This is a genomic window from Fictibacillus halophilus (assembly GCF_016401385.1).
GTDB classification, from domain to species: Bacteria; Bacillota; Bacilli; order Bacillales; family Fictibacillaceae; genus Fictibacillus; species Fictibacillus halophilus.
This window is the reverse complement of record NZ_JAEACF010000001.1, coordinates 3,337,578-3,382,482: the sequence shown is the minus strand read 5'-3', so window position 1 is coordinate 3,382,482 and position 44,905 is coordinate 3,337,578. Positions and strand designations below refer to the sequence as shown.

Sequence of the window (44,905 nt, the reverse complement as noted above, 5' to 3'; positions counted from 1 at the left end):
AGAAGAAATGCTTCTTCTCTTATTATCCGGTATTAGCCCCGGTTTCCCGGAGTTATCCCCGTCTTACAGGCAGATTACCCACGTGTTACTCACCCGTCCGCCGCTAAATCAGAGGAGCAAGCTCCTCTTCATTCGCTCGACTTGCATGTATTAGGCACGCCGCCAGCGTTCATCCTGAGCCAGGATCAAACTCTCCATAAAAGTGTTTGTCTTGCTCGATTTTAAAACTGACGGAATTAATTCTTAATTCCTTACCTATTTCTTTTGTTCAGTTTTCAAAGAACTGTTTGTTTCGTGCGCCGTTTTGTTTTGGCGACTTTAATAATATACCACGCTGAAGCACTAGAGTCAATAGCTTTTTAAAACTTTTTCAAAAACATTTCATTATGAAACATTTCATCGTGCTAACAGTTTATATTGTGCTGTTTCTGATACAGCTTGATTAGTTTACCACGGCTACCAACCCGTGGCAATACCTAAATTAAAAAAGCTTCTATCCTAGGATAAAAGCTCCTCTATAAAGAGATCATTGCGGTTTTTAAGCGCGATGATATCACCGTTTGTTTCTAACTTAATCATCGGTCGAGTCGGTTGGCTGTCTTCTATAAATACGATCTCACCAATATCATAGTTTGTAAGTCTAACACGGCTGCCGACTGATAAAGTAGATAGTCCTGCTAACATCGCTTGCATCACTTGGTGATCAAATTTACCAAACTGATCTTTCATCATCATCTCTAGGACTTTGAATGGAGATTGCTTGCTTCGGTAAGGTCGTTCCGCAGTCATCGCTAAGTAAACATCTGCAACCGCTAGAACTTTACTAAAGGGATGAAGCTTGTTTCCTTGTACTTTTAGAGGATAGCCTGATCCATCTATTCGTTCGTGATGTTGGAGAACACCGAGAAGAACACCTTCTTTAATAGAGGGAATCTTTTTCAGCATGTTGTAGCCTTGAATCGTGTGTTTCTTCACTTCATCAAATTCAGCTGTCGTTAATGACCCGCTCTTTTTTAATAAAGTGGGCTGGACTTTTGCCATGCCGCAATCGGACAGCACGCCCGCTAGGCCGATCTGTATGCAGTCTCCGCTAGAGAAGTTTAATTTTTTAGCTAAGAACGTGCTTAAGATGCCTACAGCTATTGAATGGTGATACATATAATCTGCACTCGTAGCGTAGTGGTGCAGCAATAGGATCTCTTTTGGTACACTCGATCCTTTCTCTAATACAGGTAGAACACTTTGACGCACTTCGAGCATATCGATCGGACTGCCAGATTGCCAGTTTGTGAACAGTCTTTTATAACGTTTTACTGTTTGCATGTATAGTGCTGGAAAAGAGAGCTCTTCTTTTTGGGTATGTATTTGTTTTTCAGATTTCGTCTCATCACTTCTATTATTCAGTGAGTCCTGTGGATCTTTTACTCGATGTGTTGTGTTCACACCAGACGTTGATTCATTCAACACATCTATCTCTTCGATTTGAAAACGAGTGAGTACGCGCAGATGCTCGGCATTCAATCTCGTGTTTTTATTTACGATCGGCTGATTAGTCATCGAGAAGACATCCTGAACCAGCATCTGCCCGGCCTTAGCTTGACTCGTTTTTATCTTCATACAAAAAAGCTCCTTTTATTTGGAAGGTCATGATTTTATTTTACATATAAAAAAGAGGAAAATGTAGATTCATTTTCCTCTTTTTAGAAATTATTCGTTATTCTCTTCGTTTGTATCTGTTTCTGGAGCAGTAGTTTCTTCAGCTGGTGTAGTATCTTCTACACCTTCTGTGATGATTGGATCCCCATTCTCATCTAATAACTCATCTGTTTCTTCTTCACGTTCTACAACAGCTACTGTTGCTACATGATTCGTATCATTCATGGTCATCAATCTAACACCTTGTGTGTTTCGTCCCATTTGAGAGATGCCTGAGATGTTCATTCGAATGATGATTCCTTTTGCTGTAATGATCATGAGGTCTTCTTCATCCGTTACAGTCTTAAGGGTAACAACCGGACCATTCTTTTCAGTGATGTTTACCGTTTTGATCCCTTTACCACCACGTGATTGAAGACGGTATTCACTCATAGGTGTACGTTTTCCATAACCTCTATCTGTAACGATCAAGATGTCTTGCGTCTCATCTAAGACTTCCATACCTACAACAGCATCGTCATCACCAAGGGTAATCGCTTTAACACCCGTAGCTGTTCTACCCATTGATCGAACGTCTGTCTCTTGATAACGGATCGACATCCCTTGCTTCGTTCCGACGATGATATCTTTTGATCCATCTGTTAAACGAACGCCCATCAGCTCATCTTCTTCACGAAGGTTGATCGCGAAAAGACCACCTTTACGGATGTTGCTATAAGCTGATAACGGAGAACGCTTTGTGATTCCTTGCTTCGTCATGAAGTTAAGGTAGATCTCATCACTTTCCATATCTTCTACAGGAATGACAGCAGAGATGGTTTCACCTTGCTCGATCTGCAACAAGTTGATGATCGGAATACCTTTCGCTGTTCTTCCGTATTCAGGAATCTCGTAGCCTTTTAGCCTATAAGCCTTCCCTTTATTCGTAAAGAAGAGAATATAGTTGTGCGTATTTGTCGTAAACAACTGTTCAACAAAGTCATCCTCACTCGTGCCCATTCCTTGTATACCTTTACCACCACGACGCTGTGAACGATAAGTAGAAATCGGAAGGCGCTTGATGTAGCCTTTGTTCGTTAGTGTAATAACGATATTTGAACGAGGAATCAGATCCTCGTCTTCGATACTATTAAATCCTACTGAGATGATCGTACGTCTAGGGTTGTCGTACTTCTCTTTGATCTCGATAAGCTCTGTACGAATGATCTCCAAGATTTTTTCTTCATCTGCAAGAATCGCTCTCAATTCAGAGATTAATGCAACAAGATCGTTGTATTCGTTCTCGATCTTGTCTCGCTCTAAACCTGTTAAGCGCTGCAAACGCATATCTAAGATCGCTTGTGATTGCTCGTAGCTTAATTCAAACTTTTCCATTAAGCCTTCACGCGCAAGGTCTGTTGTTCTTGATCCACGGATAAGTGCAATAACTTCATCCAGGTGATCCAGTGCGATACGGAGACCTTCTAAAATATGAGCTCTTGCTTCTGCTTTTTTAAGATCAAACTCCGTACGGCGACGGATGATGACTTGCTGATGCTTCAGGTAATGATACAAACATTCTTTAATGTTAAGAACTTTTGGATGTCCATCAACAAGTGCAAGCATATTGATACCAAAGCTTGTCTGTAGAGCTGTCTGTTTATATAAATTATTTAAAATAACATTTGCATTCGCATCACGGCGTATCTCCATCACGATACGCATACCGTTACGGTCAGACTCATCACGAAGGTCCGTGATGCCCTCGATCTTCTTATCACGAACGAGCTCAGCGATCTTTTCGATCAAACGAGCTTTGTTTACTTGATAAGGAAGTTCCGTTACGATAATCGCTTGTTTTCCGCTAGGCATCTCTTCGATCTCAGCTTTTGCGCGGATAATGATAGAACCTCTTCCAGTTGTGTAAGCTTTACGAATTCCTTCACGTCCTAGAATTTCACCTGCCGTCGGAAAGTCTGGACCTGGGATAATTTCCATCAGCTCAGGAATCGTGATATCCGGATTTTCACTTACGGCTAAAATTCCGTCGATGACTTCACCTAATTGATGCGGCGGAATGTTCGTTGCCATACCAACCGCGATCCCCGCAGCACCGTTAACGAGCAAGTTAGGGAAACGAGCAGGTAATACAACCGGTTCTTGTTCAGATCCATCGTAGTTGTCTTTGTAGCCGATCGTGTCTTTGTTGATGTCACGTACCATCTCCATAGCGATCTTAGACATACGGGCTTCTGTGTAACGCATCGCTGCCGCTGCATCGCCGTCGACCGAACCAAAGTTACCATGACCGTCGATCAGCATGTGGCGGAAGTTGAAATCCTGTGCCATACGAACCATCGTGTCGTATACAGCGGAGTCACCGTGAGGGTGGTACTTACCGATTACTTCACCAACGATACGAGCAGACTTTTTGTATGCTTTATCAGCCGTCATGCCAAGATCGTTCATCGCATAAAGAATACGTCTGTGAACAGGCTTTAATCCGTCACGCACATCTGGCAAAGCTCGGCTGACAATAACACTCATGGCATAATCCATGAATGATGCTTTCATTTCCGTACTAATATTAATTTCTTTAATCCGGGAACGTTCCATTTCAGACATTCATTTTACCTCCATAACCTCTTTAGAACAGGTTTTTAAAGCCCCCTAATTCGGCGCTTAAACGCACCGAAACTGGACCTTGTCCAGCTTCAGTATCTTTTATGTTCAGCTTTTGCAGCATTAAGCGCTAAAGCGTTTTATATGAAAATCTCTATTTGCTTAAAAGTGATTCATGGCTTGCATACCGCATGCGTGCCTCACTTAAATATCTAAGTTCGTCACATATTGTGCGTTTTCTTGGATAAAGTCACGGCGCGGTTCAACCTTGTCGCCCATTAAGATATCGAACGTTTCATCAGCTGCCATCGCATCTTTCATTTCAACTTGTAGTAATGTACGTGTCTCAGGATCCATTGTTGTTTCCCATAACTGAGATGGGTTCATCTCTCCTAGACCCTTATAACGCTGAAGCTGCGGCTTAGGAACTTGCGGAAGTTCAGCCAGCAATTTTTCAAGTTCTTTATCGTTGTAGGCATACTCTATACGTTTACCTTGCTGAATCTTATAAAGCGGAGGCTGTGCGATATAGATATAGCCGTGCTCAATGATCGGACGCATATATCTGAAAAAGAACGTTAACAGCAACGTACGGATATGTGCACCATCGACATCGGCATCTGTCATGATGATGATCTTGTGATAACGTGCTTTCGTAATATCGAACTCATCACCGATTCCTGTTCCTAAAGCCGTGATGATCGCACGAACCTCGTTATTGGAAAGGATTTTATCAAGTCGTGCTTTTTCAACGTTTATAATCTTACCGCGAAGTGGCAAGATCGCTTGGAAATGACGGTCACGTCCTTGCTTTGCCGATCCACCGGCAGAGTCACCCTCAACCACATAGATCTCAGAGATGCTTGCATCTTTTGAAGAACAATCTGCCAGTTTACCAGGCAACGATGATACTTCTAATGCACTCTTACGTCGTGTTAGTTCACGTGCTTTTTTAGCAGCAACACGCGCACGAAGGGCCATCATCCCTTTTTCAACGATTGATTTTGCAACGACCGGGTTCTCGAGCATAAAGGATGAAAACGTCTCTGAGAAGATGGATTCTGTAATCTGTCTTGCTTCAGAGTTTCCGAGCTTCGTTTTCGTTTGCCCTTCGAACTGAGGATCAGGGTGTTTGATCGAGATGATCGCTGTTAGACCTTCACGAACGTCTTCACCTGTTAGGTTCGTATCGTTGTCTTTGAACAGATTGTTCTTACGGCCATAATCATTGATCACACGTGTTAGAGCTGTTTTGAACCCTGACTCGTGCGTGCCGCCTTCATGAGTGTTGATGTTGTTCGCAAACGAATAGATGTTGCTTGCGTAGCTGTCGTTGTATTGGAACGCAATCTCAACCGAGATGCCGTCCTTTTCCCCTTCAACGAAGATCGGTTCTTCATGCAGCACTTCACGCGTACGGTTGATGTGCTCTACATAAGATTTAATCCCGCCTTCATAGTGGTATTCCTTTACAACTGGCTCTTCACCGCGCTTGTCTTCAGCGATGATACGAAGACCACGGTTCAGGTAAGCTAGTTCTCGAATACGGTTTGAGAGTGTAGGGAAATCATATTCTAATGTTTCAGTAAAAATTTCAGGGTCTGGTTTGAAGTGAGTACGAGTACCTGTCTTGTCTGTTTCGCCGATAACTTTAAGATCTGCAGTCGGCACGCCGCGTTCGTAGGACTGATAGTGCAGCTTTCCATCACGAGAAACGGTTACTTCAAGCATCGTAGACAAGGCATTAACAACTGAGGCACCAACACCATGCAGTCCGCCTGATACTTTATAACCTCCACCGCCAAACTTCCCTCCGGCATGGAGAACCGTCATGATAACCTCTAGAGCAGGTCTTCCCATCTTTTCATGCATACCTACTGGGATTCCACGTCCGTTATCTTCTACCGTGATGCTGTTATCTTCTTCGATCGTAATTCGGATCGTGTCACAATAACCTGCTAGGGCTTCATCGATCGAGTTATCGACGATCTCCCATACAAGATGGTGAAGACCGCGTACGTTCGTAGCACCGATATACATCCCTGGACGTTTACGGACGGCTTCAAGACCTTCAAGTACCTGGATATTACTTTCATCATAATTTTGCTGTTGTTCTAACTGTTGTTCAGTCGTCAATTCGTTCACCTTCATTCCGGTTTAAAAACGCTTTATTTATAAAACCTTTATTTTATATTCCAGCCATTTTCAAGTTCGAGGCGATCAGAGGCTCTCTTTTTTAACGTAGAGGCAGAAAGAGGAGATAGATAGATCGTTTTATCTGTAATGATTACGGATTTTGCAGCATTTCCGCTTAAATCGGTCAATGTCTGATTGTTCTCATGCTTTTTAAGAAACTCCTTTGCTAACTCAGAAGCCTTTAACGCATTGATATCCAATATCGCCAGCACATCTTTTGAATGAATAACTTCTTCATCACCTAAATGCAAAAGCAATGTCCTCACCTCATTTCAAACGTTCTATAGAGCCTGCATGAACTTTGTAAGTCGCGGCTTTCTCGAGTGTTTCGTGGTGTATCCCTTCCACACTAGTCGTTGTAACAAAGGTTTGTACTTTACCTTGAATCGTATTTAAAAGATGTGATTGTCTGAAATCGTCTAGTTCAGATAACACATCATCCAACAATAGTATCGGGTATTCCCCGACTTCTGAATGAATCAGATCAATCTCAGCGAGCTTCAAAGAAAGAGCAGTCGTTCTCTGTTGTCCTTGAGATCCGAATGTCTGCACGTCTTTTCCGTTCACTGAAAAAAGCAGATCGTCCCGATGAGGACCAAATAAAGAAGTTCCTCGGTCAATCTCTTTTTCTTTTATTTTACCAAACTTCAGATGAAACGCTTCTATCATTTTCGACAAGTCGAGCTCATCACATACCTCTATAGTCGGTTTGTAATGAATTTTTAAAGTTTCCAACCCTCTGGATATCCCGTGATGGATCGGTTCTGCCCAACTTTGAAGCTTCTCCATGTATTTCAGGCGTTTCAACGTCACTCTGGCTGCTTTATCAATAAGCTGTTCGGTTAAGATCTCGAGCATCGTCATGTTCTGCTGACTTTTGTTGCGGTACATCTCTCTTAATAAAGAGTTTCGCTGAGATAAAATCTTTTGGTACACAGATAGGTCATTTAAATAAACGGCGTTAACCTGTCCGATTTCCATGTCAATAAAACGACGACGCACCTGTGGACTGCCTTTTACAAGATTAAGATCCTCAGGTGCAAACATAACCACATTTAGATGTCCAACGTAATCGGTTAACCGACGTTGTTCAATGCGGCTGATTTTCGCTTTTTTTCCTTTTTGTGAGATGACGAGACTTAAATCAAAAGAACTGTTTCTCTTTTTGATGCTACCCTCTATTTTAGCATATTCTTCGTCCCAAGATATCAACTCTTTATCTTTTGCTGTTCGATATGATCGTGCCATGGCCAAAACATAGATAGATTCCATGACATTTGTTTTTCCTTGTGCATTCTCACCTAGAAAAACGTTGACCTTATTCTCGAACTCCAGAGACTGTTCTTTATAGTTTCTGTAATTCCTAAGCTGAAGCTTTTCAATATGCAAAGGGATACCCCCTATTCCGTTGTTACCTTAAACTCTCCTACTTCTGGAATGGACACGACATCACCCGCATATAGTTTCTTACCTCGGCGTGTTTCATGTTCTCCGTTCACAAGAACTTCATGTTCTGCTAAATACCATTTTACCATTCCTCCCGATTGGATGACATCGGTAGTTTTCAACAGTTGTTGAAGGGTGATGAATTCGGTGTTGATCTTTACGTTTTCCATTTTTAAAAAACCTCCTGGTTGTTTCTCTTGTGTGTTTGAAAGGTTGATCTGCGTTCCAGGTTGCTCGCTTTCCGCGGGGCAGGCGGTGAGCCACTTGCCGCTATGCGCCATTAAGTGTCTCACCTGACCGCTTGTCCCGCAGGAGTCTCGCACCTTCCACTCCGATCAATATTCGATGATGTGAAATAAACAAAAATTCAAAATTAAAATCCAAAAATCTGTTAGTGAAAATATTAGTAAAAACATGTCGCTCTTACTAGTTTCTCCAAAAAACGTTGGACTTAGAAAGAAAAGAAAGCCACCGGTGATTCCGGCAGCTTTATATTTTAGTAAGTTCTTACAGGCAAGATTAATTGTCGGATCGAATCGTCTGATACGGGTTGGATCAGGAACGGTCTCATCGCACCTGTGAACAGGATGCTGATCTCTGTGCAGTCCATAACTTTTAGAGCTTCCATCACATATTTTGCGTTGAATGAGATCTTTAGCTCTTCCCCTTCAATCTCCTCTGCGATCATGTGTTCAAATACTTTACCGATCTCTGGAGAATTTGAAGAAAGTTCGATTGTTTGGTTATCGAGTGTTGCTAGTTTCACGACGTTGTTTCTTCCTTCTCTCGCTAATAAAGAAGCACGGTCGATCGCTTGTAAGAATTCTTTTGTCTTCAAGACGAAAGTTGTTTTGCTCTCTGAAGGAATCAGCTTTGATGTATCTGGATAGTTGCCGTCTAATAATCTTGAGAACAATAAGATATTTTTTGCTTTGAACAAGATCTGATTGTTCGTTACAACGATTTGAACTTTTTCAGCATTCTCATCAAGAATCTTTGAAAGTTCGTTCAAACTCTTTCCAGGAATTACGACGTTCTGAAAAGAAAGCTCTTCACTTTGAGAATCGATCGGCATTTTACGTTCAGCCAAGCGATGACTATCTGTTGCAATACAGTTTAGAACACCGTCAGATAACGTCCAGTTGACACCTGTTAAGATAGGGCGTGTTTCTGAGGTGGACACCGCAAAGACAGTTTGGCGAATCATTGCTTTTAAAAGATCACTCTGAATTTCAAAGACTAAGTTCTCTTCAATTTGCGGTAATCTAGGGTATTCTTCAGGATCTAATCCTAAAAGGCTGAATTCAGAAGCGCCTGAGCGAAGAGTCGTTTCAAAACGCTCACCTACTTCAATCTCAACAGAATCATTCGGAAGTTTTTTAACGATCTCTGAAAAATAACGAGCTGGAAGTACAACACTTCCTTCTTGCTTCACTTCGATATGTACAAGATCTCCTTCTTCAACCGGTATCAGTCGTTCAATTGAAATATCAGAATCACTACCAGTCAGATGAACACCGTCATATGTCACTTCCATTTTGATTCCCGTTAGAATTGGAATTGTCGTTCTAGAGGATACAGCTTTCATTACATCTTGAACAGCTTCGATCAACTGGTTTAATTGAATCTTAACTTTCATTATTTTGCCCCCCTGATATTTATTAAAATCTTTTAAAAAAATAGTAGTAATAGTACTAGGCGCTGTGAATGTGTGGATAACCCTATAAAACAAAGATAGAACAGCCTATCCACATGTGGACAGACTGTGTATAAAGTAACTGCAGTTATTCACAGTATTCAGTGTGCTTATTTAATTCGATTTCAGCTGATCGTGAATTTCTTGCACTTTTCTCTGTAAAACATGATCAGTAATCAGCATTGTCGAAATCTTTTCATGAGCATGAAGAACCGTTGTATGATCACGACCACCAAATTCCTCACCGATTTTAGGTAAAGAATTATCCGTTAGTTCACGAGAAAGATACATCGCGATCTGTCTAGGAAAAGCAACAGATTTTGTTCGTTTCTTTGCCGTAAAATCTTCTAACTTCACATTGTAATGCTTACCAACTACTTCTTGTATATGATGAATGGTCAAAGTTCTTGGCTTTGCAGAAGGAATAATGTCTCGAAGCGCTTCTGCTGCAAGATCTGCATTCATATCTTGGTTAATGAGAGAAGAATAAGCGACTACACGAATGAGTGCTCCTTCTAGTTCTCGAATGTTCGTATCAATTTGATTAGCGATATAAAGCATCACTTCGTTTGGAATATCAAGGCCTTCTGCTTTCGCTTTTTTACGCAGAATTGCGATACGCGTTTCTAAGTCAGGAGGTGTAATATCCGTAATAAGTCCCCATTCAAAGCGGGAACGAAGTCTGTCTTCTAATGTCGGAATCTCCTTTGGAGGTCGATCACTAGAGATGACAATCTGTTTACTTTCTTCATGAAGTGCATTAAACGTATGGAAAAATTCCTCTTGCGTTTGTTCTTTTCCTGCAAGGAACTGAATATCATCTATTAAAAGCACGTCCACGCTGCGAAATTTGTTGCGAAACTCAACGGTTTTATTGTCACGAATCGAGTTGATGAACTCGTTCGTAAATTTTTCTGACGACAGGTAAACAACCTTCGCCCCAGGATTATGTTCCAATACATAATGGCCGATCGCATGCATTAAATGCGTTTTTCCTAAACCAACGCCCCCGTATATAAATAGCGGATTATAAGCTTTTGCTGGTGCTTCAGCAACAGCTAATGAAGCGGCATGAGCAAAACGGTTTCCTGAACCGATAACGAATCGGTCAAACGTATATTTTGGATTCAACATACTTTGAGAAACTTCTTCGTGAGGCTCATTTGCTGCTTTTGGGGCTTTTTTCATTGAAAGTTCCAGATCTAAGTCTAGTTCTGTCTGATTTTGTGGAATGATGAACTTTACGTCAAGTGCTGCTCCTGTTACGTCCAGCAGCGTCTCAGAAATGATACCTGCATATCTGGATTCCAGCCAGTCACGGGCAAACTCATTTGGCGCAGTAATTACGAGCGTATCATTTTGTAATGCATGTGCCGTTGTTGATTTTAACCAAGTCTCAAAGCTAGGCTTACTGACTTTTGTTTCGATCGCAGCAAGTGCTTTGGACCATAGGTCGTTTATGTTTTCCAACCAATTTACCCCCCTTATCTCTTTCGAATCATCCTATTTCAGCAGTCATTTCCCTGTTGTATAAGAATTGTACACCCAGTGAATACCTATGAATAAAAATAAAAAGTCCACACCTTATGTGAATGATAATTAATATAGTAGATAATAGGATTATGAACAGTAAAACCTTGTCTGTGGACAACTTTTATAACAGCTTTTGAAACCTGTCCACAAGTTTATCCACAGGTTGTGAATAACTTTATTGGTGGTGCAGGTTGTTAACGAGTTAAAACACAACTAGCATATCAAAAATAATCAGGCTTGGCAACGAGTTATTGTTACTTATCCACAACGCCCATACCTTGTGTAGAAAAGTTGTCCACAACACTAGATTTTGTGTAAAACGTGTCGATAATTGGTGTGGATAATGAAAACCATGTCGAAAAAGATGTCCACAGGTTAGGTCATGAAGATTTTGGTGAAGTTTGTAGAAGGATTAAATGGAGCTATTGTTGTCCTGTGATAAATTGAGGAGCTGTGGTCGACGTCAGCTCTGCAAGCTTAGACTTGATTTTTAACAGACAGAGGGATTAGCTTTTATTTCTTTTATTAACTTCTTTAGTTTGTTGATTGGAGTGAAAGGTGCGAGACTCCTGCGGGACAAGCGGTCAGGTGAGACACTTAAGGGCGCAAAGCGGCAAGTGGCTCACCGCCTGCCCCGCGGAAAGCGAGCAGCCTGGAATGGAAATCAACTACTTTCAAGAACTACACAAGCATTTTGAAACAGAGATCATCCACTTTCAAAGGCAAAAAACTTGCAAAAAATCATAAACTTAAAATCCAGCTTGACAAATTTATGGGTCAGTCATTATACTTTATTAGACTGTCTTTTATAAGAGATATCCTCAGGGAGGTGTAATATACATGAAACCTACATTTCAACCAAACAACCGTAAGCGTAAGAAGGTACATGGTTTCCGTGCACGTATGGCTACTAAGAACGGTCGTAAAGTTCTAGCTCGCCGTCGTCAAAAGGGAAGAAAAGTGTTATCCGCATAGGCCACTGACATCAGTGGTCTTTTTTTACTTTTATAGAGAGAATTTTGCTCACTCCGAGTCAGTATTTTCTGTACGAGGTCGTTTTTTCGAAGTTAAAGGTTTTATATGAACAAAACAGGCCGATACTGGGTGATGATCGCAACAAAAAGACTTTGGAATGAGATTGCATAATTGATGGAGTGTTAAATGAATGAAGAAAGAACAACGCATCAAAAAAAATGAGGAATTTCAAGAAGTCTTCAAAAAAGGAAAATCAACGGCTAATCGCCAATTTGTAATATACAGTTTAAGAAAAGAAGATCAGTCTGTTTTTCGAATCGGTCTTTCTGTTAGCAAGAAAGTTGGAAAAGCCGTTACGAGAAACAGAATTAAACGATCGGTTAAAGAAATCTTCCATAAATATAGTGAACAGCTTCTTTCAGGCAGGGATTACGTGGTTATCGCGAGAATACCTACTGCTAATATGGACTTTCACGAGATGGAAAAAAGTCTGCTTCATGTTTTGAACAGAGCGAACGTATTAAAAAAGAGGGTGTAAGAAAAATGAGGTCCTTATTTATAGGGATTATTCGTTTTTACCAGCTATGGATTTCTCCGCTAACACCGCCTTCATGCCGCTTTTATCCTACTTGCTCACATTACGGCATAGAAGCTTTCAGGCGTCACGGTGTTTTTAAAGGAATGTGGCTAACTTTTGTCAGAATTTCTAAGTGCCATCCTTTTCATCCCGGAGGCGTTGACCTCGTGCCTGAAAAAAGAGACAATAAATAATTGAGATAAGATTTATGATTTTAAGGAGGATAAGAGTTTGCGTAAGAAAATAGGTTTACTGATTGCCCTTTTCGCACTCATGGCTGTCCTATCAGGTTGTGGGACGATGGATCCCATCACAGAAGACAGAACCGGAATTTGGGACACATATTTTGTATATCCGTTATCATGGTTGATCACATACTTTGCGACCTTAACTGGTGAAAACTACGGATTAGCGATCATTATCGTTACGTTGATCATCCGTACTGCGCTTCTTCCATTAATGATTAAGCAAACACGCAGTTCAAAAGCGATGCAAGAGATCCAACCTGAAATTCAAAAGCTTCGTGAAAAGTACAAGTCGAAAGATGCGAACACTCAACAGAAATTACAGCAAGAAACGATGGCGTTATTCCAGAAAAACGGAGTTAACCCGCTTGCTGGTTGTTTACCTTTATTGATTCAAATGCCAATTCTTTTAGGTTTTTACCACGCGATCATGCGTACGGGTGAAATCGCAAACCATAATTTCCTATGGTTTGACTTAGGAGATCCGGATCCATTTTATATCTTACCGTTAGTAGCTGGTTTAACGACATTCTTACAACAGAAGATCATGATGGGTGGAATGGACAATCCAAACCCGCAGATGAAGATGCTTTTATACATCATGCCAGTTATGATCGTTGTATTTGCGATTAATTTCCCAGCTGCACTATCTCTATATTGGGTGATCGGTAACATATTCATGATTGGACAGACATATTTCATTACGACCCCAATGAAAAAGAAAGAAAACCAAGTTGATGGGGGAGCTAAAAAGTGAAAAAGGTACAGGTAACAGGGAAAACGGTTGAAGAAGCAGTAGCAGCAGCACTAGAACAACTTCAGACTTCAAAAGATCAAGTAGAGATATCCGTTCTTGAAGATTCCAAAAAAGGTTTCTTTGGACTTGGCGGGAAGCCAGCAGTTGTTGAAGTAACAGTGAAAGCTGATCCTGTTAAATCCGCGATCGACTACCTCGAGGATGTTACATCCAAAATGGGAGTGCCCGTTACCATCACACAGCGACAGGAAAATGATCATCTTGTGCTGGATTTATCCGGTGACAAAATTGCGATTTTAATTGGAAAACGTGGACAAACGCTTAATGCGCTACAGCTTTTAACGAATATGGTTGCAAACTCAGATCCTGCAAGCAAGCATGTGAAAATTGTGCTTGATGCTGAAAACTATCGTACCAGAAGACAAGAATCACTCGAACGTTTGGCCGAGCATTCTGCACAAAAGGTGTTTTTTACAAAGAAAAGCTTTGCTTTTGAGCCGATGCCTGCTAACGAACGAAAAGTGATTCATTTAGCACTCAAAGAAAACAGAGATGTTGAGACGACGTCTGAAGGGGTAGAACCTTTTCGTAAGGTAGTAATCCGCCCGACGTCCTCAAGCAAAAGATAAAAAAGCTTCAGAGGTTTATCCTCTGAGGCTTTTTGTTTGCCTCATCTAACAGCCACTGCTGTTGAGCGGATCGACGAGCACATTTAAGGTCGGTATTATAGGCTGATTTCAGCCACGTTTTCTTTACTGTGAGCACATTATGCGATACACTATTTTTTATTGTGGATATTTATGTCCATTTTTACTTAACCCTTATCACAGCAACGGATTAAGGCCATACTAAAGGTAATTTTATATAGAGCGTAAGAAAGAGGAAAGCCGAGGTGAACAACAATGGAATTTGATACGATTACAGCGATCTCCACTCCAATGGGAGAAGGAGCGATTGCGATCGTTCGTTTGAGCGGACCTGAAGCAGTAGCCATTGCGGATAAAGTCTATAGTGGGACAAAACGTCTCGCTGAGGTTGATACACATACGATTCATTACGGAAAATTGATCGATCCGAAACTCGATCAAGCGGTAGAAGAAGTGATGATCAGCGTCATGCGTGCACCACGAACGTTTACGCGGGAAGATGTTGTTGAGATCAACTGTCACGGAGGCTTAGTTTCTGTGAACAGAGTCCTTCAATTGATTCTTCAGCAGGGAGCGCGCTTAGCGGAACCAGGAGAATTTACGAAGCGAGCTTTCTTAAACGGCAGGATCGATCTATCTCAAGCGGAAGCGGTCATGGATTTGATTCGAGCGAAGACAGACCGTGCGATGAACGTTGCCCTCAACCAGATGGAAGGTCGTTTATCTTCACTTGTTATGCGTCTTAGACAAACGCTATTAGAAACGATCGCCCATGTAGAAGTGAACATCGATTATCCAGAGTATGACGCAGAAGAGATGACTCATTCTTTATTGAATAACAACCTTCTCACTGTGAAGAAAGAAGTAGAATCCATTTTGCAGACGGCAAGCCAAGGAAAGATCCTTCGTGAAGGGTTGTCTACGGCGATCATCGGAAGACCGAATGTAGGTAAGTCGTCACTCATGAATGCACTCGTTCACGAGAATAAAGCGATCGTTACGGATATAGCGGGAACGACACGCGACGTTATTGAAGAGTACGTGAACGTAAGAGGCGTTCCGTTAAGACTGGTTGATACAGCAGGAATTCGTGAGACAGAAGACATCGTGGAAAAGATCGGTGTTGAGAAATCACGTAAAGTCTTAAAAGAAGCAGATCTGATCTTGCTTGTTATCAATGGGAACGAAGCGCTCTCGCTTGAAGATGAGAACTTGTTTCGTGCAGCTGCGGGATTAGATAAGATCGTCATTATCAATAAAACAGATCTTGAATTGAAAGCAGATATGGATCGAATAAAGGAACTTGCAGAGAATTCACCTGTTATCTCAACATCTTTAGTCAAAGAAGAGGGAATAGATGAACTAGAGCAAGCGATCGCAAACCTGTTCTTTGCAGGCGGCATCGAAGCGCAAGACTTAACATATGTATCGAATTCTAGGCATATCGCACTTCTGCAGCAGACGATTCATCATATCGATGAGGCACTGGGCGGTATTGAAGCGGATCTACCTATAGACATGGTACAGATCGATATTACAAGAGCTTGGGAGATACTCGGAGAAATCGTAGGAGATACGGTTTCAGAGAGTCTGATCGATCAATTGTTCTCTCAATTCTGTTTAGGAAAATAAAAAAAGGAGGTAAAAACGATGGGATATAAAGCAGATACGTTTGATGTGATCGTTGTAGGTGCTGGACATGCCGGTGTTGAAGCGGCACTTGCTTCTGCACGTATGGGCGCTAAAACGTTATGTTTAACACTGAACCTAGATACAGTTGCCTATATGCCGTGTAATCCGTCCGTTGGTGGACCGGCTAAAGGGATCGTCGTTCGTGAAGTCGATGCACTTGGCGGAGAGATGGCACGTAACATCGACAAAACACATATTCAAATGCGTATGCTGAACACAGGAAAAGGTCCGGCGGTACGTGCGCTGCGCGCGCAAGCGGATAAATATCTGTATCAGCATGAAATGAAAAAAACGATGGAAAACACAGAGAACCTTACGTTACGTCAAGGGATGGTAGAGCGTCTGATCATCGAAGACGGTGAATGTAGAGGGGTTATTACAAAAACCGGAGCTGAGTACGCGGCAAAAGCGGTCGTACTTACTACAGGAACGTACTTAAGAGGGAAGATCATCATCGGAGAGCTTGCTTATGAGAGCGGACCGAACAACATGGCTCCTTCTATCAACTTGTCTTATCATCTGCAAGAGTTAGGCTTTGATATGGTACGTTTCAAAACAGGAACACCGCCGCGCGTGAACAGCAAGACGATTGATTATTCAAAAACAGAAATTCAGCCTGGTGATGATGTACCTCGTGCTTTTTCTTATGAAACCACCGAGTACATCACAGATCAGCTTCCTTGCTGGCTAACTTATACTGGTGACGAAACGCATCAGTTGATCAACGGAAATCTTCATCGTTCACCGATGTATTCTGGCATGATAGAAGGTACTGGACCGAGATATTGTCCATCGATCGAGGATAAAATCGTACGATTCAATGATAAGCCAAGACATCAGATCTTCTTAGAGCCTGAAGGACGCAACACAGAAGAAGTATACGTTCAAGGTCTTTCTACGAGTCTTCCGGAAGATGTACAGAAGCGAATCTTAGCAACGATTCCTGGTCTTGAAAAAGCAGAGCTGATGCGTGCAGGATATGCGATTGAGTATGATGCGATCGTGCCTACACAACTTTGGCCATCTCTTGAAACAAAACGCGTGAATGGTCTTTTTACAGCAGGACAGTTGAACGGAACGAGCGGATATGAAGAAGCAGCGGGTCAAGGACTCATGGCGGGAATCAACGCTGCGTTAAAAGTTCAAGATAAAGAGCCTCTTGTGCTTGATCGTTCAGAAGCGTACATCGGAGTATTGATTGACGACTTAATCACAAAAGGAACGAACGAACCGTATCGCCTTCTAACATCGCGTGCAGAGTACCGTTTACTTCTTAGACACGACAACGCAGATCTGCGCTTAACGAAAAAAGGTCATGAAATCGGACTGATACCACAAGATCGTTACGAACGCTTTGAAGAGAAGAAAGCATTAATTGCGCAGGAAATAGATCGACTCGAGCATGTTTCGATCAAACCGAGTGAAATGGTGCAGCAAGTTCTTGCAGAGTCACAATCGACTTCATTAAAAGAACCGATGTCTGCTGCAAGCTTGTTAAAGCGTCCTGAAATCACATATCCGGTCATTCATAAACTCGTGCCAGCAGAAACAGCATTACCAGAGACGGTAATGGAGCAGGTTGAGATTCAAGTGAAATATTCAGGATATATCGATAAACAGCTCGCACAAGTTGAAAAGATGCGCAAGATGGAAAATAAAAAGCTTCCGGTAGATCTTGATTACATGGCAATCAATGGACTAGCGACAGAAGCAAAACAAAAACTTCACGAAGTTCGGCCTCTTTCTGTCGGGCAGGCATCACGTGTATCAGGGGTAAACCCAGCAGACATCTCCATTCTGTTGATCTATCTCGAACAAGGTAAACTGGCGAAGATCGCCCGTTGAGGGGGAACGTGAAAATCATGAATATAGAATTGTTTCAAACTTCCTTAAAGGAAAAGGGAGTCGAATTATCAGAAAAGCAGCTTTCACAGTTCGAAACGTATTTTAACCTGCTTGTTGAGTGGAACGAAAAAATGAATCTTACAGCGATCACGGAAAAAGAAGAAGTTTATCTGAAACACTTTTATGATTCTGTGACGGCAGGTTTTTATTTTGATTTTAATCAAAACATCACGGTGTGCGACGTGGGGGCTGGAGCAGGATTTCCGGCAATCCCACTGAAGATCGCTTTTCCAGAGATCAAGCTAACTGTTGTTGATTCTCTGAATAAACGCATCGGCTTTTTGCAGCACGTGGTTGATGAACTTGGTTTAGAAGAAGTGTCTCTGTATCATGACCGTGCAGAAACTTTTGCTCACCGTCCAGAGTTTAGACAGACGTTCGATCTTGTGACAGCTCGTGCGGTTGCTAGACTATCTGTACTATCTGAACTCTGTTTACCACTTGTGAAAGTGGGTGGACATTTCTTAGGAATGAAAGGCGCTAACCTTCCTGAAGAAGTAAAAGACGGAGAAAAAGCAGTCAAACTTTTAGGCGGCAAAGTAAAAGATATTCATTCGTTCTTATTGCCGATCGAAGAGAGTGAACGCAATATCATTGTGATTGATAAAGTTAAAGAAACACCAAAGAAGTTTCCGCGTAAACCAGGTACGCCAAACAAGTCTCCTATTTCATAATCTTATGCTGTGTTTCTGTGTGAAACACAGCTGTTACATAAAAGAAAGATTTTTACAGACTTGCAGGATTATTGAACTAGAGAGAAGAATTAGTTAACAGGCAGATTACAAAAGGTGGTGTATTCGCATGAAGCATCCTTTTTCACGTTTATTCGGCATCGGCGAAAAGAGCCAGCAAACCTTAGATCCAGAACCAGCTGAAAAAAACGACAACGAAGAAGTACTTCAACTTCCGGTTCAAAGAATCATACCCAACCGGTTTCAGCCTCGTACGGTTTTTATAGATGAACGAATTGAAGAGTTATCACAGACGATTGAAGCTCACGGAATCATCCAGCCCATTGTTGTTCGAGGTATAGGCGACGACAAATACGAGCTGATCGCGGGCGAACGTAGGTGGCGTGCTGTCCAAAAGCTCGGGTGGGAAAAGATTCCTGCCATTATTAAAGAGATGGACGACTCTCAAACGGCCTCTGTAGCTCTTATTGAGAACCTTCAGCGAGAAGAGTTGACCGCTATTGAAGAAGCGATGGCGTATGCTAAGCTTCTAGAATTGCACGGACTTACACAAGAAGGCCTTGCTCAAAAGTTAGGCAAAGGTCAGTCTACCATTGCGAATAAGCTTCGTCTGTTAAAGCTTCCGCAGTCTATTCAAGATGCCCTTTTGCAGAAAAAAGTAACAGAACGTCATGCTCGTGCATTGATCGTTTTGAAGTCTCCTGAAAAGATGGAGGCCGTTCTTCAAGAGATCATCGAAAAGCAATTGAATGTAAAGCAAACAGAAGAACGTGTGAAACGAATGATCGAATCTGAGACAGCGGAAAAGAAACCTCAGTCACGCCGTAAATCCTATAGCAAAGATATGCGACTAGCGATCAATACGGTAAGACAGTCGGTTGACATGGTCGTGCAAAGCGGACTATCTATCGATACAGAAGAAGAAGAGCATGAGGAGTTCTATCAGTTCACGATTCGCATTCCTAAGAAATAAAGAAAAGGCCATCAGCTTGAATGGGAGCTGGTGGTTTTTTTTGTTGGTTTGATGGTGCTGGGGGCAGGCTGAAATGGAGTGGGTGTGGGGTATATGGCAATCAGCAATTGTCGATTATTGTAGACTCGCGGATAAATGGTAAGAATTCGCGGAATTATAGCCAAAACTCGCGGGATTAAGTCGGAAATTTCCTGAATCGATACAAGAATTTCAGGGATTCTTAGGGAAAATACCCCGCTCCGTATAATGACCAACCAGCTTTAAGAGCCAAACTTCCCCTTCGTTGACTTTTTTCAGCTTAAATTCCTGCAGTGGCTGGATTTTAGAAGCAATCAGTAGAGAACCGGACAAAATAAATCCTTATTTTTCTATAATTCCGTACGTCATTTTATTTTCTTCATGATAGAATAATAGATAATGAATGTTTTTAAGTGAGGTAGGTGACAACGTGGCCAAGACCATTGCAGTAGCCAACCAGAAAGGCGGAGTCGGAAAAACGACTACGTCGGTCAACCTTGGTGCATGCTTAGCATATTTCGGTAAAAAAGTATTGCTCGTAGACATAGATCCTCAAGGGAACGCAACAAGTGGTGTGGGAGTAGATAAAGGGGATATTGACCAATGTATCTACAACGTTCTTGTCGAGGATGTGGAAGTAAAAGATGTGATCGTCGAGACCATCTGTGAAGGTTTACATATCCTCCCTTCGACGATACAGCTTGCTGGAGCTGAGATTGAACTCGTACCCACGATTTCTCGCGAAGTTCGGTTAAAGAGGGCGTTAGAAAAGGTAAGTTCAAATTATGATTTTATTATCATTGATTGCCCGCCATCATTAGGGCTGCTTACCATTAATTCATTAACAGCCTCCGACTCAGTCATCATACCTGTTCAGTGCGAATATTACGCACTAGAAGGATTAAGCCAGCTTTTAAACACAGTACGACTTGTACAAAAGCATTTAAATACTGATTTGATGATTGATGGTGTACTGCTCACCATGCTCGATGCACGTACAAACTTAGGTATTCAAGTCATTGAAGAAGTAAAAAAATATTTTCAAGATAAAGTGTATGAAACCATCATACCAAGAAACGTTAGACTATCAGAAGCGCCGAGTCACGGGAAACCGATCATCATCTACGATCCAAAATCCCGAGGTGCTGATGTTTATTTAGATTTTGCGAAGGAAGTGATCGGCATTGGTGAAAGGGTTAGGTAAAGGGCTGCATGCCTTCTTTCCGCCAACAGAAGCAGGGGAAGAAGAGCAGATAAAAGAAGTCAGTATATCAGAGCTAAGGCCAAATCCGTATCAGCCCAGAAAAGTTTTTGACCAAAAAGCCATTGAAGAACTAAAAGAATCCATTATCGAACATGGCATTCTTCAACCCATTGTTGTACGGAAAAGTATCAAAGGATTTGAAATCGTTCTAGGTGAAAGACGATTCCGCGCAGCTTCAGAAGCTGGATTGAAAGTAATCCCTGTAATCGTAAAAGATTATGACGAACAAAAAATGATGGAAGTTGCTCTTATTGAGAACTTGCAACGTGAAGATTTGAACCCTGTTGAAGAGGCTCAAGCGTATCAGAAGCTGATGGAACACTTAAAACTCACGCAAGAAGAGTTAGCATCTCGAGTTGGAAAGAGCAGACCTCATATCGCAAACCATATTCGTTTGCTTCAGCTTCCAAAACCTGTTCTTGAACTCTTATCCAATGGACAATTATCAATGGGGCATGGACGTGCATTGCTTGGCCTTAAGAAAAAGACAAAAATGCAGCCAGTCATTGAACGGGTATTGAATGAAAACTTAAACGTGAGACAGCTTGAAAAGTTAATTTCTGATATTAATTTGAATGTTTCACGTGGAACAAAGAAAAAAACAGTACCAGCGAACGTTTTCTTCCAGGAAAAAGAATCTTCTCTCCGTGATCGTTTTGGTACTTCTGTTTCGATTAAGAAATCAAAACGAAAAGGGAAGATCGAGATCGAATTCTTTTCACAAGACGATTTAGAGCGCATTTTAGAGCTGTTAGAAAAGTAAGCAGAAAACCATCGCTAAGGTGGTTTTCTTTTTTGCTATTTCTTTAAGAGTTTGTGTCACTAAAAGCTTCTAAATTTGTGTTTTAAAATGCACCATTGAAGTTGATTGGAGTGCAAGATGCGAGACTCCTGCGGGAAGGGAGCGTCTGGAACGGAGATCAACCACTTTCAAAGCTAAAGTATAAACGAGAGTAAGCATCTTGAATCTAGCTCATTAAATGGTTAGTGATGACCTACTTAGATAGGAGAGCATAAAAAAATGTCACTGTTAGGTACGATAGTTAACGGTATTGCAATTATTGCAGGAAGCTTTTTAGGACTGTTTTGGACAAATATTTCTGATCGTTATAAAGATACGATCTTACAAGCGATGGCTCTGGCTGTTACGATTTTGGGAATCGGAATGGGGCTGAAGAGCGAGCAGTTCTTAATCGTGATCGCAAGCTTAGCGGTCGGCGGCGCTCTAGGTGAGTGGTGGAATCTTGAAGAGCGATTGAACGCGATCGGTAAGTGGCTCGAGACGAAGGTAGGAAAACAAGATAAGGGCTCAGTTGCAACCGGTTTTGTAACAGCTACACTCGTTTTTGTTGTAGGAGCTATGTCGATCGTAGGTGCGCTCGATAGCGGCCTTAGACAACAGCATGATGTTCTGTATACAAAAGCGTTGATCGATGGATTCTGTGCGATCCTATTTACTTCTACGCTTGGCATCGGTGTTATGTTCTCTGCTATACCGGTCGTTTTATATCAAGGAGTGATCGCCTTGATGGCTACACAGATCGATCGCTTCGTTTCTCAAGAATTAATGGATGCTTTAATTGTAGAGATAACTGGAACGGGTGGCATCATGATCGTTGCGATCGGACTGAATTTGCTTGGCATTGCTAAAATTCGAGTCGCAAATCTTCTGCCAGGTTTACTCATCGCAACAATTCTAGTGTGTATCGTTGAAAAATGGGAAAGCATATTAGCGTTCTCGCAAGGATTGATGTAAAAAAAGCCGCTTCTATTTTGATATTAGAAGCGGCTTTTGCTATTGAATTTTATAAATGTCTTGTGAACGAGATTCTGTGCTTGCTATCATGTTTTTTTGTTGAATCTTTTTACGTAAACAAGCCATATGAAGAGAATCAGCAATCAGATCAGCCATCTTCATTACAATGCTGAGTCGTGTGTTTTGAAGGACGAAGTATTCCATAAATCCACTAACGTTGACGATACCTGTAATGTGCATATCACCAACAGGCGGAAGCTGTTTGTTAACGCCAGCTCCTGGTTTAACAGGACCATCGTTGATCGAAACCATGCCAACGTGGTTTAATCGGCCTAAGCAAGCATCAATTCCTATAACAAAAGCACCTGGATGCTCGGTCGCAATCATCTTTAACTTTTCTTCTAGATTCACCGCATGAACGGGGTCATCTAGTGTGCCGTACACGAAGAACGGGAATGTATCTTTGTTGTGCAATTTTGTACCAACAAGAGGTCCTAATGCATCGCCTGTCGATCTGTCTGTTCCTATACAGACAACGACAACTGGCTGATGAGTTGATTCCGGAAGCATAGGTAAAATTTGTTCGGTGATTCTGAGCATCGCTTCCTTGTCTTCGTGGTGCAATTTATATTGAATGGGTTTCCCTAATCCCAGCTTCCGTTTGAGGAACATGACATCCTCTCCTTTATAATGGTTCTACTAGTATACGGAAGAATTCCTTTTCTTATACATGGTAGAATACAATAATCACAGACTTTTGTTTAAAGTCTATACCCGTTTCACGTGCACTCGTAACTCTAGAAGTTTTTCTCAAAAACAGATCACATATTTACATTTGATATTCTCAGCAAAAGCTGATTAAATAATTTCATAATCAAAGAGAGGAAGATGATCCATTGGCAGGTGCTAACTTACCGGAAACTGCAGAAAAAGCTGTCACATTTTTTTCCGATAAAGAATGGTGGACAGGCATTGCTACTACGAGCGTAAAGATCGTAGGAATCATAATACTCGCAATTATTTTCAAATATATCGTAAAAGCAGCGATTGCTAATGTTTTTAAAGTTCGACTGAAATCTCCTCTACGTTTAAGTGAGAGAAGAGAGAACACGCTATTTAGACTGTTAGATAATGTTGCTTCTTATGTTATTTATTTTGTAGCGATCTTGACCATATTAACGGAGTTCGGTGTAGATATTAAAGCGATTCTTGCCGGTGCCGGAGTGGTTGGACTAGCGATTGGTTTTGGTGCCCAAAGTCTTGTAAAAGATATCATTACAGGCTTCTTCATTATCTTCGAGAACCAGTTCTCTGTCGGAGACACGGTACGGATCACAAACTTTGAAGGAACCGTTGAAGAAATTGGATTAAGAACGACAAAAATTAAAAGCTGGACAGGAGAATTGCATATCCTGCCGAATTCGTCTATCACAGAAGTTACGAATTTTTCTGTTCATAACAGCATCGCAGTCGTTGACTTGAGCATTGCTTATGAAGAGGATATCGATAAAGCTCAAAAAATTATTGAGGATGTAGTGAAAAACGCTAAGCCGAACTATCCTGAGATGGTTAAAGAACCAGAAGTATTAGGTGTTCAGATGCTTGGTGCATCAGAAGTTGTAATCCGTGTAACAGCAGAGGTGCTTCCGATGACACACTTTAAGATCGCACGTGAACTTCGTAAAACGTTAAAACATGAACTTGAAGTAGCAGGGATCGAAATTCCATATCCTAAAATGGTCACGTATCAAAAAGAACCAGTTCCAAAAGAAAATAAATAAGGGAGAGCTGAAAGATGCAGCAAAAAGAATTTCAACTTCACGATGAAGTAGAAATGAAAAAACAGCATCCATGTGGAACGAATCGTTGGAAAGTGATTCGGATGGGTGCTGATATTAGGATTAAATGTATGGGCTGTCAGCATAGCGTGATGCTGCCAAGAGCTGAATTTGCTAAAAAAATTAAGAAGGTCTTATCCTCTCCAGGAGAGTAACAATTCCTGTTTCACGTGAAACAAAAAACACGCGAACGAATTTCCGAAAATGATTAAACGTTTGAACCGGGTTACACGACCCGGTTCTTCTTGTTTTTTAAGATGATAAAACCTATAATTGGGAAGGATATTTTTTTATTAGAATGAAAAGTCTTAGGTTTTCTAAGCTTTATATAAAACAGAGGAGTGAATGAACAGTGGCTCTTACAACTGGAATCGTTGGTTTACCGAACGTTGGTAAATCCACATTGTTTAACGCTATTACACAAGCAGGTGCTGAATCTGCAAACTATCCGTTCTGTACGATTGATCCGAACGTTGGGATCGTTGAAGTACCTGACAACCGTCTTCAAAAATTAACAGAGATGGTACAGCCGAAAAAAGTAGTTCCTACAACTTTTGAATTTACAGATATCGCTGGAATCGTAAAAGGTGCGAGCAAAGGAGAAGGATTAGGAAACAAATTCTTATCTCACATCCGTCAAACAGATGCGATTCTTCAGGTTGTTCGTTGTTTTGATGATGAAAACATCACGCACGTTCACGGAAAAGTGAATCCGATCGATGATATTGAAGTAATCAACCTTGAGCTGATTTTTGCTGATCTAGAGTCAATCGATAAGCGTGTTGCACGTGTTGAAAAGCTTGCAAAGTCTAAAGACAAAGAAGCTGTAGCTGAGTTTGCTGTTCTTTCAAAGATTAAAGAAGCTCTTATGCAAGAACTTCCTGCACGCAGTGTTGATCTGACGCCTGAAGAGAAGAAGATTGTTCACACGATGCACCTTCTTACAATGAAGCCGATCCTTTACGTTGCTAACGTAAGTGAAGATGAGCTTTTAGAAGGAACGAACGAGCACGTTGAAGCGGTAAAAGAATATGCGGCTCGTGAAAATGCTGAAGTTATCGTAATTTGTGCAAAAGTTGAAGAAGAAATCGCAGAGCTTGATGGCGACGAAAAGATGGCATTCTTAGGTGAGCTAGGTATTGAAGAAGCGGGTCTTGATAAATTGATCCGTGCTTCTTATTCACTCCTAGGTCTAGCTACTTACTTTACAGCGGGTGTTCAAGAAGTACGTGCTTGGACGTTCCGTAAAGGCATGAAGGCTCCTGCTTGTGCGGGAATCATTCACACGGATTTTGAAAGAGGATTTATCCGTGCAGAGATTGTAGCTTATGATGACCTGATGGCTGCAGGAAACATGGCAGCTGCTAAAGAAAAAGGTAAAGTTCGTCTTGAAGGTAAGGAATATGAGATGAAAGATGGAGATGTTGTTCATTTCCGTTTTAATGTTTAATAAAAGACTGCTGTGAAAAGGTTGATTTCCGTTGCAGGTGCTTCGCTTTCCGCGGGGCAGGCGGTGAGCCCCTTACCGCTTCGTGCCATTAAGGGTCTCACCTGACCGCTTGTCCCGCAGGAGTCTTGCACCTTACACTCCATTCAACTAGTCAGTGAAGTTTTTAAAAAAAATCAATTCAAATGCATTTTTTAATACAACCTAAGTAATATAGAAAATCGAAGGAAAAGCAATCGCTTTTCCTCTTTTTTATGCTTTCTCTTAAGAGATGCTTGTTTTATGCAAGATGTTTTGATATAATTCTTTATTGTGAGTTAATTGTCAACAAATCTTGTTATGATGATTTTCTCCTTGCCCTTAAATATTTGTTTTTGGGCCGCTTAGACCAAAAGGAGGTGAACGGAATGAAAAAGTACGAAATTATGTACATCGTCCGTCCGAATATCGAAGAGGAAGCTCTTAAGGCAACGAAAGAGCGTGCGAAAAGCATCCTAACTGACAACGGTGCGGAGATCGCGAACGAAAAGGAAATGGGTAAAAAGCGTTTAGCTTACGAAATCAATGACTTCCGCGATGGATATTACACGCTATTGGAAGTTAACGCTCCAAACGAAGCGATTAATGAATTCGACCGTCTTATGAAGATCAACGAAGATGTTCTTCGTTTCATGACAATCGTAGACGAAAGAAATTAATCCTTTAAGGAGTGGTTCTGAATGCTAAATCGAGTAGTACTGGTGGGACGTTTAACAAAAGACCCAGAATTAAAGTACACTCCAAACGGTGTGGCTGTTGCTAATTTCACACTTGCTGTCAATCGACCTTTTTCGAATCAGCAAGGTGAGCGCGAAGCAGATTTCATTAACTGTGTCGTATGGCGTAAGCCCGCTGAAAATGTAGCGAACTTCTTGAAAAAGGGATCGCTTGCAGGAGTGGATGGACGTTTGCAAACTCGTTCTTACGAGAACCAGCAGGGTCAAAGAGTGTATGTTACTGAAGTAATGGCAGAAAGTGTTCAATTCCTTGAACCTAAAAACGCTAATGCTGGAGGCCAGCAATATCAAGGCAACAGCAACAACTTTGGTGGACCATCAAATGACCGCGGATTTGGGCAGCAAAATCAGAACCGCAGCTATGGAAGTGACAACGGCTTTGGAGGACAGCAACAACAGCAGAATCCAAAACGTAATAACTTCAACGATGACCCGTTTGCAAATGATGGCACGCCAATCGACATCTCTGATGACGATTTGCCATTTTAAACTAACGTAAACTATGAATCGGAATATATAAAATAAATCTAAAGGAGGGGACCAACTATGGCTGGACGTCGTGGTGGACGCCAAAAGCGTCGTAAGGTTTGTTTCTTCACTGTAAACAAAATCACTTACATCGACTACAAGGACACTGATCTTTTAAAGCGTTTCGTTTCTGAGCGCGGTAAGATTCTTCCTCGTCGTGTAACTGGTACATCTGCTAAATATCAACGTCAATTGACTCGTGCGATCAAACGCTCTCGTCATATGGCATTGTTACCATATGTATCTGAATAAGATCGTTTAAAGAGCGCAGCTGGGTTTTCCTGGCTGCGTTTTTTGTGATAATAGAAGGTTGCAGGCGCGTCGACTTTTGTCGAGGATTGTAGACTTGCGGATAAAAGACTAAAACTCGTGGATAAACAGCTAAAACTTTAGGATTCAGGTATAAAATTCGTGGATTGGACCTCAAAATTTTTGGATTCCTCTTCATGTCCCTTGAAAAATCGGCTGCGAAAGGACCGAACCCCCTGTATTGAATCACCGTAGTAGCTTCCAAGGCTACCCCAATCACTTTTTCACACAAAATCTCCCTAAAAACAGGTGTATTCCCCTTAAATTCGACCCAATACTCAACAACCTTCCATAATTTGTTTACTTCGCTTCAAGTACGTCTATGCTAGAATTATCGTTTAAGTTGAATTACGGTGGTTATGTCACTACAATTAGAACATATGAAGAATTTTATGAGGTGAATCATGCGCAATACTAAAGTATTGGTGGAAGGTGCCGTTGTTTCGGGCATTTATACGCTTCTTTTTTTGATCAGTATGTACATACCGTTATTTAGCTTGGTCTCGTTATTTATTTTGCCGCTTCCGTTTATCATCTACTTGTACCGGCAAGATCTTAAAGCGGGTTTGCTTTTATGGGCGGTCACGTTTGGTGTTTCATTAGCATTTGCGGGGCTTAACGGTATTATTGTCACCCTGTTTGCTGGTTTGACTGGAATCGTGATGGGGGAACTTTATAGAAGAAAAAAACCCGCGTTTGCGGTTCTGCTCGGTGCGAGTCTGTCTAACATTGTGAACATGTTAGGAACGCTCGCTATCGCTCAAGTATTCATGGGCATCAATTTTGTAAAAGAATTAGAGACTCAGTTTCAAAGTGCGATAGGAACAGCAGAAGATTTTTATAAATCGGGTGGACAAGATCCTACCCAGATTGAAAGATTTAAAGAGCAGGCAGAATTGATCCCGATGATGCTTCCGACATATATTATTGGAGGAGCTGTCATCCTTGCCTTCTTAACGCATATCGCCGCAAGAATGCTGATGAAAAGAATGCGTTATGATGTGCCATCGTTCCCTCCATTTCGTGAGTGGAACCTGCCAAAATCGTTTTTGTGGTATTATATTATAGCGATTGTTTTAACATTTAGTATGCCTGAAAAGGGTACGTCTTTATATATTGTAACGATAAATTTGTATATGATATTATCGTTTGTACTTATATTACAAGGTTTCACAGTTATTTTTTATTATGCCTGGATAAAGAATTGGAAGAGAAAAAGAATCATATTGTTGATTATACTCTTGTTTTTACTGAACTCTTTCCTGCCGATTCCTCTGGAAGTCGTTAAATTCTTAGGTATAATTGATTTAGGATTTATGATCAAAAAACGGTTGAAACCAAAACAGTAGGAGCTGAAAGTATGCCAAAGTTTTTACTAAAACGGTGGCATGGTTATCCCGTCATCGCCTTATTTGTAACTTCTGTTGTTCTGGTAAGCATCATCACGTATTTTCATTGGATGATCGGAATGGCAGGCTTCGTGCTGCTAGGTGGTTTGTTTTATTATGCCATGAAAGCCGAAGCTAGTTTTCAAGAGGAGCTGGGCGATTATATTTCTACGCTTTCTCACCGCTTAAAGAAGGTGGGAGAAGAAGCGTTGATGGAAATGCCGATCGGGATTATTTTGTATGATGAGGATTTTAAGATCGAATGGGCGAATCCATACATGGGATCCCTAATTGAAGAAGAGTCCTTTATCGGCCATTCTCTAAACCATGTTTCAGAAGAACTGATTCCTTATATCAAGAGTGATGCGAAGGAAGAAGTTATAAAGATCAATACACATAGATTTCAAGTGAACTTTAAAAAAGAAGATAGACTGCTTTACTTTTTTGATGTAACCGAGCAGTTAGATCTTGAGCGTTTGTACGATGAAGAACAAACGGTCATGGCGATTATCTATCTCGATAACTATGAAGAAGTAACGCAAGGACTAGATGACCAGTTTCGTTCTACGATCAACTCAAAAGTGACGTCTGTGTTGAATGAATGGGCGAACGTACACGGCATCTTCCTTAAACGAACGTCTTCGGAGCGGTTTTTAGCTGTATTTAACCAGCGCATCCTTTATGAGTTGGAGAAAAATAAGTTTAGCGTACTAGATGAGGTTAGAGAATCAACAGCTAAGCAGAATATCTCCCTTACGCTCAGTATTGGGGTTGCGGCGGGAACATCGTCACTTCCTGAGCTAGGACAGCTGTCTCAATCGAGTCTAGATCTTGCTCTTGGACGCGGAGGCGACCAAGTTGCGATCAAGCAGACGAATGGAAAAGTACGTTTCTATGGAGGGAAAACAAATCCTGTTGAAAAACGTACCCGCGTACGTGCTCGCGTCATCTCACATGCATTGAGTGAATTGGTGGCAGATAGTGACAAGGTCATCATCATGGGGCATAAGAATCCGGATATGGACTCCATCGGTTCTGCAATCGGGATCTTAAAGGTCGCTCAAGTGAATGGAAAAGACGGGTATATCGTACTCGACCAAGCCAATATCGACATCGGCGTTCAGCGCTTGATGGATGAACTAAAAGAAACAGAATCGATCTGGAAGTTCTTTATCTCGCCTGAGGAAGCGCTGGAGCTCGCATCGCGAGATACACTTTTAGTCGTAGTTGATACACATAAACCGACGATGGTTATTGAAGAAAAACTGTTATTCAAGCTTGATCATGTCGTGGTCATCGATCACCATCGCCGTGGTGAGGAGTTCATTAAAGATCCGGTGCTTGTGTACATGGAGCCATATGCTTCATCTACAGCTGAGCTTGTAACCGAACTACTCGAATACCAGCCGAAGCGATTGAAGATGCGTATGCTTGAAGCAACAGCCCTTCTTGCGGGTATTATCGTTGATACGAAGAGTTTCACCCTCAGAACAGGATCTCGTACGTTTGATGCTGCATCTTATTTAAGAGCGCATGGTGCAGACACGATCCTTGTTCAAAAGTTTTTAAAAGAAGATTTAAACACGTATACAAGACGTTCGAAGCTCATTGAGAGTGCGGATGTTTATAAAAAAGGCATCGTAATTGCCAAGAGCTCTCCTGAGGATGCATACAATCAAGTAGTCATCGCTCAGGCGGCAGATATACTATTAACCATGAACGGGATTCAAGCATCCTTTGTTATTGCAAATCGCATTGACGGCAGAGTAAGCATCAGTGCTCGTTCACTTGGGGACATCAACGTGCAGATGATCATGGAGAGACTGGAAGGCGGAGGACATCTTACAAACGCGGCCTGCCAGATTGAAAACAGCTCGATTGATGAAGCGGAAATACATTTAAAACGTATTATTGATGAGTATATTGAAGGGGGAGAAGAGGAATGAAAGTAATTTTTCTTCAAGATGTAAAGGGTAAAGGCAAAAAAGGCGAAGTTAAGAACGTTTCTGAAGGCTATGCACGTAACTTCTTATTTCCGAAGAACTTAGCTTCAGAAGCTACGTCAGGCGCTATGGCAACACTTCAAGGCCAACAGAAGAGCGAAGAGAAGAAGCAACAAGCTCAATTAGAAGAGGCTGAAGCGTTAAAAGCAAAACTTGCTGAGATGACCGTTACGATTAAAACGAAAACAGGTGAAGGTGGCCGCGTTTTCGGATCTGTGACAAGTAAACAGATTGCTGATGGCTTGAAAGAGCAAGGAATTAAGATCGATAAGCGTAAGATCGAGCTTGCTGAGCCGATTAAAGCACTTGGTTACACGAATGTTTCGATTAAGGTGCACCAACAGGTTACGGCAACTGTAAAAGTACACGTAACAGAAGAATAAAAAGCCGGGTTTTCCCGGTTTTTTTGCGGGGATAGAAAGCGTTGATCTCCGTTTCAGATGCTCGCTTTCCGGGGGGCTCACCTGTCCCGCTGATCCCCCAGGAGTCTCGCATCTTACACTCCGATCAACCTATACTTGGAGCCAAAAACCAAACTAATTTAAAGCTCTTAAACCATATACAAACCATTACTAGTGAAGAAAGGAGGAACTACTATGAGTGATTTATTTGCTGATCGTATACCGCCGCAAAATATTGAAGCGGAGCAGGCTGTTCTTGGTGCGATCTTTTTAGAGCCCGAAGCTCTTATTACGGCATCTGAGATTCTGCTTCCGGAAGATTTTTATCGTGCCACTCATCAAAGAATCTATCGCGTGATGCTCGACCTGAACGCAAAAGGCGAGCCGGTCGATCTCATTACTGTTACGTCAGAGCTTCAGGACAAGAACCAGCTGGATGAAGTCGGCGGCTTATCCTTCTTAACAGAGTTGGCGGATAGTTCTCCGACGGCTGCGAACATTGAGTATTACAGCAAGATCGTTGAAGAGAAATCTCTGCTTCGCCGTTTGATCCGTACAGCGACTGATATTACCGCGAACAGCTATGCGCGTGAAGAAGAAGTAGAAGCGATTCTGAACGAAGCGGAGAAGTCGATTTTAGAAGTAGCGAACCGTAAGAACACGAGCGCTTTTACAGCGATTAAGGATGTCTTGGTTCACGCTTACGACAACATTGAAGCTCTTCATAACCGTAAAGGTGATATAACGGGGATACCGACGGGCTTTAACGACCTAGACCGAATGACGGCCGGATTTCAGCGAAACGACCTGATCATCGTGGCCGCTCGTCCATCGGTAGGTAAAACCGCGTTTGCTCTGAACATCGCACAGAACGTTGCGACAAAGACAGATGAGAATGTGGCGATATTCAGTCTAGAGATGGGTGCTGAGCAGCTTGTTATGCGTATGCTTTGTGCAGAGGGGAATCTAGATGCACAGCGTCTTCGTACAGGGTCACTTTTGCCTGAAGACTGGCAGAAGCTTACGATGGCTATGGGAAGCTTGTCTGCGGCTGGTATCTATATCGATGACACGCCGGGTATCCGTATTAACGATATTCGTGCGAAATGCCGTCGTCTGAAGCAGGAGAAAGGCCTAGGAATGATCCTGATCGATTACTTGCAGCTCATTATGGGTAGCGGGAAATCAGGCGAAAACCGCCAACAGGAGGTTTCTGAGATCTCTCGTTCCCTTAAAGCACTTGCTCGTGAGCTGGAAGTGCCAGTTATTGCCCTTTCACAGTTATCACGTGGAGTTGAATCTCGTCAGGACAAGCGTCCGATGATGTCCGATATTCGTGAATCAGGTTCCATCGAGCAGGATGCCGATATCGTAGCCTTTTTATATCGTGATGATTATTACGACAAAGAAACAGAAGCGAAGAACATCATCGAGATCATCATCGCTAAGCAGCGTAACGGTCCTACTGGGACGGTAGAGCTCGCTTTCGTAAAAGAATATAACAAGTTCGTTAACCTGGACCGGCGGCACGATGAAAGTGCCATACCACCAGGCGCATAAAAAAAGCAGCTGGAATTATTATTCCGGCTGCTTTTGTATTTCTTTGACTTTATTTTCAGTTAACCACATTTCTATTCTGCTTTTTACTTTATCTTTTTGAAACGTCTGCCATTTTTCATGGAGATTAAGTTCACTCACTTTTTCGGTAAAACGTTCAAAAGGCTCATCCTCATTTAACGCGTGTAGCAGTTCGCTGTTTTGATGAAAGCTCTCAAATTCAACCATCCAGCTGAAGGATTCAACGTTCATCACCTTTGGAATCTCAATAAATCGCTCTGGTTCATCGGCATCTAAAAATTCTAGGTTGGGAAGACCACCCGGCTCGATCGCATCAAGCAGTATCGTTTGTTCATTTTTGTCTAAATAATAGATGTGGTTCGCTTTTGTATCCATATAAGCCACCATTAATTTTTCGATAAGCAAGTAATCGTACCTCCTAAAAAAGGTGAATACTACAGGATACGATAAGGTTTTAGATCTTCTGGCTATAGAAATGTAAAATTATCACGAACGAAAAAATCAATTTATCTTTAATTGTTCGTGTTTTTAATTGACTTCTATCAGATATATTGCTAAACTAAGCATGGTTTTCAAGATTAGATGATAAATTCGTCAATCGTTAATTTCATGGAGGTGCAACCATGTCATCAGTAGTAGTAGTAGGAACACAATGGGGAGATGAAGGAAAAGGTAAGATTACCGATTATCTCTCAGAAAAAGCAGAAGTAGTAGCTAGATACCAAGGCGGTAACAACGCTGGTCATACAATCGTATTTGAAGGTAAGAAGTACAAGCTTCACCTTATTCCATCTGGAATCTTTTATAAAGATAAAATCTGCGTGATCGGAAACGGAATGGTTGTCGATCCGAAAGCAGTTCTTGAAGAACTTGCTTACCTTCATAGCCACGGAGTAAGTACGGACAACCTTCGTATCTCTAACCGTGCGCACGTGATTCTTCCTTATCACCTTCGTCAAGATATCTTAGAGGAAGAGAGCAAGGGAGCTAATAAGATCGGTACAACGAAAAAAGGAATCGGCCCTGCTTACATGGATAAAGCAGCTCGTATCGGAATCCGTATCGCTGACCTTTTAGATCGTGAAGAATTTGAAGAAAAACTTGAGCGCAACTTAGCGGAAAAGAATCGTTTATTCGAACGCATCTACGAATCAGAAGGATTCACAAAAGAAGAGATCTTAGATGAGTATTATGAATACGGCCAACAAATTAAAAAATATGTAGTCGATACATCAGTTGTTCTGAACGATGCATTAGACGATGGCCGTCGTGTTCTTTTTGAAGGCGCACAAGGTGTAATGCTTGATATCGACCAAGGAACTTATCCTTTCGTAACGTCATCAAACCCTATCGCAGGGGGAGTAACGATCGGTTCTGGTGTTGGTCCGTCTAAGATCAACCATGTTGTAGGTGTTTCAAAAGCGTATACAACACGTGTTGGTGATGGTCCTTTCCCAACTGAGCTTCACGATGAAGTTGGTAACCAAATTCGTGAAGTTGGCCGTGAGTACGGTACAACAACTGGACGTCCACGCCGTGTAGGTTGGTTTGACGCAGTAGTTGTTCGTCATGCTCGTCGCGTTTCAGGGATCACGGATCTTTCTTTGAACTCAATCGACGTTCTAACAGGTATTGAAACGTTGAAAATCTGTGTAGCTTACAAATACAAAGGTGAACTAACGTACGAATTCCCAGCGAGTCTTAAAGAGCTTGCTCAATGTGAGCCTGTATTTGAAGAGATGCCAGGTTGGACAGAAGATATTACAGGTGTGAAGGATCTTGGAGAGCTTCCGGAAAACGCGCGTCATTATGTAGAGCGTATCTCGCAAGTAACGGGTATTCCACTTTCTATCTTCTCAGTTGGACCAGACCGTGCACAAACAAACATGGTAAGAGGCGTATTCGCGTAAATATTTTGTGGCCCCTTGGGAACGAGGGGCTTTCTTTTTTTGGGGGTTAAATCGCGCCTTTTTGAGGGGATTTTGAAGGCTTTAGTGAGCATTTGAAAGTTTTTTTGAAAAATATATCGAAAACATATTGCCAAAGCTTTTATAACGTGATAAAGTAACACTTGTCGTGAAAAAACGACAAACGTTTTAAAACAAAGCACGAGCCATTAGCTCAGTCACGAGCGATTCATCGTGATTGAACTACGAGTTGTCTCGACGGATAAACTGAACTCTAAACTCGTAGAGGAAGAGACAGGGTCCGACGAAATTTTAGCACGAGCCATTAGCTCAGTCGGTAGAGCATCTGACTTTTAATCAGAGGGTCGAAGGTTCGAGTCCTTCATGGCTCACCACTTTTTTTTAAAAAAGTGGCCCGTTGGTCAAGCGGTTAAGACACCGCCCTTTCACGGCGGTAACACGGGTTCGAATCCCGTACGGGTCACCATTTTTTCTTTAAGTAAAGTAAATAAAAGCATTTTAAGTGGACTCGTGGTGTAGTGGTTAACATGCCTGCCTGTCACGCAGGAGATCGCCGGTTCGACCCCGGTCGGGTCCGCCACTTTTATGGCTCGATAGCTCAGATGGTAGAGCAGAGGACTGAAAATCCTCGTGTCGGCGGTTCGATTCCGTCTCGAGCCACCATTTTACTTTAAATCCTAAAACATGTTGCATGTTCCTTGAAAAGGGAGCATGCTTTTTTTTGCATTTGTGTATGGTTGCTGTTAGGTAGGCCTTGGTGAGGGTATAGAGCGGGGACATCTTTGTCGAGAATGATCGAATCGCCTTTATTTTGTCTCCGTGACTTAATTGCTAGCGATTTAGACTTAATTTTTTTCAATTAAACTTAATTACATCAAGATTAGACTTAATTAACAGCTCAAGTACCCCCTTAGGTATCTGTGCAGACTCCTTCCAAGCAGCGAAAACACCACTGATTTGCCTCCAAAAAAGCTTGCGCAAATGAATGAACAGCACATATCAGCATCTACACACTCACTTTTGCAACATTTTACACCTACTATAGACTTTTAATGCTGACAAAGAGGGATAAGTACTCAATCGTTCGAATATAGTGTATCAATCGGGATGAGGAAGGTAGTGATCATACAGATGGAATTTCAATGGGCGCTGTATTTGATCGCGAGTTACCTTGTTGGAGGAATCATGACAGGGTTTCTTGTAGCAAAGCTTATAAAAGGCGTAGATTTACGATTATTAGGCAGCGGAAATATAGGAGCTCGGAATGCCGGCAGAGTGTTAGGACCATCGGGGTTTGTACTCACGTTAGCTGGTGACATCTTAAAAGCGGCTGCGGTCGTTTGGGCAGGTATACAATTTCAATATCCACCATATATTCAGCTTCTCGGTTTTTTAGCAGTAATTCTCGGACATCTCTATCCCATCTTTCTTCGTTTTCATGGTGGAAAGGGAGTGGCTTCTTTTATCGGAGGGATGATCATCTTTCACCCCATATCTGCCGTTCTTGTAGCTGCTGCGTTTCTACTCTTTTACGGAATAAAAAGAAGTCTAACCGTAGCGGGACTCTTTGCTTTTGCACTCACTCCTTTCTTCTATTGGCTGTTTGAAAAGCAGTGGCTAGAGACGTTGCTTCTGATTCCGATCAGTTTTCTTGTTGTTTATGTTCAAAAAGAAGATATTAAAGAACGCATCAAATTAACGGAATAGGTGTTAAAAAAGGGTATAAATCGGTGATTTTATACTCTTTTTTATGTCGTTTATTTACAGTTGCATTACAAAATCCCTGAAATTCTGACAAAGCGAAATTCCTTATGATAGGATACTAGAGGTGCTAAAGACATAAATAGAGATAGGACTTTAGACACGATATAGAGATCGCAGAGAGAATCTTTAGGGGGAAATAGAAAAAGTGAATAGTCGAAAAACCACTGAAAGATTTATTAAATATATTGCACTGCCGTTTGTTGCAGTGATTCTAATAGTATCAGCATTCACGATGAATCCATCGAACACATCCGCTAGTAACGACGATAACCAGTTGATCAAAACGGTGTATCACGTGTATGTAGATGGAAAGAAGATCGGAACGGTCCGTGAAGAGGGTGTTGTTCATGAGACAGTTGAACAAATCCTACAGCAGGCAAAAGGCAGAAAGAGCAACTTTGCTTTTGCTGTAAGGGAATCTATCGAGCTTAAGCCTGAAAAGATGTTCAGACCAGAGTTCGATAATCAGGAAGTCAGAGAGAATTTAAGAAAGCAGCTAACGGTTGAAGTTGAGGCTTATCGTTTAGTCGTTGGCGGGCAAACTGTTGCGTATGTTTCCAGTAAAAAAGAAGCAAAAGATACCTTGCTGAAGCTAAAGCTCGAGCATGTCTCGAAGGCTGAGCTAGATACAATTGAAAAAAAGAAAGCTGAGAACGAAAAGCTTGAAGTACCGGACTTAAAGCCTGGAGAACGTAAAGTAGTAGATATCGACTTTTCAGCACCGGTTCTTATTCAAAAAGCGCAAACATCCATCAGTGAGCTTGTTACGGTAGATGATGCGATTTCTTCTCTAAAAGAAGGCAGTCTCCATAAAAAAGAGCATGTTGTTCAAAAAGGAGAAACGGTTAAGTCGATTGCTGAGAAGTATCACTTAACGATGGATCAGTTCTATACGCTTAATACGAGACTCATGTTTGTACCGGTTATTCGTGCTGGACAGTCTGTAACAGTTACAGAGAAAAAACCTTTTACTGAAGTACTCGTGTACGAAGCAACGCGTGTTCAAAATGAGCTTCCTTTCCAGGTTGAGAAACAAGAAGACAGTACGCTTGAAAAAGGACAGATCAAAACGGTTCAAAAAGGACAACTTGGATTTGAAGATATTACGTATACAACAAGAAAAGCCGATAACAAAGTGCTTCAAAAAGAGATTTTAGAGAAGAAGCAAGTGAAGGCGCCAGTTACGGAGATCCAAAAGATTGGAACAAAAGTGATTCCTTCTAAAGGGACAGGCACTCTTTCATGGCCGGCTGTAGGTGGATATATTTCTAGTCATAAAGGCACGCGATGGGGTAAAGAGCATAAAGGGATGGATATTGCTCGACCTTCAGAACGCTCAATCTTAGCTGCTGACAACGGTAGAGTTGTTTCTGCAGGTTGGGATGGAGATTATGGGAACAAGATCATCATTGATCACAATAACGGCATGAGAACTATTTATGCTCATCTTGATTCAATGTCTGTAACTGCAGGTGATGTGGTGCAGAAGGGGTCTAAGATCGGTGTGATGGGTTCAACGGGTCAATCGACTGGTGTGCATCTGCATTTTGAAGTGTATGAGAACGGTGTGCTTAAAGATCCAGCTGATTTTGTAAGTGTTAATTAAAGAATATTAGGGATGGTTGATTTCCGTTTCAGGTTGCTCGCTTTCCAGGGGGCGTGCGGTGAGCCTCTTAGCGCTCTGCGCTGTTAAGAGTCTCACCTGTCCCGCTGATCCCCTAGGAGTCTCGCACCTTCCACTCCAATCAACCTCTCAATGATGCTAAGGAATAAACACATGTCAAAGACCTCTCAGGAATAATTAATTCCTGGGAGGTTTTTCATGCAGAGTATAACTTTTCTTTGTCTAAAATTAGAAGGTTTTGCTAGTAGTATGGAGAAAGTTTCAACTGTGATAAAATAGTAGAGATACCATATAATCGATACTACAAAATATTCTGCTATATATAAAATAGAGTTTCTGAAAGAAGGAGCGTTCCCATGGATAAGAAAATTCTCGTTGTGGATGATGAAAAACCCATTGCAGATATTCTGCAGTTTAATCTTGAAAAAGAGGGATTCACTGTAAACTGTGCATATGACGGCATTAGTGCATTAGAAAAGGTAGAAAAAGAGAAGCCGGATATGATTTTGCTCGACATCATGCTTCCTTTAAAAGATGGCATGGAAGTTTGCCGTGAGATCCGTAAAAAGTATGATATGCCGATCATTATGCTAACGGCAAAAGATTCAGAAATTGATAAAGTATTAGGTTTAGAGCTTGGTGCTGACGATTACGTGACAAAGCCGTTCAGCACGCGTGAACTAATTGCACGTGTTAAGGCCAACCTGCGCCGTCATCAGCAGGAATCAGAGCGTGAAGTAGATGAGAACAATGAGATTACAATTGGGTCTCTAACGATTCATCCTGATGCTTATATCGTGACCAAACGTGGTGAAACGATAGAGTTAACACATCGTGAATTTGAACTGCTGCACTATCTAGCAAAACATATCGGACAAGTGATGACCCGTGAACACTTGCTTCAAACCGTATGGGGATACGACTACTTTGGCGATGTAAGAACGGTCGATGTAACGGTTCGTCGTTTGCGTGAGAAAGTAGAAGATAATCCGAGTCACCCATTATGGATTATTACAAGACGCGGAGTGGGGTATTACCTAAGAAATCCTGATCAGGAGTAGTCATGATGGATAAAGTCAATTTTTTTAAATCAATACACGTTAAGTTTGTATTGATTTATGTGTTGCTCATCTTAATAGCCATGCAAGTGATCAGCGTTTATTTTATTAATAATCTAGAATCTGATCTACGGCAGAGCTTCTCTAAATCACTTTACGATAGAGTCAATTTATTAGAGTTTAACGTTGAGCAAAAGATGAAGGATAAAGATAAGGGTAGATATAAGTCTGAAAATGATATAGACGGTGAACCAGCATTATTGCTTCGAAAAGATATTCAAGCGTTAATTGATGAGGAGTTCGAAGAGAAAGAGATTCAAGTACTTAATGATGAAGGTATGGTTCTTGCGAGCAATAAACCGCAGCTAGTGGGGCAGATCAGCTTCAACCCTAAGATCAAGCTTGCTCTTGAAGGAACGGTCGATGATGAGATCATGCTTCATGAAGGAGAGCGGGTCATGGTGCTCGCAAAACCGATCAAAATTGATGATACCGGTGAAAACATTGGTGCTATCTATTTAGTAGCTTCTATTGAAGGCATCTTTAAACAGATTGCACGTATCAATAGCATCCTAGTGACCGGAACAGTGATCGCTCTTATTATTACAGGACTTCTAGGTGTCTTTTTGGCGCGTACGATCACACGGCCTATGGCAGATATGAGAAAGCAAGCTCTTGTTATGGCGAGAGGGGACTTTTCTCGTAAAGTTCAGCTGTATGGAGATGATGAGATCGGTCAGCTTGCGATGACTTTTAACAACTTAACAACAAAGCTGCAAGAAGCAACGGCCATTACAGAGAGTGAACGAAGAAAGCTGCGTTCCGTTCTTACGTACATGACAGATGGTGTGATCGCGACAGATCGTGACGGTGCCATCATCCTGATGAATGACCGTTCTGAAGAGATGCTGAACATCTCTAGGCAGAACGCTCTAGGAACGCCTCTTATGGAGCTATTGCGCTTAAATACAGAATATACGTGGGAAGAGCTTTATAACGAATACGAATCCATGCTGCTCGATTTTAGTACGGACGATATGCATTATGTCGTGAGAGCAAACTTCTCAACGATACAAAAAGATGACGGGCCAATCAATGGTCTTATTTGTGTTCTTCATGATGTTACAGAGCAAGAACAGATCGATAACGAACGAAGAGAGTTTGTATTTAACGTTTCACATGAGCTACGAACACCGCTTACGACGATGAGAAGTTATCTGGAGGCGCTAGCTGAAGGGGCGTGGCAAGATGAGAACATCGCTCCGCGTTTCCTTGAGGTTACTCAGAATGAGACAGAACGAATGATCAGACTCGTAACCGATCTGCTTCAATTATCAAAAATGGACAGCAAAGATTACCGATTTAACTTTTTTGAAATTGATCTTGTCGAATTCTTAAACGGCATCATCGATCGCTTTGAGATGCTTGAAAAAGAGAACATTGAACTATCTCGATCGCTACCTAAGCAAAAGATCAACGTTCAATTGGATACCGATAAGATGACACAAGTGCTCGATAATATCATCTCGAACGCGATGAAATATTCTCCTGAAGGTGGAACGATCACCTTCAAAGCTTCCGTAATCGGGCGAAAAGTGAAGGTAAGTATTTCAGATCAAGGTGTTGGGATTCCAAAGAACAACGTTTCTAAGATCTTTGATCGATTCTTTAGAGTGGATCGTGCTCGTTCAAGAGATATTGGAGGCACTGGCCTTGGTCTTGCGATCGCAAAAGAAATCGTACTTGCGCATGGCGGAGACATTTGGGCAGAAAGTGAATGGGGCCAAGGAACGACCATCCACTTCACTCTTCCTTTAAAAAAGGTTAAGGAGGGGCTGCAATGAACTGGTTAAAGTGGATTACACATGCAAAAGAAGTAATCACTTTTTTCAAGAAGAATTATGAGCATATCAAGTCGATCGCGCTCACTTTTTTGATCGGATTGAGCCTTGTCCTCACATGGAGCTTATGGACATTCAAACCAAGCTATCCATCACTAGAGGGAGCTCGTATCGTTAAGAAGCAGGAAGTAGATGTCGAAGCTGGCGTGAAACAACTCGTCTACCCAACACAGGTAATCTACCACAGTGGAGATGAGTTATATGGACTTGAAGCGAACAACTTATTGAAAGAGTTCCATATGGGCTTGAACGAAACAAAATTTACGCTTGATACAGGCTCTAAGAATAATCGGGCTTTCGATCCGGAAGAAAAATTCCTACGAGATAACAAGTATGTGGAGATTATTTTTCCAGTAGGCATGAGTCAGGATATCTACAAAGAGATCTTCTCGATTGAATCCGAGATCCAAGCAACTAAACCACAAAATGTGGATCGAATCTTCTTGTATCAAGATAAGTTGACAGATAGTATTGAAGGCTATCTTGTTTCTTATCAACAAAAAAAGATGCAAAAGATTAGGGCCACTAATAATCAGCTAAATCCGTTAATAAGAGATATGGATAAGTGGGTCGATACAGGGAACTTGATTCCTTATATCGAGTATGACATTGAGGGTGACGGACAAGAAGGTCAAGGAGAAATCTTAAGAAAGTTTTACTTTCCTAAAGAGTCTCTAGCCTTAACTCGCCATACGTACTTTTCAAAAGCAACAGGTGAGGATACGTATGAAATGTATAAAAAAGCGCTGTTCAAAGATCCGTTAGCCGTTAAAAGTGCTTCTGATAAAAATCAGATCACGTATGCTGATGGAACAGCTGCAATGGTTGTGAATGAGGTGCAAAATCGTTTCACGTTCACAAACTTTGCAGGAAATCGGAACCCTAATACAACACCAAACATTTCACCACTCTATCAATCCTTAGACTACATCAATACGCATGCTGGCTGGGGCAACCCATTTATCCTTTCCAATCTATCAACGTATTCAGCAAACTTCTGGCTGTTTGTTGAGAACCTGCCTGTGTTGGATCCTGAGATGCAGATGAACCTAGTGTGGTATGAAAACGAGCTTAAGGAATATCAGCGTTCACTCGTTCAGTTACAACTCGATCAAAAGTCTTATCTCTCACAAAAGGTTAACATTCAGTCAGGGCTCGACGTTATTAAAGAGCTTGAAGAAAAAGATTACAACAAGAACTATGTTCAAGATGTTCGTATTGGATTCACGATAAAAAAGCAAAAAGAACCACACGTATATAAGCTAGAACCACAATGGTTTATTAACTATGATGCTAAAGGATGGCAGCCATTATTTTCACAGACAGGAAAGGAAGGATTTTAATTGAATTGGCAAAGAACAAAAAGCATTTTTATCCTTACCTTTCTTGTCTTAAATCTATTCTTGGGGTATCAGCTTTATCAAAAGAACGACATTAACAACATCTCGAGACTTACGGATCAGCCTTTAGAAGAGCGGTTAGCGAATAACGAAATTTCACTTTCGGAAAAGCTGCCGAAATATAAAGAAAAACAAACCTTGATCAGTGCACAGCGTTACAAGTTTTCTGAAGAAGAGAAGAAATCTCCTGCAAAAAATGTATCGCTTGATAGTGAAGCGAGCACCGACATCACTCTTCAATATGATCTTAGTAAACCGATGGATCTTCCGAAAAAGGATTCAAAAGATTTGATCTCAGAGCTTAATCAGTTTGCAGAAGAGAACATTACCCGCGGTAAAGAATACGCTTTTTACGAATGGGATAAAGAAAGCAACACAGTGTGGTTTACGCAAGTCTATCAAGAGAAGAAGGTCTTCTATAACCCTACTAATTTTGGTATTGTCGCGGATGGAAAAGATTTTGATGTACCGAACGGAATGATCAAGTTTAAGCTTGATGACAAAGGAAATCTTACTAGTTTTACGCAAACCTATCTCTTTATTACGAGACAGGGAGCTTTTCAACAGATCATCTCACCTAGTAAGGCGCTTGAGAAACTATTAGAAACGAACCTTCAAAAAGGTGATCATATACAAAAAGTAGAGCTTGGCCACTATAGCCTTGTAGGTGAAGGGGAAGTTCAAGTTTATACCCCTACATGGTTCATAGAAACCAAGGACGGACAGTATTTAGTTAATGCGACTGACAGTTCCATTCAAGTTTTGACGGAAAAGGCAGAGTAGAGAGGAACATGCGGTTATGAGTTTAAAATTTAGCGTTCTTGCAAGCGGCAGTTCGGGAAACGCTGTTTACGTTGAAACCGAACAAACACGCTTGCTTGTGGATGCAGGCTTAAGTGCCAAACAGATTCAGATTTTATTTGAAAAAGCAGCATGTGGTGAGGTGGCTGACATTGATGGAATCCTCGTCACGCACGAGCATAGCGATCACATAAAAGGACTCGGTGTGCTGGCTCGGAAGTTCAAGCTGCCGATCTATGCGAACAAAAACACGTGGAATGCCATGAACGGCTTGATTGGAGAAGTGGCGACCGAGCAAAAGTTTGAGTTTGAAATGGAAAGTGTGAAAACGTTCAACGATCTAGAAGTTGAATCTTTTGGCGTGTCTCATGATGCGGCGGAGCCCATGTTTTATGTGTTCCATCACAACGGCCGAAAGCTTGCTCTTATGACGGATACAGGCTATGTGAGTGATCGTATGAAAGGAATTATCCGTGACAGCCACTCGCTTGTGATCGAATCTAACCATGACATCAACATGCTCATGATGGGACGATATCCGTGGAATATTAAACGCCGTATTCTAGGGGACCATGGTCACATTTCGAACGAGGATTGTGGACATGCTCTTGCTGATGTAATCGGTGATGGGACGAAACATATCTATCTTGCTCACTTGAGTAAAGATAACAATATGAAGGATATTGCTCGCTTAGCTGTGGAGCAAACGTTAAAAACGTATGATATCTCAGCGGGTGAACAAGTGATTCTGCACGATACAGATGCGAGTCAGCCAACAAAGCTCGCTTTAGTATAAAATACTTACTTGTTTAAAGTAAGCCGTTTCCGGAAATAACAATAAGTGTGGGAAATTATGAAAAATAACCCAAAATGTCCATAATTTCAGGACTAATTGCTTATACTAGGTTATGACTTCATCCATTTAATTGTTGAAAGGAACGGTGAGGAGCATATGGGCTATTACGATGATGATTATCAATCACCATCTCGACAAAAAGGAAACCGCGGAGGAAAGTTTCTACCAGCGTTGCTAGGAGCCATTCTAGGCGGTTTGCTTGTCTTATTTACAGTGCCTGCACTAGGAGGAGCTGGTCTTTTACCAGATAATCTGTATCCTCCGAACGAAGAGGAAAATGGGCTGGGTACTGACGAAAATGTAGAACAGCGAAAAGTGGATGTCGATTTGACTACGAATGTAACGGATGCCGTTGATAAAGCATCTGGAGCCGTAGTGGAAGTTATCAACATTCAGCAGACTGATTTTTGGAGCCAGCAGCCTGCGGGCACAGGATCAGGTGTTATTTATAAAAAAGAAGGCAACAAAGCGTACGTAGTAACAAACGATCACGTTGTTGCGGACGCGAACCAGATTGAGATCACGCTTAGCAACGGTACGAAGCTTAAAGGAACACTACGCGGAACAGATCCTCTGATGGATCTAGCTGTAGTTGAAATTGACGGCAGCAAAGTTGATAGTGTAGCGGAGTTTGGGGTATCCGGTGATTTAAAACGTGGAGAACCTGCCATTGCCA

Annotated in this window: 41 protein-coding genes, 4 tRNA genes and 1 rRNA gene (1 of these 46 running past the window's edge); 35 read left to right on the top strand and 11 right to left on the bottom strand. The window is 41.7% G+C overall.

Annotated elements, in window-relative coordinates:
- The 9 genes from I5J82_RS17220 to dnaA all read right to left on the bottom strand — a co-directional run.
- Positions 1-201 (bottom strand): 16S ribosomal RNA (locus I5J82_RS17220); the annotation flags it as partial.
- Positions 202-498: 297 nt separating this feature from the next.
- A complete protein-coding gene (locus tag I5J82_RS17215; protein ID WP_198768851.1) occupies positions 499-1,617 on the bottom strand; it encodes an HD-GYP domain-containing protein in 1,119 nt (372 codons plus the stop codon).
- A 90-nt stretch (positions 1,618-1,707) separates the two neighbouring features.
- A complete protein-coding gene (gene gyrA, locus I5J82_RS17210) occupies positions 1,708-4,260 on the bottom strand; it encodes a DNA gyrase subunit A (RefSeq protein WP_198768850.1) in 2,553 nt (850 codons plus the stop codon).
- Positions 4,261-4,461: 201 nt separating this feature from the next.
- Complete coding sequence (gene gyrB / locus I5J82_RS17205) at positions 4,462-6,408, bottom strand: DNA topoisomerase (ATP-hydrolyzing) subunit B (RefSeq protein ID WP_198768849.1); 1,947 nt, start codon at positions 6,406-6,408, stop codon at positions 4,462-4,464.
- Between the two features lie 32 nt (positions 6,409-6,440).
- Positions 6,441-6,710 carry an extracellular matrix regulator RemB gene (gene remB, locus I5J82_RS17200; RefSeq protein ID WP_198768848.1) on the bottom strand — a complete coding sequence of 90 codons (270 nt, stop codon included), beginning with the start codon at positions 6,708-6,710 and terminating at the stop codon, positions 6,441-6,443.
- 10 nt (positions 6,711-6,720) lie between these two features.
- A complete protein-coding gene (recF, locus tag I5J82_RS17195; RefSeq protein ID WP_197195454.1) occupies positions 6,721-7,842 on the bottom strand; it encodes a DNA replication/repair protein RecF in 1,122 nt (373 codons plus the stop codon).
- Positions 7,843-7,853: 11 nt separating this feature from the next.
- Positions 7,854-8,069, bottom strand: coding sequence for a S4 domain-containing protein YaaA (gene yaaA, locus I5J82_RS17190; RefSeq protein ID WP_066399568.1), 216 nt, complete (start codon positions 8,067-8,069; stop codon positions 7,854-7,856).
- Positions 8,070-8,395: 326 nt separating this feature from the next.
- Positions 8,396-9,538 (bottom strand): DNA polymerase III subunit beta, encoded by a 1,143-nt coding sequence (dnaN, locus tag I5J82_RS17185; protein WP_198768847.1) that lies wholly within the window; start codon positions 9,536-9,538, stop codon positions 8,396-8,398.
- A 171-nt stretch (positions 9,539-9,709) separates the two neighbouring features.
- Positions 9,710-11,065 (bottom strand): chromosomal replication initiator protein DnaA, encoded by a 1,356-nt coding sequence (dnaA, locus tag I5J82_RS17180; protein ID WP_066399562.1) that lies wholly within the window; start codon positions 11,063-11,065, stop codon positions 9,710-9,712.
- 903 nt (positions 11,066-11,968) lie between these two features.
- Between dnaA and rpmH the strand changes: the two genes are divergently transcribed.
- The 12 genes from rpmH (at position 11,969) to I5J82_RS17120 (ending at position 22,629) form a co-directional block, all read left to right on the top strand.
- Entirely contained in the window at positions 11,969-12,103 is a 135-nt protein-coding gene (rpmH, locus tag I5J82_RS17175; protein WP_007201576.1) for a 50S ribosomal protein L34, read from the top strand.
- A 190-nt stretch (positions 12,104-12,293) separates the two neighbouring features.
- Complete coding sequence (gene rnpA / locus I5J82_RS17170) at positions 12,294-12,641, top strand: ribonuclease P protein component (protein ID WP_198768846.1); 348 nt, start codon at positions 12,294-12,296, stop codon at positions 12,639-12,641.
- A gap of 5 nt (positions 12,642-12,646) precedes the next feature.
- Entirely contained in the window at positions 12,647-12,874 is a 228-nt protein-coding gene (gene yidD, locus I5J82_RS17165) for a membrane protein insertion efficiency factor YidD (protein WP_082861542.1), read from the top strand.
- Between the two features lie 37 nt (positions 12,875-12,911).
- Positions 12,912-13,682, top strand: a complete 771-nt coding sequence (gene spoIIIJ / locus I5J82_RS17160; protein ID WP_137791320.1) for a YidC family membrane integrase SpoIIIJ — start codon at positions 12,912-12,914, stop codon at positions 13,680-13,682.
- The gene (gene jag / locus I5J82_RS17155; protein ID WP_066399554.1) at positions 13,679-14,311 is read left to right on the top strand and encodes an RNA-binding cell elongation regulator Jag/EloR; all 633 of its coding nucleotides are present in this window, start codon (positions 13,679-13,681) and stop codon (positions 14,309-14,311) included. The genes spoIIIJ and jag overlap by 4 nt, the downstream gene beginning before the upstream one ends.
- Before the next feature lie 273 nt (positions 14,312-14,584).
- On the top strand, positions 14,585-15,961 hold the full coding sequence (gene mnmE, locus I5J82_RS17150; RefSeq protein WP_198768845.1) for a tRNA uridine-5-carboxymethylaminomethyl(34) synthesis GTPase MnmE: 1,377 nt from the start codon (positions 14,585-14,587) through the stop codon (positions 15,959-15,961).
- Between the two features lie 18 nt (positions 15,962-15,979).
- Positions 15,980-17,866, top strand: coding sequence for a tRNA uridine-5-carboxymethylaminomethyl(34) synthesis enzyme MnmG (gene mnmG, locus I5J82_RS17145; protein WP_198768844.1), 1,887 nt, complete (start codon positions 15,980-15,982; stop codon positions 17,864-17,866).
- 17 nt (positions 17,867-17,883) lie between these two features.
- A complete protein-coding gene (rsmG, locus tag I5J82_RS17140; protein WP_198768843.1) occupies positions 17,884-18,600 on the top strand; it encodes a 16S rRNA (guanine(527)-N(7))-methyltransferase RsmG in 717 nt (238 codons plus the stop codon).
- A 127-nt stretch (positions 18,601-18,727) separates the two neighbouring features.
- The gene (noc, locus tag I5J82_RS17135) at positions 18,728-19,591 is read left to right on the top strand and encodes a nucleoid occlusion protein (RefSeq protein ID WP_066399545.1); all 864 of its coding nucleotides are present in this window, start codon (positions 18,728-18,730) and stop codon (positions 19,589-19,591) included.
- Between the two features lie 448 nt (positions 19,592-20,039).
- Positions 20,040-20,813, top strand: coding sequence for a ParA family protein (locus I5J82_RS17130; RefSeq protein ID WP_191755486.1), 774 nt, complete (start codon positions 20,040-20,042; stop codon positions 20,811-20,813).
- Complete coding sequence (locus I5J82_RS17125; protein ID WP_198768842.1) at positions 20,794-21,636, top strand: ParB/RepB/Spo0J family partition protein; 843 nt, start codon at positions 20,794-20,796, stop codon at positions 21,634-21,636. The genes I5J82_RS17130 and I5J82_RS17125 overlap by 20 nt, the downstream gene beginning before the upstream one ends.
- Before the next feature lie 258 nt (positions 21,637-21,894).
- Positions 21,895-22,629 carry a DUF554 domain-containing protein gene (locus I5J82_RS17120; protein ID WP_198768841.1) on the top strand — a complete coding sequence of 245 codons (735 nt, stop codon included), beginning with the start codon at positions 21,895-21,897 and terminating at the stop codon, positions 22,627-22,629.
- Between the two features lie 39 nt (positions 22,630-22,668).
- Here I5J82_RS17120 and yyaC read toward each other — a convergent pair whose 3' ends face one another.
- Positions 22,669-23,301: a spore protease YyaC gene (gene yyaC / locus I5J82_RS17115; RefSeq protein ID WP_198768840.1), complete on the bottom strand. Its 633-nt coding sequence runs from the start codon at positions 23,299-23,301 to the stop codon at positions 22,669-22,671.
- Between the two features lie 224 nt (positions 23,302-23,525).
- On the opposite strand from yyaC, the gene I5J82_RS17110 reads away from it, so the two are divergent.
- The 10 genes from I5J82_RS17110 to dnaB all read left to right on the top strand — a co-directional run bounded on the left by I5J82_RS17110 (position 23,526) and on the right by dnaB (position 32,879).
- On the top strand, positions 23,526-24,410 hold the full coding sequence (locus I5J82_RS17110) for a mechanosensitive ion channel family protein (protein ID WP_198768839.1): 885 nt from the start codon (positions 23,526-23,528) through the stop codon (positions 24,408-24,410).
- Between the two features lie 14 nt (positions 24,411-24,424).
- Positions 24,425-24,622 (top strand): DUF951 domain-containing protein, encoded by a 198-nt coding sequence (locus I5J82_RS17105; RefSeq protein ID WP_066244210.1) that lies wholly within the window; start codon positions 24,425-24,427, stop codon positions 24,620-24,622.
- Between the two features lie 197 nt (positions 24,623-24,819).
- Positions 24,820-25,917: a redox-regulated ATPase YchF gene (gene ychF / locus I5J82_RS17100; RefSeq protein ID WP_144696568.1), complete on the top strand. Its 1,098-nt coding sequence runs from the start codon at positions 24,820-24,822 to the stop codon at positions 25,915-25,917.
- Between the two features lie 404 nt (positions 25,918-26,321).
- Positions 26,322-26,612 carry a 30S ribosomal protein S6 gene (gene rpsF / locus I5J82_RS17095; protein ID WP_066399533.1) on the top strand — a complete coding sequence of 97 codons (291 nt, stop codon included), beginning with the start codon at positions 26,322-26,324 and terminating at the stop codon, positions 26,610-26,612.
- A gap of 21 nt (positions 26,613-26,633) precedes the next feature.
- A complete protein-coding gene (gene ssb / locus I5J82_RS17090; RefSeq protein ID WP_066399530.1) occupies positions 26,634-27,179 on the top strand; it encodes a single-stranded DNA-binding protein in 546 nt (181 codons plus the stop codon).
- A 57-nt stretch (positions 27,180-27,236) separates the two neighbouring features.
- Positions 27,237-27,470 (top strand): 30S ribosomal protein S18, encoded by a 234-nt coding sequence (gene rpsR / locus I5J82_RS17085; RefSeq protein ID WP_066399523.1) that lies wholly within the window; start codon positions 27,237-27,239, stop codon positions 27,468-27,470.
- A 461-nt stretch (positions 27,471-27,931) separates the two neighbouring features.
- Positions 27,932-28,876 (top strand): YybS family protein, encoded by a 945-nt coding sequence (locus I5J82_RS17080; RefSeq protein ID WP_198768838.1) that lies wholly within the window; start codon positions 27,932-27,934, stop codon positions 28,874-28,876.
- An 11-nt stretch (positions 28,877-28,887) separates the two neighbouring features.
- Positions 28,888-30,861, top strand: a complete 1,974-nt coding sequence (locus I5J82_RS17075; RefSeq protein ID WP_198768837.1) for a DHH family phosphoesterase — start codon at positions 28,888-28,890, stop codon at positions 30,859-30,861.
- A complete protein-coding gene (gene rplI / locus I5J82_RS17070) occupies positions 30,858-31,301 on the top strand; it encodes a 50S ribosomal protein L9 (RefSeq protein ID WP_197132754.1) in 444 nt (147 codons plus the stop codon). Before I5J82_RS17075 ends, rplI begins: the two co-directional genes overlap by 4 nt.
- Before the next feature lie 213 nt (positions 31,302-31,514).
- Positions 31,515-32,879 carry a replicative DNA helicase gene (dnaB, locus tag I5J82_RS17065; RefSeq protein ID WP_066244236.1) on the top strand — a complete coding sequence of 455 codons (1,365 nt, stop codon included), beginning with the start codon at positions 31,515-31,517 and terminating at the stop codon, positions 32,877-32,879.
- 18 nt (positions 32,880-32,897) lie between these two features.
- Here dnaB and I5J82_RS17060 read toward each other — a convergent pair whose 3' ends face one another.
- Positions 32,898-33,302 carry a UPF0158 family protein gene (locus I5J82_RS17060; protein WP_198768836.1) on the bottom strand — a complete coding sequence of 135 codons (405 nt, stop codon included), beginning with the start codon at positions 33,300-33,302 and terminating at the stop codon, positions 32,898-32,900.
- Between the two features lie 218 nt (positions 33,303-33,520).
- Between I5J82_RS17060 and I5J82_RS17055 the strand changes: the two genes are divergently transcribed.
- From I5J82_RS17055 to I5J82_RS16995, 13 genes are all read left to right on the top strand, one after another.
- Positions 33,521-34,807 (top strand): adenylosuccinate synthase, encoded by a 1,287-nt coding sequence (locus tag I5J82_RS17055; RefSeq protein WP_066399511.1) that lies wholly within the window; start codon positions 33,521-33,523, stop codon positions 34,805-34,807.
- 316 nt (positions 34,808-35,123) lie between these two features.
- A tRNA-Lys gene (locus I5J82_RS17050) sits at positions 35,124-35,199 on the top strand.
- A 17-nt stretch (positions 35,200-35,216) separates the two neighbouring features.
- A tRNA-Glu gene (locus I5J82_RS17045) sits at positions 35,217-35,291 on the top strand.
- A gap of 38 nt (positions 35,292-35,329) precedes the next feature.
- Positions 35,330-35,405: transfer RNA gene (locus I5J82_RS17040), tRNA-Asp, on the top strand.
- Positions 35,406-35,412: 7 nt separating this feature from the next.
- Positions 35,413-35,488 (top strand) — tRNA-Phe (locus tag I5J82_RS17035).
- Between the two features lie 456 nt (positions 35,489-35,944).
- A complete protein-coding gene (locus tag I5J82_RS17030; protein WP_198768835.1) occupies positions 35,945-36,532 on the top strand; it encodes a glycerol-3-phosphate acyltransferase in 588 nt (195 codons plus the stop codon).
- Positions 36,533-36,734: 202 nt separating this feature from the next.
- Positions 36,735-38,195 carry a peptidoglycan DD-metalloendopeptidase family protein gene (locus I5J82_RS20560; protein WP_198768834.1) on the top strand — a complete coding sequence of 487 codons (1,461 nt, stop codon included), beginning with the start codon at positions 36,735-36,737 and terminating at the stop codon, positions 38,193-38,195.
- Positions 38,196-38,569: 374 nt separating this feature from the next.
- Positions 38,570-39,274 carry a response regulator YycF gene (yycF, locus tag I5J82_RS17020; protein WP_198768833.1) on the top strand — a complete coding sequence of 235 codons (705 nt, stop codon included), beginning with the start codon at positions 38,570-38,572 and terminating at the stop codon, positions 39,272-39,274.
- A 5-nt stretch (positions 39,275-39,279) separates the two neighbouring features.
- A complete protein-coding gene (walK, locus tag I5J82_RS17015; protein ID WP_198768832.1) occupies positions 39,280-41,115 on the top strand; it encodes a cell wall metabolism sensor histidine kinase WalK in 1,836 nt (611 codons plus the stop codon).
- Entirely contained in the window at positions 41,112-42,515 is a 1,404-nt protein-coding gene (locus I5J82_RS17010) for a YycH family regulatory protein (protein WP_198768831.1), read from the top strand. Before walK ends, I5J82_RS17010 begins: the two co-directional genes overlap by 4 nt.
- Positions 42,516-43,355, top strand: a complete 840-nt coding sequence (locus I5J82_RS17005) for a two-component system regulatory protein YycI (protein WP_198768830.1) — start codon at positions 42,516-42,518, stop codon at positions 43,353-43,355. It begins immediately after the preceding gene.
- A gap of 16 nt (positions 43,356-43,371) precedes the next feature.
- Entirely contained in the window at positions 43,372-44,169 is a 798-nt protein-coding gene (locus I5J82_RS17000; protein ID WP_197132778.1) for an MBL fold metallo-hydrolase, read from the top strand.
- A 156-nt stretch (positions 44,170-44,325) separates the two neighbouring features.
- Positions 44,326-44,905: the start of a S1C family serine protease gene (locus I5J82_RS16995; protein WP_198768829.1), read on the top strand. 629 nt of this gene lie beyond the right edge of the window; 580 of the gene's 1,209 nt are visible here — the first part of the coding sequence; the start codon lies at positions 44,326-44,328; its stop codon lies beyond the right edge, outside the window.

Coding starts and splice junctions, on each gene's coding strand:
- I5J82_RS17215 (WP_198768851.1), bottom strand. CDS start 1,617: ATGAAGATAAAAACGAGTCAAGCTAAGGCCGGGCAGATGCTGGTTCAG.
- gyrA (WP_198768850.1), bottom strand. CDS start 4,260: ATGTCTGAAATGGAACGTTCCCGGATTAAAGAAATTAATATTAGTACG.
- gyrB (WP_198768849.1), bottom strand. CDS start 6,408: ATGAAGGTGAACGAATTGACGACTGAACAACAGTTAGAACAACAGCAA.
- yaaA (WP_066399568.1), bottom strand. CDS start 8,069: ATGGAAAACGTAAAGATCAACACCGAATTCATCACCCTTCAACAACTG.
- dnaN (WP_198768847.1), bottom strand. CDS start 9,538: ATGAAAGTTAAGATTCAATTAAACCAGTTGATCGAAGCTGTTCAAGAT.
- rpmH (WP_007201576.1), top strand. CDS start 11,969: ATGAAACCTACATTTCAACCAAACAACCGTAAGCGTAAGAAGGTACAT.
- rnpA (WP_198768846.1), top strand. CDS start 12,294: ATGAAGAAAGAACAACGCATCAAAAAAAATGAGGAATTTCAAGAAGTC.
- yidD (WP_082861542.1), top strand. CDS start 12,647: ATGAGGTCCTTATTTATAGGGATTATTCGTTTTTACCAGCTATGGATT.
- mnmE (WP_198768845.1), top strand. CDS start 14,585: ATGGAATTTGATACGATTACAGCGATCTCCACTCCAATGGGAGAAGGA.
- mnmG (WP_198768844.1), top strand. CDS start 15,980: ATGGGATATAAAGCAGATACGTTTGATGTGATCGTTGTAGGTGCTGGA.
- rsmG (WP_198768843.1), top strand. CDS start 17,884: ATGAATATAGAATTGTTTCAAACTTCCTTAAAGGAAAAGGGAGTCGAA.
- noc (WP_066399545.1), top strand. CDS start 18,728: ATGAAGCATCCTTTTTCACGTTTATTCGGCATCGGCGAAAAGAGCCAG.
- I5J82_RS17120 (WP_198768841.1), top strand. CDS start 21,895: ATGTCACTGTTAGGTACGATAGTTAACGGTATTGCAATTATTGCAGGA.
- yyaC (WP_198768840.1), bottom strand. CDS start 23,301: ATGTTCCTCAAACGGAAGCTGGGATTAGGGAAACCCATTCAATATAAA.
- I5J82_RS17105 (WP_066244210.1), top strand. CDS start 24,425: ATGCAGCAAAAAGAATTTCAACTTCACGATGAAGTAGAAATGAAAAAA.
- rpsF (WP_066399533.1), top strand. CDS start 26,322: ATGAAAAAGTACGAAATTATGTACATCGTCCGTCCGAATATCGAAGAG.
- ssb (WP_066399530.1), top strand. CDS start 26,634: ATGCTAAATCGAGTAGTACTGGTGGGACGTTTAACAAAAGACCCAGAA.
- rpsR (WP_066399523.1), top strand. CDS start 27,237: ATGGCTGGACGTCGTGGTGGACGCCAAAAGCGTCGTAAGGTTTGTTTC.
- I5J82_RS17080 (WP_198768838.1), top strand. CDS start 27,932: ATGCGCAATACTAAAGTATTGGTGGAAGGTGCCGTTGTTTCGGGCATT.
- I5J82_RS17075 (WP_198768837.1), top strand. CDS start 28,888: ATGCCAAAGTTTTTACTAAAACGGTGGCATGGTTATCCCGTCATCGCC.
- rplI (WP_197132754.1), top strand. CDS start 30,858: ATGAAAGTAATTTTTCTTCAAGATGTAAAGGGTAAAGGCAAAAAAGGC.
- dnaB (WP_066244236.1), top strand. CDS start 31,515: ATGAGTGATTTATTTGCTGATCGTATACCGCCGCAAAATATTGAAGCG.
- I5J82_RS17055 (WP_066399511.1), top strand. CDS start 33,521: ATGTCATCAGTAGTAGTAGTAGGAACACAATGGGGAGATGAAGGAAAA.
- yycF (WP_198768833.1), top strand. CDS start 38,570: ATGGATAAGAAAATTCTCGTTGTGGATGATGAAAAACCCATTGCAGAT.
- walK (WP_198768832.1), top strand. CDS start 39,280: ATGGATAAAGTCAATTTTTTTAAATCAATACACGTTAAGTTTGTATTG.
- I5J82_RS17010 (WP_198768831.1), top strand. CDS start 41,112: ATGAACTGGTTAAAGTGGATTACACATGCAAAAGAAGTAATCACTTTT.
- I5J82_RS17000 (WP_197132778.1), top strand. CDS start 43,372: ATGAGTTTAAAATTTAGCGTTCTTGCAAGCGGCAGTTCGGGAAACGCT.